The following is a 56,134-nucleotide window of genomic DNA, read 5'->3' as shown; positions in this document are numbered from 1 at the left end:
CCGGATGACGGCCGGAATGCGGAAGGTGTGATATCCGTGCGTCCCGGACCGGAAAGGAACGGAGGAACTGCAGCCGCCGTCCGGCACCGGTGACCCGGCCGCGGCCGGTTGTTCCCAGCCGGTGGCACTCCCGGCGAGGAGCAAAGCCAACCCGGCGATGGCCGTACGTCTGGTGGTGATGGCACCTCGTCTCATGACCCCTTTGTCTCACCCGATTCTGGAAGGGGCGCGGTGACACTCCGTCAAAGCGGTCAGGTTGTCAGGCAATATGATGAATGGAATCGAAGTGGTGGCGTCGTCCTTGACAAATTCGCCGGGTGTCCATTCGCTGAGTGTCATTGGTCTCCACCAATGAACACGTCCGGGCCACCCCGGAACTCTGGTCGAAAGGCCTGCACTGCGGCGATAGTTGTGCACCTGCCGACACCGCCCACGACAGGGGGAACCGCCCATGACAAGATCCACACCCCGCCGTACCGTCCTGGCCGCCGCGATCGCCGCCGCGGCCGCCACCGCGACGCCCGCCTTCGCGACACCGCGCGCGGACGTGAGCACCGCGGCCGACGACAGCTCCGCCGCCACGGAGGAGGCGCCTGTGGACTACCACGCCTGGACCGGCGATTCCGACTTGCGCTGCGGCGACGCCCACGGCACCCGAGCCGCGGAACACCCGCGCCCGGGCCTCGTCATCGTCCATGCCACCGGCACCACCGACTACACCGACCCGCACACCAAGACCACCGCCACCTGGGAGACGGCCACCTGGACCTCACCGGTGCACACCCCGCCGCACCCCGCGAGCGAGTTGGTCGCTTCCTGGAACGCCGACACCCCCGCCGGCACCTGGATCCAGACCGAGGTCAGCGGCACCTACACCGACGGCACCGCCACCCCCTGGTACGTACTCGGCCGGTGGGCGGCCGGTGACGACGACATCCGCCGCACCTCGGTGGACGACCAGAGCGACGGCAAGAGCAGCATCTGGACCGACACCTTCTCCATCGATGACACCGCGAGCGGTCTGCGCCTCGCCTCGTACCGGCTGCGCCTGACCCTCTACCGCAAGCCCGGCACCCGCCTCACCCCCACCGTCTGGCGGATCGGTGCGATGGCCTCCGACATCCCCGACCGCTTCACCGTGCCCGCCTCCGTCCCCGGCGAGGGCCGCGGCGTCGAGCTGCCGGTGCCGCGCTTCTCCCAGGAGATCCACAAGGGCCAGTACCCGCAGTACGACAACGGCGGCGAGGCCTGGTGCAGCCCCACCTCCTCCGCGATGGTCCTCCAGTACTGGGGACGGGGCCCCACCGCCGAGCAGCTCGCCTGGGTCGACGCCGCCTACACCGACCCCCAGGTCGACCACGCCGCCCGCTACATCTACGACTACCAGTACCAGGGCTGCGGCAACTGGCCCTTCAACGCCGCCTACGCGGCCACGTACCGCGACATGAACGCGATCATCACCCGGCTGCACACCCTCAACGACGTCGAGAAGCTCATCGGCGCCGGCATCCCGGTGATAACGTCCCAGTCCTTCCTCGCCACCGAACTCGACGGCGCCGGCTACGGCACCTCCGGCCACCTGATGAGCATCGTCGGCTTCACTGAGGACGGCGACGTCATCGCCAACGACCCGGCGAGCGCCGACGACACGGCCGTGCGGCATGTGTACAAGAGGTCGCAGTTCGAGACGATCTGGCTGAGGACCAAGCGCTACAACGCCAGCGGCCAGGTCCGCAGCGGCAGCGGTGGGGTCTGCTACCTCTACTGGCCGCTCAGGCCGTCCACGGCGCAGCGGCGCGCACTCGCGGAACTCGGCATCCGCTGAGCCGTCCCTCACCGCATACCAGCCATGCCAAGCCCCGATGGCCCTTCGCCCCGGAATGTCTTGTCCGCCAAAAGACAGCGAATTTACGCTGGGGCCGCAGTCCGGCGGCGAAGGGACGAAGGGCACGGCATGGGACGGCTGACCGGAAAAATCGCCTTCATCAGCGGTACCAGGGCAGGAATCGGCAGAGGTGCCGCACAGGTTTTCGCCGCCGAAGGGGCAAAGGTATTCGGCTGCGATATCAACCTGGAGGCGGACGCCGATACGGTGGCGCTGGTGGAGAAGGCCGGCGGCGTGATGACGTCACTGGCCCTCCGCCTTCGGGTCATCCGGCTCCCAGGTCGCCTGGGTCACTTCGGCGTTCATCCTGACGTGGTGGCCGGCATCCGGCGGGCGTGATCGCCCCGGCCTGACCGGGCGGCCGCCTTTTGTGAGCGGTGCACGACAACGATGAAGGGCCGGACTCAGTCCCACTGAGTCCGGCCCTTCTGGCGTGGCCACCGCCGGGCGGCCGGGTCCTCCGGCCTGCGGCAGGCCCGGGCGGAGATGAGAACTCATGCAGATGCTTGCAGGACTCCTTGACGCCTACCTACTAGGAAGCTAGCTTCCTTTTCTGTGACGTAGACCGCTCGGGCAAGGCGGCGACGGCATTAAAGCGACTGGTCGAACGACAATGTGCCGCCGCATGCCGGGACGGCGGCACGTCGCAAAGCCCGCGGAGATGCGGCGCCAAGGCCGGCTGACAGCTGACGCCGGCTGCCGACCGTGCGAGTCGAGCCAGGGGAATAACCGAAAGGAAAGCCGATGGCAACGATGGCATCAGCGCAAACCACTACAAATCAACCCGACCCCACACGATGGCGGGTGCTGTCCATCGGTCTCGTTGGCGCGTTCATGGTCATGTACGACACGAGCATGATGAACGCGATCCTCCCGACGATGCAGGCGGCCCTGCACATGTCGCCGACCCAGGTGACGTGGGCCACCGCCGGGTTCTCACTGGCCGGCGCGGTGACCCTGGTTCCCGCCGGACGGCTGGGCGACGACTTCGGCCGGCGGCGCATGTTCGTCATCGGCATGGTGCTCTTCCTGCTGGCCTCCCTGTCCTGCGCGCTGGCGCCGAACGGCAGCTGGTTGGTCGGCTCCCGCTTCGTCATGGGCATCGCCGGCAGTCTCGTCATCCCGCAGGTCGTCGGGCTCATGCAGCAGCTCTTCACCGGCAAGGGGCGGAGCAAGGCGTTCGGTGTGTATGCCGCGATCGTGGCCATGTCCACCGCGTGGGGTCCCCTGATCGCGGGGCAGACCGTCGACGGCTTCGGCCAACAGAACGGTTTTCGCTATGTCTTCTTCCTGGGCATGCCGATCAGCTTGATCTCCCTCGTCCTCGGCTACCGGCGGCTGCCGCAGACACCGCACAGGGGCGGGGGCAGGAGCAAGGTCGACTTCGGGGGCATGGCGCTGCTGGCTCTGGCGCTCATCGCGATCGTGCTGCCGCTCGCCGAGAACGGCGACAAAGGTATGACCCCCCCGTGGTGGCTGCTGGGCGTCGGGGCCGTCCTGCTGGCCGCCTTCGTGCTGTGGGAGCGGTCGCTGGACCGGCGCGGTGAGCACCCGATGATCAAGCCCCGGCTGCTCGTCCTGCCCAGTTTCTCCTTCTCCTTCATCACCTGCCTGTTCTTCTACGCGGCGTTCCCGCCGATCTTCATCCTCCTCCAGCTCTACTTCCAGGCCGGGCTGCACTACTCCGCCCTGCAGTCCTCGCTGGGTACCCTGCTCTTCCCGATCGGTTCGATGGCCGGAGCACTGATCAGCGGGCGTCTGGTACCCCGCTACGGCCGACGGATGGTCGTGGCCGGCTGTCTGATGATGACGGCCGGGCTCGCCGCCACCTCCCTGCTGTCCTTGAACTCGAACGGCGGCAACATCGCCGTCGTCCTGGCCCCCGGGCTGCTCGTCTGCGGTCTCGGCGCCGGCTTCGTCATCTCCTCCAACCAGAGCCTGGGCCTGTATGACATCCCCAGGACCGACGCGAGTACGGCCGGCGGGACCTATCAGGTCGGCGTCAAGATCGGCTCCGCCATCGGCATTCCGATCGCCACCTCGGTCTTCTTCTCCGCGCTCGCCGGCAACCGCGGGAACTTCGCTGACGCCGTCGCCGCAGGCCTGGCGATTCCCGCCTGCATGGCGTTCCTGGCCTCGCTGGTTGCCGTGGTGGGGCTCGTGCGGACCAAGCAGTGGGGCACCCGCGAGGCCTCGGAAGACACCGACCGCGAGCCCCGGGAAGAGGCACCGTCTGCCGCGCCGGCAGCCGGTAGGTAGGTCTGCCGCGCCGCTTGCCGCGCCGGCCGCGGTCCCCCGTCGAATCAAGAAATGAGAGCACGCCATGAGCATGCGGGCATACCAGCTGGAGGGTTTCGACTCCCGCCCCCGGATCGTGGACGTCCCCAGACCCACCCCCGGTGAGGGAGAGGTCCTGGTCCAGGTGCGCGCCTCCTCGGTCAACCCCCTGGACGCCAACATCGCCGGCGGACGTGCCAGACGCTACAAGCAGTACGTCTTCCCGGCGATTCTCGGCACCGACTTCGCCGGTGTCGTGGCGGAGACCGGGCCGGGTGTCACGGGGCTGTCCCCCGGAGACCGGGTGTTCGGCCTGGTGCACGGAAACATCGTGCGGACCGGCTCGTTCGCCGAGTTCCTGGCCGTCCCGCAGGACCAGCTGGCCGCCGTACCGGCCACGGTCGACGACCCGACGGCCGGGGTGCTCGGCCTCGCCGGAGTGACCGCCGCCTGCTGCCTGGACGCGGTCCGGGTCGGGGAGGGGGACACGCTGCTCGTCGTCGGGGGGAGCGGTGGGGTGGGCAGCTTCGCGACGCAGTTCGCCGCGGCTCAGGGTGTCCAGGTCATCGCGACGGCCCGGCCCGGCCCCGAGGAGGACCACGTCCGCAAGATGGGGGCCGCCGAGACCGTCGACTGGGCCGCCGAGGATGTCGCCCTGACGGTGCGGGGGAGGCACCCGGACGGGGTGACGGCCGTGATTGATCTGATCGACCGGGACCCTGCCGCGTTCACCCCGCTCGTCGTTGGGACGCTGGCCCCCGGCGGCCGGGCCGCATCGACACTGCGCGCCGCCGACCCCCAGGCAATGCAGGGCATCCCCGCGGTGAACGTACGCCCGGAGGTCAACGCGAGGGTCCTGCACCGGCTCGCCGAGCTGGCAGAACACAGCCTGCAGGACTCCCCGGCGACCGCCGCGTACGACTTCGACCGGATCGACGCGGCCTTCGAGGCGCTCGCCGCCGGCGCCGTAGGGAAGCTCGCTCTGCGCATTTCGAGCGCAAGTTCATGGGCTCGTTCTCCGAGCGCGGCGTCTGGATCGAGATGATCAAGATCGACGCCAACGCCGATTGGGTCTCGACGGACCCGAACGCCCGGCGTCTGCTGGTGGTCCCTCTCCGGCACCGCCACCGTGGAGGCGCAGGAGATCGGCAAGCTGGCCGCGCTGCAGGTCGACGCCACCGAAGAACTGCGGATCACCGCGACCGAGGAGACGGAGCTCTACCTGCTCGGTCTCCCGCCGGTCGAGGTGCCGGAGACCGACCCGGACAACTTCGACTACTGCCGATGTCCTGGGCAACGCGATCCAGTTCGAGGATCCGAAGGACGAGCGGGACGTCAGCTGACGCGCCGACCCGAAACGACATTGCCGGCTCCTTACGATGAGAAAGCGCTGCTGTGATGCGTACTGTTCGTGATGCCTCGTTCGATGTGCTGCGTCTGCATGGGCTGACCACCATGTTCGCCAACCCCGGCTCGACCGAGGTGTCGTTCCTGTCCGACCTCCCCGACGACCTGGACTTCGTCCTTGCCCTCCACGAAGGGTCGGTCGTCGGGGCGGCCACGGGCTGGGCGATCGCGCGCGGCGAGCCGGCACTCGTCCTGCTGCACACCACGGCTGGTCTGGGCAACGCCGTGGGCGCGCTCGCCACGGCGCGGGTCAACCGGGTCCCGCTGGTGGTCCTCGTCGGTCAGCAGGACCGTCGCCACCTCGCCCAGGAGCCGTTCCTCGCCGGGCGCCTCGAAGGACTGGCCGGTGACTACCCGGTGAGTGTGGAGACCCCGGCGCGGGCCCAGGACGTGCCGGGCGCGATCGGCCGGGCTGTGCATGCCGCCCGCACCGGGCGCGGCCCGGCACTGGTGATCGTCCCGATGAACGACTGGGCGGAACCGGCCGAGGAACTGCCCGTCCCCGCGCCCGCCGTCCTGCGCCACGCGACCACCGCCGACCCGGCGGCGGTCGCCGAGGTCGCCGGGCTGCTCGCCCGGGCCGAGGCCCCCGCCCTCGTCGTGGGCGCGGGCACCGACAGCGCCGAGGCGTGGGCGGCGCTGACCGCGCTCGCCGAACGCCTCGACTGCCCGGTGTGGCAGGAGCCGTTCGGCTCGCGGGCTGGATTCCCGCAGGACCACCACCTGTTCGCGGGTCACCTCCCCGCCGACCGCACCCGGTTGCGCGAGGCCCTGGCGCCGAACGACCTGGTGCTCGTCGTCGGCGCGCCCTTCCTGCGCCAGTACCCGTACGGGCAAGGGCGGTTGACCGGGCCCGGTACGCGGGTCGCCGTGGTCACCGACGACCCCGCCGAGGCCCACCGGGCGCCGGCCGACCTGGCGGTCGTCACCCCGCTGCCCGACTTCTGTGACCGGCTCGCGCGGCGCGTCCCGCCCCGTGAGTCCGGCGAGCCGCGGTCCGTGCGGCCGCCCACCCCGGCGCAGGTCCCGGCCTCGCCGCCGGATCCCGGACAACCGCTGCGGGCCGCACACGTCCTGGCCGCGCTGGCGAGCAGCCTGCCCGCCGACACCGTGATCGTGGAGGAGACCCCGTCCTCCCGCCCCGACCTGCACGCGCTGCTGCCCGCCCGGCGGCCGCTCGGATTTCTCAGCGCCGCCATGGGCGGCCTCGGCTTCGCCATGCCAGCGGCCGTCGGCGTACGGATGGGGCAGCCCCGGCGCCCGGTCGTGGCGGTCGTCGGCGACGGCTCTTCCCTCTACCAGATGCAGTCGCTGTGGACCGCCGTGCACTACGGCGTCGGTGTTGTCTTCGTTGTCCTTGCCAACGGACGCTACGCGATCATGGACCGGCTCGCCGAGCAGCACGGTGGCAAAGCACCGTGGCCCGCTTTCGAACAGGTGAGCGTGAGCGGTCTGGCGGTGGCGCTGGGGTGCCCCGCCCGGAAAATCACGCAGTACTCGGAACTGCTCGCTGCCCTCGACGACATCGTGCCCACCCTGGGCTCCCGCACCGAGCCCGTCGTCCTCGAGGTGGCTGTCGCACCGGACCCCGAGTTCCACCCCTGACCGTCATTCACCCTCTGCAGAAAGAGCTTTTGCGATGCCTCTTCTCGACCCCACGATCTGGTCCGGCAAAGTCAACATCGGCGGCTGGTCACCTGCTACGGGCGGATCCCACGCCGTCACGGAACCCGCCACGGGCGACACCCTGGAACACATCGGCCGCGCGGACGCGGACGACGTGGCACGCGCCGCGTGCCGGGCTGCGGAGGCCCAGCCGGCCTGGGCGCGGGCCCCCTACACCGAGCGGGCCGCGGTGCTCCGCCGGGCCGGGGACCTGTTCCTCGAGAGGGCCGATGAGATCCAGGACTGGTTGATCCGCGAGGCGGGGAGTATCCAGGGAAAGGCCGCCTTCGAGACGGCGACCGCCGCCCAGGAGTGCTACGAGGCGGCGGCGCTGGTCTCCCGGCCGGTCGGCGACCTGCTGCAGTCCGCCGAGCCGCGCCTGAGCATGGTGCGCCGGGTACCCGCCGGGGTGGTCGGCGTGATCGCCCCCTTCAACGTGCCCCTGATCCTGGCCATCCGCTCCGTCGCCCCGGCCCTGGCGCTGGGCAACTCGGTGGTGCTCAAGCCGGACGCGCGCACCGCGGTCGGCGGCGGCGTGTCGATCATGCGGGTGTTCGAGGAGGCCGGACTTCCCGAGGGCGTGCTGTGCCTGGTACCCGGTGGCGCGGAGGCCGGTGCGGCGCTCGTCGCCGATCCGCGGGTGCGGGTCATCTCCTTCACCGGCTCCACCGCGGCCGGCCGGAAGGTCGGCGCGGCCGCCGCCCACCACCTCAAGCGCGCCCACCTGGAACTGGGCGGCAACTCCGCACTGATCGTGCTGCCCGACGCCGACTTGGAGCGCGCCGCGTCCATCGCCGCCTGGGGCTCCTTCTTCCACCAGGGCCAGGTGTGCATGACCACCGGGCGCCACCTCGTCCATGAGTCGATAGCCGACGAGTACACCGAACGGCTCGTCGAGAAGGCTGAACACCTGCCGGTCGGCGATCCTGCCAAGGAGCCGGTCGCGCTCGGCCCCATCATCGACGCGGGCCAGCGCGACAAGATCCACCACCTGGTGCAGGCAAGCGTCGAGGGCGGCGCCAGGCTGGCCGCCGGCGGCACGTACGAGGACCTCTTCTACCGCCCGACGGTCCTGACCGGCGTCACCGACTCCTCCCCGGCATATACGGAGGAGGTCTTCGGCCCGGTCGCGCCCATCCGTACGTTCGGACACGTGGACGAGGCGGTGTCCCTGGCGACGGCCAGTGAGTACGGACTGTCGCTGGGCATCCTCACCCGCGATGTGATGAGGGGCCTCGAACTCGCCGAGCGCATCCCCACCGGCCTGGTCCACATCAACGACCAGACCGTCAACGACGAGGCGGTCGCGCCCTTCGGAGGCGTCGCGGCCTCCGGCACCGGCTCCCGGTTCGGGGGTGTGGCCAACATCGAGGCGTTCACCGAGACGCGGTGGATCACGGCGCGGGCGGAAGCGGCGGTCTACCCTTTCTGAGCCGACCGTCAGCGTTCCTGCTCGCTGGGGCGCATGAGCACTTCGCTCATGGCGACATGGCGGGGACGGGTCACGTATCCGATGGTGTCGGCGACATCCTCGGGCCCGAGCCGCTTCGAACCGCCCGGCCTCGGGGGCGTGTTCGCTTTGGACCTCGGGCGTGCGATGGCGGAAGAGCTCAGTGGCCACCGCGCCCGGCTCCAGCACGCACACCCGTACGTGCCGGCCGGCGACCTCCTGTCGCAGCGACTCGCTGAAGGCGTTCACCGCGTGCTTGGTGGCGCTGTAGACACCGGCTCCCTTGCGGGCCGTACGGCCGGACACCGAGCTGACGTTGACCAGCCGGCTCTGCCTCCCCGGCGTCGTCCCGGACCGGCTGCTCGATGTCCAGGCGACCTATGCGCGGCAACTCGTGCAAGGCGGCGCCCGCCGGGAGGATGCCCTCGCGCGGACGCAGGCCGAGATCTCGGGAAGACTCCCCACCCTGCTCCAGGTCGATCCGCGCCTCACGGTCCTCCGGCGGGTGCTCGACCGGGCGCTTACGAGTGCCGACAGCGGCGAGTTGGACGGAGACGAGGGCTGCACCTGGTCCTGCGAGGAGGCGTTGCTGGGCCCGCCGGTCGGGCGTCCGCACACCATCTGGGGGATGATGGCGAACTACCCGCAGCGGCGGCACGATGCCGCGTCGTCAGTGTCGCCCGCACCCGCATCGCCGCCGGAAGGTTATCCGCGGCGGAACGCGCAGGGCTGCCTGAAGGCGCCGAGTTCGCTGGCAGGGCCGCACGACAACCTGATTTACCCGAACCTGAGTCGGCAAGTCGATCCGGAGATGGAACTCGGCGTGGTGATCAGGAGCCGCGCGCGGAACCCCGGCCTCGATTCCGCCATGAAGGCGGTGGCCGGCTACGTCGGATTCTGCGACGCGGGCGCCAGGGATGTCAGCGCGCTGGACAACAACCGGATAGACCGCGCGAAGGGATTCGACACCTTTAGAGGCCGCGCGAATAGGTGGGGTGGGTGAAGGAGCGGGGCGAGGGGCAAGTCTGGCAAGGCGGTGGGGGTCCCCCCGGCCTTCGGCCGGGGGGACCCCCACCAGCCGCCAGGGCTGGGGGAGAGGGACGCGACGCGGTGGTAGCACTCTCCCCCAGACTCCGTCCGGGGGGACCCCCACCAGCCTTCGGCCGGTGGGGGTGCCCCCGGCGAAGCCAGGGGGAGGACCCCCACCCAGCCGCCAGGCTGGGGGACGTCATCGACCGACGACAACGCCGCCAGGCGCCGCCCATCGACACGCGACGCCGCCCCACCCATTCGCGCGGCCTCTTAGTATCGTCGGGCCCTGGTTCGTGACCGCGAACGAGATTCCCGGCCCGCATGACCTGCGTATACGTTACCGGGTCAATGGCGAGCTTCGGCAGGACGGGAGTTCTGCGCAGATGTTCCGCAGGAGCAACTGAGCTGGCTGACCGCCGCGCTCACCCTGGCTCCGGGCGACGTGCTCTCGACGGGTACCCCGCCCGGCGACAAGCTGCGCGGCGAAGTCGAGGGCCTCGGCCATCGAGAACACGGTGGTGCGGGAAACGGCTCAAGAGAAGCTGAAGACAGACCATTAGTTTTCCCATAAAGGCAAGCACACTGTTAGCCTTGACATCAAGCTATCAGGAGGATTTAGCGCCCGGAAAGGCCGAACGATGACCATGAACCAGCAGCCCGGAAAGATCTACCGGAAAAGGGTCGCCGACCAGATTCTGGAAGACCTCCGGGGGCAGATCCTCAGCGGCACGCTTCCGCACGGCGCGAAGCTGCCGTCCGAGCGTGAACTGGCCGCGCAGTACGGCGTCAGCGGCCCGACCATTCGTGAGGCGATCCGGGTGCTCACGGCGATGGGGCTGGTCTCCTCCAGGAACGGCAGCGGCAGCACCGTGACGGCACAGAGCGACACGCTCATTGCCGTATCCATCGCGGCGGTCGTGCAGTTCGGCAACATGAACGCCCGCGATGTCTTCGGACTGCTCGCCGTGCTCAATACCTACGCGGTCCGACTCGCTGCGGAACGGGCCACCGACGAGGAGATCGCGCTGCTGCGGCAGGCCGCCGAGCGCACGGCGGCCCTCGACACGGACAGCGTCGACCAGGCGGCGGCCAAGCTCAAGAACTACTTCCACATGCTGGCCGGGCTCTCCCACCACCCGCTGCTGATCTCGCTGTGCCGGTTCATCACCGAGGTCCAGATCGGGCTCGCCGTCGAGATGTCGGGCGGGAAACTCGAACGGATCGCGGGGACCCTCTACGGGGCCCGGATGGAGATCGTGGAAGCGCTGGAGAAACGCGACGCGGACCGCGCCGTGGAGTTGGTCCAGAAGTATCACCAGCGCGTGGTCGAACGTATCCAGAAAACGCCGCGCGGCAAGGAGATGACCTCCTCCGACCCGAGGTTCTCCCAGTTGATGGCGTCGTTGCTGGCAAGCGATGTGGCCCTCAACGAGCCGGGGGAGAACTGACGGGTGACGGGCCGATCGCCCTACGGCAGGTGCCGGTCCGCGAGGTCGTCGGGGGCGGCCTGGTGCCAGGAGTCGACCAGGATGTCGTAGAGCTCCTTCTCGTCCTCGAGCGCGGCCAGCCGGGCCCGTACCCAGGAGGAGTGCGCCTCGTGCGGCGGTACCCAGAACTTGTCCGGCTCGGAGGCGATCAGCTCCTCCCGGTCCACCTTGGGGCAGCGCACCGCGAAGGACGTCCTGTCGTCGGGGACGGTGGCGAACATCCGTCCGGCCACGTCGAAGGTGGGGTGGTTCCAGCGTTCCTTCTCCACCGTCTGCGGCAGGGACAGGGCGATTCGGCGTACGTCGTCGGCGTCGAGCATGAGTACATCATCCGCCCGCCGCGCGGCGCTCCAGTGCGGCGGCCAGCAAATTGAGCGCGGCAATGACCCGGTCCCGGTCCGGGCCGAGGCCGGCCAGCAGGTCTGCCTCGACCGCGAGTTGACGGGGGAACATCGCGTCGATCGCCTCCGCCCCGGCCTCGGTGATCGTGACGAGGGCGGCCCGGCGGTCCGCGGGATTGGGCTCGCGTGCGATGAAGCCGCGCTTCTCCAGCTTGGCCAGCGTCTTGCTGATCGCGGCCCGCGAGCACCGCATCCGGTCGGCGATCCGCCGGGCGATGAGCGGCTCGTCGCTGTGCCGCAACTGCACCAGGACGTCCAGTTCGGGCGCGGTGACCGGCGCGGCCTCGTACAGCGGCTCCAGCGCGGCCTCGTACAGCCAGTGGATGCGCTTGATGGGGCCGATGACATCCATCGGGGAGGTGTCGAGCTCCGGCCGCGCGGCGGCCCATTGCTCGCGCGGCGTGTGCACGGTGAAGGGAGGGGGAGGGGAGGTGCGGCTCATCGCTCCGACTTTGTTAACCAGTAGACTATTAGATACGCTTCTTCGATGGTAGCCGCTCAGACCACCACCGAAGGCTCAACGACATCGTCCCCCGCAGCCCCGCCCAAGCGGGTCGCCGCGCTGATCGCTGTACTCGGTGCCCTGACGGCGGTCGCTCCGCTGTCCACCGACATGTACGTACCCGGCTTCCCGGAGATGGGCAGCTCCCTGCACGCGAGCGCTTCCGCCGTACAGCTGTCGATGACGGCCTTCCTGGCCGGCGCGGTCCTCGGGCAGATCCTCATCGGCCCGCTCAGCGACGGCCTCGGCCGCCGCAGGCTGCTCATATCCGGCACCGCCGCCTTCGCCGCGCTCTCCTTCCTCTGCGCCGTCGCGCCCAACGTCCAGGTCCTGATCGGGGCCCGCTTCCTCGAAGGCGTCGCGGGCGCGGCGGGCATGGTGCTGGCCCGCGCGGTGATCACCGACTGGTTCCATGGCGCGGACATTCCCCGGTATTTCTCCATGCTCTCCATGGTTCTGGGCATCGCACCGGTCGCGGCGCCCGTCGTCGGCGGCGCGATTTTGTCCGTCTCCACCTGGCGGGCCACCTTCTTCGTGCTCACAGCGGCTGGTGTCCTGCTGCTCCTGGCCGTTCTGGCCAAGGTGCCCGAGTCGCTGCCGCCGGCGCGGCGGCGGGCGGTTGGTCTCGGCAGCACCTTCCGGGCCATGGGCCGACTGCTCGGCCGCCGTACGTTCGTGGGCCATGTGCTGACGCTGGGCTTCGGCACCGCCGCCCTCTTCACGTACATCTCGGGCTCCAGCTTCGTCTTCGAGAACATCTACGGCGTCTCGGCGACCCAGTACAGCCTGATCTTCGCGGTCAACGCGCTCGGCATGCTGCTGGCCGGCGGGACGTTCGGCGTGCTGGCCCGCCGGATGCGGATGAACACGCTGCTGACCCTCGGCGTGTCGGTAGCGGCGGCCGGTGTCATCGGACAGGTGCTGTTGATCGCCACCGTCGGCAGCAGCCTCGCGGGCACCTGGTGCTGCCTGTTCGTCGCTCTGGCGGGCATCGGGATGGTCTTCCCGGCCAGCATGAGCCTGGGTCAGACACTGGGCCGGCACGCACCCGGTACGGCGTCGGCATTGCTCGGCGGTACCCAGTTCCTGCTCGGGGCGCTCGCCTCGCCGCTGGTGGGGCTGTTCGGCACCAGCAGTGCGACGCCGATGGCGGCCATCATGCTCGGCGCGCTGGCCTGCGCCGCACTGTCGCTGACCCTACTGGCCCGGCCCTGGCAGGGGCACGGCGAATTCCAGGAATCCCCCCGCACTGTTGCAGCCGCGTGAAATCCCGGCGGTAGGCGTGGCCGACGGGAATAGCCGGACGCCATGCTGCCGCTGATCGCAGCGAGTCCCCACCCGAACACGCAACCGCCCGAACAACCTTGAACACCCCGAACACCGATCATCCCCCCAGGAGTCATCCGAATGTCCCGTAGCGCCGTCACCTCCGCCCCCGTGCACCCGCTGCTCGCCGAGCGCTGGAGCCCGCGCTCCTTCGACCCCTCCTACGAGATCACCGACGGGCAGCTCGCATCCCTGCTCGAGGCGGCCCGCTGGGCCGCGTCGGCGCGCAACATCCAGCCGTGGCGCTTCATCGTCGGACGGCGCGGCGACGAGACGTACAAGGCAGTGCACAACGCCCTGATCGGCTTCAACCAGGTCTGGGCCGGCAACGCTTCCGTCCTCATCGCCGCGGTCACCGCCGAACGGCTGGAGGACGGCTCGCCCAACGCGACGGCCGCGTACGACACCGGCCTCGCCGTCGCCCAACTCACGGTCCAGGCGCACGCGGAGGGCCTGCATGCCCACCAGATGGGCGGCTTCGTGCCCGAGCGGCTCGCCGCGTCCTTCGACATCCCCGAGGGCTTCCGGCCGCTCGCCGTCATCGCCCTCGGCGCGCTGGCCGAGGCCGACCGGCTGCCCGACGAGACGCTGCGGGCCCGCGAGACCGAGACCCGGGCGCGCCGTCCGCTGGACGAGACCTTCTTCGCCGGCTCCTGGCAGACCCCGCTCGGCATCGGCTGACGGAGCCGCCATCCCCCCGGCCCTGCGGCCCGCGTGCCGCAGGGCCCCGGGTCAGGCCGGGGTGATCCGCCCGTAGCGCCCCGCGATCTGCATGTCGGCCTCGATGCGCGCCGCCGTCGCCCGCAGCGGCGGCAGCAGGTCCTCGCGGGCGTGCTCGGCGGTGCTGCGGCTGGCGTGCGTCGAGACGTTCACTGCTGCCACGACCCTCCCGGTGCGGTCGTGCACCGGGACGGCGATCGACCGCAGCCCCTCCTCCAGCTCCTCGTCGACGAGTACGTATCCCTCCCGCTCGGCCCGTTCCAGGATGGCCGCGAGCCTGTCCGCCGAGGTGACGGTGTGCCGGGTGAGCGGCTTCAGCTCCGTACGGGCCAGCCGCTCGGCCCGCTCGTGCGCGGGCAGGCCGGACAGGAGTACGCGGCCCATGGCGGTGGCGTACGCGGGAAAGCGGGTGCCGACCGTGATGTTGACGCTCATGATGCGCACCGTGGGGACGCGCGCCACGTACTGGATGTCGTCGCCGGACAGGACGGCCATCGACGCGGACTCGTGTACCTGCCCGACCAGCTCGACCAGGTGCGGCTGGGTGATCTGGGGGAGGGTGAGCGCGGAGAGGTGGGCGAAGCCCAGCTCCAGGATGCGCGGGGTCGGCCGGAAGAGCCGTCCGTCGTGGGCGACGTAGTCCAGGTGCTCCAGGGTGATCAGTGAGCGCCGGGCGGTGGCCCGGGCGAGCCCGGTGGCCTCGGCGACGGCGGTCAGCGGCAGCTCGGCGTGGCCCTGGTCGAAGGCGGTCAGGACGGTGAGGCCGCGCGCGAGGGACTCCACGAACTCCGGGCCCAGTTCCTGCTTGGAGGCGCGGGTCCAGGCGGCGGGAGCCGAGCCGGCCGCCGGGGGAGCGGCGGGTTCGGCGCCGGCGGACAGCGCGGCCTCCATGGCGCCGACCGTCTCGCGCAACCGTGGGAGGACCGCCTCGCGCAGCGATTCCGCGCTGTGCCGGCTGGTGTGGCTGACCACGCTCACCGCGCACACCGGGCGCCCTCGGCTGTCCCGTACCGGCATCGCGACCGCGACCAGGCCGGGCTCGATCAACTGGTCGTCCGCCGACCAGCCCTGCTCCCGCGCGTCGGCCGTACGCCGCTCGAAGGAGCCGGCCGCGTCGGCGCGCCCGTGCGGCGGCACCGCGGGGAAGCCGCTGTCCGTCGGGTCCGCCGCGCGCCGGAGGTGCCACCGCTCCCAGTCCTCGCCGGTCCAGTCGGCGGCGAACAGCGCACCCGGTGCGCCGCGCTCGGCGGGCAGCAGGTCACCGATGCGGAAGGTGAGCGACATGGCCCGGCGCCGGGTGGCCTGGTGGGCGAAGCGCACTCCGTCCTGGTCGGGGACGGCGATCGACACCGACTCGTCGAGGCTGTCGGCGAGGGAGTCGGCGAGCGGGCCGAGCAGATCGGGCAGCCGGCAGGCCGAGAGATAGGCGTTGCCCAGCTCCATCAGCCGGGGAGCGAGCACCGCGTCCCGGCCCTCGACCCGCAGGTATCCGGTCCTGGCCAGGGTGCTGACCACCCGGTCGACGGTGGACCGGGCCAGGCCCGTGGCCCGTACGAGATCGCCCACCGAACGCCGTCCGTCGGCGGCGGCGAGTTCGCGGAGTACCGCGAGGCCCCGGATCAGCGGGCCCACGGCCTCCTGCGGCGGCGCCACCTCGGCGGTGACGGGAGGCGTCATCTGCTCTCTCCACAAGAGATCAAGGAGTGATGGGGGACCCCCGGACGGAGTCTGGGGGAGAAACAGTACTGGCGCAAAGCGTTGACAGGGCAGATGCCTTCGGATCAGACTCTGACGTAAGCTATTGTGAACTAAAGTTCACTGTACGAACAAGAGCTAACAGGAGAGGGCGACGAATGGACAAGGTGGTCGCTTCGGCCGAAGAGGCCGTGGCTGATGTCCATGACGGAGCGTCGATCGCAGTCGGCGGCTTCGGTCTCAGCGGCGTCCCGAACACGCTGATCGACGCCGTGCGCGACAAGGGCGTCAGCGGCCTGAGCGTGGTGTCCAACAACTGCGGCGCCATGGACTCAGGCCTTGCCGTGCTGCTCTCCGCGGGCCGCATAGTCCGCGTCACCGGCAGCTACATCGGCGGGAACAAGGAGTTCGCCCGCCAGTACCTGGGCGGTGAGCTGGAGCTCGAACTGATCCCGCAGGGCACTCTCGCCGAGCGGCTGCGCGCCGGCGGCTGCGGCATCCCCGCCTTCTTCACCCCGGCCGGCGTCGGCACCCAGGTCGCCGACGGCGGCCTGCCGTGGCGCTACGACGGCAACGGCGGCGTCGCCCTAGCCTCCCCGCCCAAGGAAGTCCGCGAGTTCGACGGCACCGAATACGTCCTCGAGCGCGGCATCACCACCGACTTCGCCCTCGTACGGGCCGCCAGGGGCGACCGGCACGGCAACCTGGTCTTCAACAAGTCCAGCCGCAACTTCAACCCGCTCGCCGCCATGGCGGGCCGGATCACCATCGCCGAGGTCGAGGAGCTGGTCGAGCCCGGCGAGCTCGACCCGGACCAGGTCCATCTGCCGGGAATCTTCGTCCAGCGCGTGGTGGCGCTCACCCCCGCGCAGGCCGCCGACAAGAAGATCGAGAAGATCACCGTCACGCCCAGGGAGGTGCAGGTCTGATGGCCTGGACGCGAGACGACATGGCCGCCCGCGCGGCCCGGGAACTGCGCGACGGCGAGTACGTCAACCTCGGCATCGGCCTCCCCACCCTGATCCCCAACCACCTCCCCGAGGGCGTCCACGTCATCCTCGAGTCGGAGAACGGCATCCTCGGCACCGGACCCTTCCCGCACGAGGACGACCTCGACCCGGACCTGATCAACGCCGGCAAGGAGACCGTCACGGTCCTGCCCGGCGCCTCGTTCTTCGACTCGGCCCTGTCCTTCGGCATGATCCGCGGCGGCCATATCGACGCCGCCGTGCTCGGCGCCATGCAGGTCTCCGCCGACGGCGACCTCGCCAACTGGGCCATCCCTGGGAAGATGGTCACCGGCATCGGCGGCGCCATGGACCTGGTGCACGGCGCCCGCCGGGTCATCGTCACCATGACCCACACCGCCAAGGACGGCAGCCCCAAGATCCTGGAGAAGTGCGAGCTCCCGCTCACCGGCAAGGCCTGCGTCGACCGGATCATCACCGACCTGGGTGTCCTGGACGTCACCGATGACGGCCTGGTGCTGGTCGAGACCGCCCCCGGCGTCGCCCTCGAGGAGATCGAGCAGAAGACGGCCGCCAAGGTCCGCATCGCCGAAGGGATCGTCCGATGAGTTTCCGCCCGCGTGACGTCTACATCGTCGACGCCGTCCGCACCCCGGTCGGCAAGTACAACGGCTCCCTGTCCTCGGTCCGCCCGGACGACCTGGCCGCTCACGCCATCCGCGAACTGCTGGCCCGTACCCCCGGCCTGGACCCGGCCCGCATCGGCGACGTCTACTTCGGCAACGCCAACGGCGCCGGCGAGGAGAACCGCAACGTCGGCCGCATGGCCGGGCTGCTCGCCGGGCTCCCGGTCACCGTCCCCGGCGTCACCGTCAACCGGCTGTGCGCCTCAGGTCTCGAAGCCGTCATCCAGGCCGCCCGCGCCATCGCGCTCGGCGACCTGTCCATCGCCGTGGCCGGCGGCGTCGAGTCGATGACCCGGGCCCCGTACGTCCTGCCGAAGAACGACCGGCCCTTCCCGGCCGGGCACACCGAGCTGTACTCCACCACCCTCGGCTGGCGCATGGTCAACCCGAAGATGGACCCGCAGTGGACGGTGCCGCTCGGCGAGAGCGCCGAACTGATCGCCGAGAAGCACAAGATCACCCGCGAGCAGCAGGACGAGTTCGCCCTCGCCTCGCATCGCAAGGCCGCCCAGGCCTGGGACCAGGGCCTGTTCGACGACGAGGCGGTCCCGGTCCCCATCCCGCAGCGCAAGGGTGACCCGGTCGTCTTCGCCCGCGACGAGTCCGTCCGCGCGGACGCCTCCCTGGCCGCCATGGCCAAGCTCAAGCCGTCCTTCCGGAAGGCGAGCGAAGCGAGGTCGGGGTCCTCCCCCAGCCTGGCGGCTGGGGGAGGACCCCACCGGCCGGAGGCTGGGGGAGGCACGGTCACCCCCGGCAACGCCTCCCCGCTCAACGACGGCGCCGCCGCCCTGCTGCTCGTCGACGAGGAAGGCCTCAAGGCCACCGGCCGCGAGCCGCTCGCCCGCGTCTCCGCCACCGGTGTGTCCGCCATCGAGCCGCACTACTTCGGCCTCGCCCCCGTCGAGGCCGTGAACCGTGCCCTGGCCCGCGCCGGCAAGACCTTCGACGACCTCACCACGCTGGAGCTCAACGAGGCCTTCGCCGCCCAGGTGCTGGGCTGCGTCGCCGAATGGCCCGAGTTCGACCCGGCGATCCTCAACCCGCGCGGCGGCGCCATCGCCATCGGCCACCCGCTCGGCGCCTCCGGAGCCCGCCTGGCCGGCTCCGTCGCCCACCAGCTCAAGGCAGCGGGCTCCGGCACCGGTGTGGCCACCCTCTGCATCGGCGTCGGCCAAGGCCTCGCCCTCGTCCTGGAAAGGTAGGAAAGACCCGCATGACCACCCCCCTCACCCAGGGCGACATCAGCGCCGAGATCGCCGATGAGCGCGAGGCGTACGCCAAGCGCGTCGCGGACGGCGCGCCCGTGGAGAACCACCCCAGCCGCGGCTACGCCCCGTACCGCAGCAGCGTCCTGCGCCACCCCAAGCAGCCGCTGGTCGCCGTCAACGGCGACCCCGAGGCCGTCGAACTGACCGGCCCGGCCTTCGGCGTCACCGACATCACCGCCTTCGACCACGACCTCACCAGGCAGCACCACGGCGAGCCCCTCGGCGAGCGCATCAAGGTCACCGGCCGCATCCTCGACCGCGAGGGGCGAGCGGTTCGTGGGCAGCTCATCGAGATCTGGCAGGCCAACGCCTCCGGTCGTTACGCCCACCAGCGCGACGACCACCCGGCCCCGCTCGACCCCAACTTCACCGGCGTCGGCCGCACCCTGACCGGCACAGACGGCGAGTACGAGTTCGTCACCATCAAGCCCGGCGCCTACCCGTGGCGCAACCACGTCAACGCCTGGCGCCCGGCGCACATCCACTTCTCGCTCTTCGGCACGGCGTTCACCCAGCGCCTGGTCACCCAGATGTACTTCCCCGGAGACCCGCTCTTCGCGTACGACCCCATCCTGCAGTCCGTCACCGACGAGTCCGCGCGGGCTCGCCTGGTCGCCGCCTACGACCACGACCTGTCCACCCCCGAATGGTCGCTCGGCTACCGCTGGGACATCGTCCTCGACGGTCCCGCCGCCACCTGGATCGAGGAGGGCCGCTGATGTCTCTCGCCCCCACCCCCTCGCAGACCGTAGGCCCCTTCTACGGCTACGCCCTCCCCTTCGCCAAGGGCGGCGACATCGCGCCCACCGGCCACCCGGACACCGTCACCGTCCACGGCTACGTCTACGATGGCGCCGGCCTGCCCATCCCCGACGCCATCGTCGAGGTCTGGCAGCCCGCCCCCGACGGCTCCCGCACCGGCGCCCCCGGCTCGCTGCGCCGCGACCCCGTCAAGGGCGAGATCATCGGCCGCGACGGCGTCGCCTTCACCGGCTTCGGCCGCATCGCCACCGACGCCGACGGCCACTACGTCATCCGTACGCTGCCGCCGGGCGGAGCCCCGTACCTGTCGCTCATCGTCTTCGCGCGCGGCCTGCTACACCACCTGTACACCCGGGCCTACCTGCCCGAGCTGACCGACCCGACGGCCGACCCGCTGCTCGCCTCGCTGAGCCCCGAGCGCCGGGACACGCTGCTCGCCACGCCGGACACCGGCAGCGCCCCGGGGGTCCTTCGTTTCGACATCCGTCTGCAGTACGACGGTGTGCATGAGGAGACGGTCTTCCTTGCCTTCGACTGACCCCGCCGAGGACTTCGGCCTGCTCTCACCGGTGCGGGCCGGGTCCGAGGCCGAAGCTGCCACGGGCGACGCCGCGTACGTACGCGCCATGCTCGACGCCGAGGCCGCGCTCACCCGCGCCCAGGCAGCGCTGGGCCTCGCCCCGGCCTCGGCGGCGGCTGCCGTCACGGAGGCGGCCGCCGACACCGGCCGCTACGACGTACGGGACCTGGCGCTGCGCGCCCGCGCCGGCGGCAACCCGGTCATCCCGCTGATCGCCGACCTCACGGCGGCCGCCGCCGAGCGCGACGCGGAAGCGGGCGCCTACGTCCACCGCGGCGCGACCAGCCAGGACATCCTGGACACGGCAGTCATGTTGGTCGCCTCCCGCGCCCTGGCGCCGGTGCTGATCGACCTCGACCGCGCGGCCGACGCGCTGGGCCGGCTCGCCGCCGAGCACCGCGACACGCCGCTGCCCGGCCGCACCCTGACGCAACACGCCGTCCCCACCACGTTCGGGCTGAAGGCGGCCGGCTGGCGGGCCCTGGTGCTCGACGCCCGCGACCGCCTCGCCGCCGTCCGCGCCTCCCTCCCGGCCCAACTCGGCGGAGCGGCAGGCACATTGGCCGCCTTCCAGGCCTTCGCCGAGGCCTACGGGGTGGCCCCCGAGGGCGACGTCGGCGTCCTGCTGCTCGCCGCCTACGCCGCCGAGACCGGCCTCGCCGAGCCCGCGCTGCCCTGGCACACACTGCGTACCCCCATCGCGGACCTCGGCGGTGCACTGGCCTTCGCGGCGGGCGCCCTCGGCAAGATCGCGGCCGACGTGCTACTGCTGTCCCGCACCGAGATCGGCGAACTCTCCGAAGGCACCGGCGGCGGCTCCTCCGCCATGCCCCACAAGGCCAACCCCGTCCGCGCCACCCTCATCTCCGCCGCCGCCCGCCAGGTCCCCGCCCTCGCCTCCGTCCTCTTCGGCTCCCTCGCCGCCGAGGACGAACGCCCCGCCGGTGCCTGGCACGCCGAATGGCAGCCCCTCCGCGAAGCCCTTCGCCTCGTCGGCGGCGCCTCCCGCGACGCCGCCGAACTCGTCGAAGGCCTCCGCGTGCACCCCCACCGCATGCGCGACAACCTCGACGCCACGGAAGGCCTCATCGTCTCCGAGCACCTCGCCGCGGCCTTCACCGCCCTGATCGGCCGCGGCGAGGCCAAATCCGCCCTCGCCCGGGCTGCCCGCCGCGCGGTCGAGGAGGGCCTCGAACTCGACGAAGCGCTTCTCGAAGAGCCCGCGCTCGCCGGCGTCCTCCCCAAGGAGCGCCTCCGCGAACTCACCGACCCCCTCACCTACTTGGGCTCCGCAGCAGCCCTCGTCGACCGCGCCCTGCGGCGCGCCGAGCCATGACCGGGTTGTGGGAAGGCGTTCCGCAAGGCGAGCGGAGCGAGATAGGGGCACCTCCCGGCCGAAGGCTGGGGGTGGGGGCACTCTCCCCCAACCTTCGGCCGGGAGGTGCCCCCACCAGCCTTCGGCCGGTGGGGGTGCCCCCGGCGAAGCCAGGGGGAGGACCCCCACCCAAAGGAAGCTTTTGGGGAGGCTGGCACAACCCGGCCACGGGCCTCAGGCCGCCGACGCACCCTCGGACACCCACCGTCGTGGTGCGAGCCCGTCGCCGGGTGCGGGCGGGTTGGGCCAGCCCGTCCCGCCCGAGGCAAACGCCCAACCCGGGGGGATCCAGGGGGCGGAGCCCCCGGTTTCGGGAAGGTGCGGGTGCGGGGAGAGAAAACCCCTGGTCACGGGGGTGCAGCCGCCCGCGAGACCGCAACGACCCACCGACCGGCGGCGCAGACGGCGCCCCCGACTCACCCGCCCGAAGGGCGCGAAGCGCCCGTGAGGGCAGTGCCAGAGATCGGCCCGAGGAGAGCGTATGACCACCCTGCTGCACCACCGCGTGGACGGCGGCGAGGCCGCCCCGCCGCTCATCCTGGGCCCCTCGCTCGGCACGTCGCTCGCCGTTTGGGACGCCCAGGTCCCCGCGCTGGCGCGCACGCATCGCGTGGTCCGCTATGACCTGCCGGGCCACGGCGACTCGCCGGCGCAGCTCGTCCAGGCGGGAGCTACCGTCGCTGACCTCGGGCGGTTGGTCCTGGAGCTCGCCGACAGCCTCGGGATCGGGACGTTCGCGTACGCCGGCGTGTCGCTCGGGGGAGCCGTCGGGACGTGGCTCGCCGTCAACCACCCGGACCGGGTCCGCAGCCTCGCGCTGCTGTGCACGTCAGCCTGGTTCGGGGAGCCGGCGGGCTGGCAGGAGCGCGCCGCCTTGGTCCGGGCGAAGGGGACCGACCCGGTCGCGGACTCCGCCGCAGGCCGCTGGTTCACGCCGGACTTCGTGGGCGAACCGGCCGCCGAGGCACTGGTGGCCGACATGCGGGCCGCCGACGCGGAGGCGTACGCGGCGTGTTGCGACGCGCTGGCCGCGTTCGACCTGCGCGCGGAGCTGCCGGAGATCAGCGCGCCGACCATCGTGATCGCGGGCCGCGAGGATCCGGCGACGCCGCCGGCCCACGCGCGTGAGCTGGCCGACGGGATCCTGGGGGCGAGCCTCACCGAGGTCGCGCACGCGTCCCACCTGGCCAACGTCGAGCGCCCCGCGCCCGTACTGGCCGCGCTGCTCGGCGACTTCGCCGCCAACCCGGGCCGCCCCAACGACGACGGCGCGAGGTACGGCGCCGGAATGGCGGTCCGCCGGGCGGTCCTGGGCGACGCGCATGTCGACCGGGCCGTGGCCCGCACCACCGCCTTCACATCGGTGTTCCAGGACTTCATCACCCGCTACGCGTGGGGCGAGATCTGGACCCGGCCCGGCCTGAGCCGTAAGACCCGAAGCTGCATCACCCTCACCGCGCTGGTTGCGCACGGCCACCACGAAGAGCTGGCCATGCATGTCCGCGCCGCGCTGCGCAACGGCCTCACCCCCGACGAGATCCAGGAAGTCCTGCTCCAGTCGGCCATCTACTGCGGGGTGCCCGCGGCCAACGCCGCTTTCGCCATCGCCAACCGGATCCTCGAAGAAGAGGGGCACTGATCCTCATGCACACCACCGTCGGCATCATCGGCGGCGGCCCGGCGGGCCTGCTTCTCGCCCGTCTGCTGCACAACTCCGGCATCGACTGCGTCGTCCTGGAGAGCCGCGACCGCGCCTACGTCGAGCACCGCCAGCGCGCCGGCATCCTGGAGCAGTCCACGGTGGACGTGCTGCGCTCCTCCGGCGCCGGCGAGCGTCTCGACCGCGAGGGCCTGGTCCACGACGGCATCGAGCTGCGCTGGGACCGCAAGGCGCACCGCATCGACTTCCCGTCCCTCACCGGCGGCCGCCGCGTCTGGGTCTACGCCCAGACCGAGGTGTGCAAGGACCTGATAGCTCTGCAGCTCAAGGACGGCGCCCCGCTGCTCTTCGAGGCCCAGGTACTGGCCGTCGAGGGCGCCACTGCGAATATCAAGACTGGCGACCGGCCCGTGATCCGCTACACCCACGAGGGCCAGGACAAGACCCTCATCTGCGACTACGTCGTGGGCTGCGACGGCTTCCACGGCGTCGCCCGCGACGCGGTGCCGGAGAGCATCAAGAAGACGTACGAGCGGGTCTACCCGTACTCCTGGTTCGGGATCCTCGCTGATGTCCCGCCGTCCAGCGACGAGCTGGTCTACGCCCACTCGCCGCGCGGCTTCGCCCTGCTGAGCATGCGATCGCCGTCCGTCAGCCGGCTCTACCTCCAGGTCCCCAACGGCACCGACCCGGCCGACTGGTCCGACGAGCGGATCTGGGACGAGCTCGACGCCCGCTTCGCCATCGACGGTGACTGGACGCTGGAGCGAGGTCCCATCACCTCCAAGGGCGTGCTGCCGATGCGCAGCTTCGTCTCCGAGCCGATGAGCTACGGCCGGGTCTTCCTGGCCGGCGACGCCGCGCACATCGTGCCGCCCACCGGCGCCAAGGGCCTCAACCTCGCCGCCGCCGACGTCATCGTCCTGGCCAGGGCCTTCGCCAACTTGAAGGACACCGGCTCCGCCGAACTGCTCGACGCGTACTCCGACACCTGCCTCAAGCGTGTCTGGCGCGCCGAGCACTTCTCGTACTTCATGACCAGCACCCTGCACACCGACCCGGACCAGAGCGCGTTCGAGACCCGGCTGCAGATCTCCCAGCTCGACCGGATCGCCTCGTCCCCGTACGCGGCCGCCGAACTCGCGGAGAACTACGCGGGCTTGCACATCGGCTGAGCCGGCGGGTCCTTACCGTCCCATTACAGCCCTCGGGCGATCGTGGGAAGCCCTGGAACAAGGTCTAGTGTGGGCGGTATGGAAGAAATCGGCGCGCCGGTCGGCCGGCGCGTGATGCTCGGCATGATCGGGCTCGGCGCGGCGGGTGTCGCGTTCGGGGCCAAACTGCAGGGCGGCCTGGACTCCGCGCTGTCGGCGGTCAGCAGCAAGGACCCCACCGGGGTCACCGGTCTGCTGCCCGGCGGGGGTGGCTTCCGCTTCTACTCGGTGGCGTCCTCCATTCCGCACCGCTCGGAGACGGACTACCGGCTGAAGGTGAGCGGCCTGGTGGACAAAGCGGCCACCTACCGGCTCTCCGACCTGCGTGCCATGCCGCAGACCCGCATGGTCCGCGACGTTCAGTGCGTCACCGGATGGCGGGTGGACAACACCCCGTTCGAAGGCGTGAAGCTCTCGCACCTGCTGGACCTGGCGGGCGTACGGGACGAGGCCACCGCCGTCCGCTTCACCTGCTTCGACGGCGCCTACAGCGAGAGCCTGACCCTCAAGCAGGCCCGCCGCGACGACGTCATCGTCGCCCTCAAGATACAGGGCCAGCCGGTCACGAATGCACACGGCGGTCCCGTTCGCCTCTATGTCGCACCGATGTACTTCTACAAGTCGGCCAAGTGGCTGTCCGGGATCGAGGTCACCAAGGGAGTCGAGCCCGGCTACTGGGAGCACTACGGTTACGACGTCGACGCCTGGGTCGGCCGCTCCAACGGACGCAGCGATGACTCCACCTGACAAGGCGGCCACCGGCCGCCGTATCCGCCGCTTCACCCCGGCCGAGCACTGGGTGCACCGCACCACGTCCGCCCTGATGCTGATCTGCCTGGTCACCGCCGCGATGCTCTACCTGCCCGCGCTCGCCGAGATCGTCGGCCGGCGCCGCCTGGTGGTCACCGTCCACGAATGGGCGGGCATCATGCTCCCCGTCCCGGTCCTGGCCGGGCTCGCCTCCCGCGCCTTCCGCCACAACCTGAAGCTGCTCAACCGCTTCGCCTCGTACGACTGGAGCTGGCTGCGCGACGCCATACGCCGCAGGCCCGAATCACTGCGCCTGGCGGGCAAGTTCAACGCGGGCCAGAAGGTGTACGCGTCCTTCGCGGCCGGTGCCGCGCTGGTCATGATCGGCACCGGTCTGATGATGTGGTTCCCGAACATGGTGGTGGTCACCCTGCGCACCGGCGCCACCTTCGTCCACGACTGGCTGGCGCTGGCCATCGGCGCGGTCGTCATCGGCCACATCTGGATGGCCGCACGCGATCCCGAGGCCCGCCTCGGGATGCGTACGGGCTTCGTCACCCCGCAGTGGGTCCGCGACCATCACCCCAAGTGGCAGCACGACGGGGCGGCGGAGGACTCACAGGTCAAGGACAAGCCGCGCACCCCGGCAGCGTGACACGCAGATCATCATGGTCTCGCCCGTGGCCTGCTCCTCGGCGGTGAGCACCGCGTCCCGATGGTCCGCCTCGCCCTCGACGATGTCGGTCTCGCAGGTGCCGCAGGTGCCCTCCGTGCGGGAGTACAGCACCTGGACACCCGCGCCCTGAACGGTGGTCCAGGATGCTGCGCCCCGGCGGCACCGTCAGCGTCAGCCCGGAAGCTGAAGCACCAGCTCGAACGCGTCCGAGGCGGCCTCCGGGTCCGCCGCCTTCGCCTGGAAACGCTCCGTGTGCGCGGTGCAGCGCTCCTCCACCGCGTCCAGCAGCGGCCCCGAGCCACAGCAGTGGACAAGGCGCCCCCAGCGGGCGTCACCGCTTTCCGCTACCCGCTGCGGGCGCCGGTTCTGGCGACGCGCCCGGCGGGGGAGGCATGGGCCGGTAGCGCTCCTGGATGGCCACGGGCACATTACTGCCTGCCGGTGTGATGATCAGGAAGCGCTGACGGGCAGCGGACTTCGCCGGCTTCGGAGGGGTCAGCACCTGGCGCAACAGCCCGATTGCCTGGCCGACCTGGGCGCCTGAAGCGTTTGCGGTAAACATGGTGAGCGCTGCCTTGTGGCCAAATGGTGCTGTCCGGTTCTCCGTGAGCCAGAGCGTGTAATTCTTTCCGGGATCCAGGCCTGTGGCCGCGACTTGGAGGAGGTCCAGGGCGCCGAGCGCATTCACGGAGACGGTCGCGTGCGCCCGCCTGCGGCTGCCTTCCGGCGCGCTCAACGTGAGGTGACCGGCGTGACCCGCGACCCCGAGGGGCTGCAGGTTGGCCGTACCCGTGCCGGATGGGACGGCTTGGGGAACGTAGATCAACTGCTGCGGCTGCTGTCCGATGGGGATCGTGGCGATCACTTTGTTCTTGAGTGTGTCGATGGCGATCGCGGCGTCCTGGTTCTCGAGGCCGACGTAGACCCGCGTACCGTCGCCCGAGACCCAGATGCCGTGCGGCAGATTGCCGGTGGGGATGGTGGCCACCAAGGCGGGTACCTTGCCGCGCCGGTAGACCTTTACGACGTTTTCCCCGCCTACCGTCACGTAAGCGAACTTACCTACTTGGTTGTCGACAAGCGTGACGTGATTGCTGATCGGCCCGGTGTTGATCGTCGCAAGGATGCGGAAGGGGGGACGGGCGCTCATCACCTGTGTCTTGCCGCTGTCTTTGAGCGTGAACCAGACCTCGGTCCCGTCCCGGCTCACGGCCAGATTGGGTGAGAAGGGGCTGGCCTGGGGGACTCGAGCCACGACCCGGTACGTCCGGGTGTCCACCACGCTCACTTCGGGGGTGAAGCTCGAGGGCACGAAGGCGTATCGGCCATCCGGCCGGAACATCACCATTCCCGGTCCGTTCGCCGTCTTGACGCGGCGCTTTTCTTTCATCCTCACGGGATCGATCACTGACACGTAATCCTCCCCGCGGACGGTTGCCCATAGTTCCTTGCCGTCGGGCGTGAAGAACGCCTCGTGCGGTGAGCGGCCGATGTAGACAACGCCCTTCACTTTGTTGGTCGCTGTGTCAATCAGTGTGACCGAGTTGGAGCCGATGGAGACGATGGCCAGGGTCTTGTGGTCCGGAGAGAAGCCCCCGCCATGCACCAGCAATTGGTTCTTGTACAGCGGGCTGAGCGAACCGGGCACGGGGTCACCGAGACGGATCACGCCCAGGAGCCGGTTGGCGGCGGGGTCGATCACCGAGACGGTGTTCGAGGTCTGGTCGGCGGTGTACACGCGGTCGTGGCTGGAGATGGGGATCACTGGGTCTGATCCCGCATCGGCCCCCTGAGCTGCATCTTCCTTGCCCTTGCGTATCGGCTCCGGCGACGGGCCGGATGGGGGCCTCGACGACATCCGGCTCTTCATCACCCCGATCTCCTGCTGCTGCGTGACGATGATCTCCTGGGCCAGTCTCCGCAGTACAGGGTCCTTACCGTGCTCCAGGACCGCCTTGGCCATGTCGATGGCCCCCTGGTGATGCGGCACCATCATGGCCGCGAAGTCGTGATCGGCATCGCCGGTCATGGGGGAATCTGCCATGGCTTCCATCATGACTTCCATGCTCTTGTTCATCTCTTGCGTGAACGGTCCGTGCGCGCTCACCGGCGACGGGTGAGTATGCGGTGACGCGGCCCTCCCCGGCCCATCGGACTGACACGCGACCAGGCCCAAAGCGAGGAATCCCGCTGTTCCGGCCACACCCAGTCGGCGAAGTGCGCTGCCCTTCACGCGTTTCTCCCTGCTATCCGCCTGGCATGCGTATGGACACGTCTGACCGTTGCCCGGCTGTGGTTCCGCACTGGTGGCCGCCTGGTAGCACATGCATCTTGGCGCCGTATTCGTGCGTGGTCCACGGGGGACCACGCACGACGTCTCCGTTGGTCGGTGAACGTCAGTCTTTTCAGCCCATGCGTGGGCTGTCATCCCCAGTCGTGCAATCGGGTGATGTGGCAAGTTCGGCTGGATGGGCTGATGAGCTCGGCGTAGCGGCCGCCGTTTTCGTTTGACCGCCCCCCGCTGACGTAAGCGGAAACCCGCGCCGAATCCGCGCGGCTCTTGCCCGGCTCAACCCTGCGCCGGCTGCTGTTCTGGCGGTATCTGCTGGCGTACCAGGCCCGCTACTGGGTCAGTCGATCACGTAGCCGTTCTCCCATGGCCTGGACAAGGCCCGCTACCCGGAACTCGTCGCGGCGAGCCAGGCCCTCTCCGACACCCTCATGCCCATCGCGGGCCGTATCGCCCCCGACCCGGATGCTGCTTTCGACCTGCTCGTACGCATCGCCTCGGCCGCTCACGGCCTGGCGCTCTTCCTCCAAGAGGGCATCTTCGAATTCGAGCGCGACCGCCAAGCCAGCAAGACCGCCATTGGCATCCACGTGAATCCATGCGTCGGCCAGCCTCTCGTGGGCCGGGGTCAGACGAGTTGGTCGCCGAGGACGGACAGGAACTCAAGTCTGTTGTGGCTTTCGCTGCCGGGTTTGGCGGTGAAGACGGTGAGGATCCCAGGGCGGCGACCGTCGCGCCTGCTTCGTAGCGGGCGCGCAGTTCCGCGGCGAGATGGCGCCGGGCTGCCTCCTGGCCCTTGTCGAGGCGAAGCTGGCGGGTTTCGCTCGGGGTGCGCACGGCGGTTCCCGCCGAGTGCAGCCGGTTCATGACGGTGCCGTGCGACAGTCCGGTGGCGGGGTCGCGGGCCTGGCCGCCGGGTGCATGCCACTGGGCTGGGATCTCGTCGGCGCGCGGCGCGGGCACCAGGACCTGCCGACCGTCACGGACGACGACGGCTTTGCTGCGGTGCTCGGCCCGCTGTTCCAGTGCCTCCCGGTACGCGGCGCGTTCGGCGCCATGGACAGCCTATCGGCGTGCTGCGATGCCTGCGGTGCCGTAGCGCTGGGCGGCCATTCCAGCCCTGAGCGGGTAGCACCTCAGGCCGGGTAGCAGCCTTGAGGTGGCTGTTACCGGTGCCTTCCAGCCTGCGTGCGGAGCAGCGCGGCGGAGCCGTCGGTCAGGAGGGCGGCGTCCCAGCGGCCGAGGCGGACGCCGTGCGGCGTGAGGTCCGCCGGCCCGCGAGGGCGACGGCGAGTACGGCTCCGCCGGGCGGCGCTTCCAACGCGACCCGGTCGCGGCCGGCGTGGATGGTTCGGACCGTGGCGGAGGCCCGCCCCCGCCGGGTCATCACGTTGAGGTTGACGACGGGGCCGTCCGGCAGCCGGCAGCCGGTCTCGGCATCGCCCGGGAAGGCGAAGGGCTCAAAGGGCTTGGCCACGACGGCCGGTGCCCCGGCGACGGACAGTTCCATGCCCTGGCCCTGGGCCGTGGTGATGATCCGGTCGACGTCGCGGAAGCCGGAGAAGGGGCCGCTTTCCGTGACGTCGGCGAGGCTGATCCGCCAGTCGAAGTCCGCCATGCCCGCCCCGGCCGGGCCCGCGGCGATCTCGCGGGTCAAGCCGCCGCCGTTCCTCCAGGCCGTCGCCGTGCGCTCCGAGGCCCGCAGGATCCGTATCGCCATCAGTGCGATGCGGGCGGCGCGGTCAGATAGGCGATGACCATGTCGCCGAGCATGCGACGGTAGTGCTCCCGAGTCCCGCCGGCGACCAGGTCGCGGCCGAACAGGGAGCCGAAGGTGTGCCGGTTGGCGACCCGGAAGAAGCAGAACGAGCTGATCATCATGTGCAGGTCGACCGCGTCGATCTCGGCGGTGAAGACGCCCTCGGCGCGGCCCGCTTCGAGGATCCGGCCGATGACGTCGATCGCGGGCGTGTTGAGCTTGCTGAGCGTGGGGGAGGCCGCCATGTGCGAGGCATCGTGGATGTTCTCGATGCTGACCAGGCGGATGAAGTCCGGATGCGCCTCGTGGTGGTCGAAGGTCAGCTCGGCCAGCCTGCGGATCGCGGCGAGGGGCTCGAGGTGCTCGACGTCGGCTTCCTGTTCCTGGCGGCGGATCTCGGCGTAGGCGCGTTCCAGGACGGCGGTGAAGAGCTGCTCCTTGCCGCCGAAGTAGTAGTAGATCATCCGCTTGGTCGTGCGGGTGCGAGCCGCGATCTCGTCCACCCGGGCTCCGTCGTACCCCTGGCGGGCGAACTCCTGCGTCGCGACATCGAGGATCTCGGCCTGCGTCCGTGCCGCGTCGCGCATGCGTCCGGCGGGGCGCGTCGGCGGGGGGACGGCTGACATGCGGCTCCTCGGGTACGGCTGGTGCGGTGCCGCCCAGTTTAGGGTGAGCGATGAGGCCTGCGGCGATCCGGGGCCGGGTAGAGCGGCACGGGGGCTTCACAGATGGCACCCCGGTGGCGTATTACTAACGTACCAGTTCGTACATTACGTGGATGTGAATGATGCCGAACACCCGTGACGAGTCCGCCACCCCCGCCGTGCTCGTCCTGAACGGCCCCAACCTCAACCTCCTCGGTCAGCGCCAGCCCGAGATCTACGGCTCCGACACCCTCGCCGACGTCGAGAAACTCGTCGTCGACGCCGCCGCCCGCCACGGCTTCACCGCCGACTGCCGGCAGAGCAACCACGAGGGCCAGCTGATCGACTGGATCCACGAGGCCCGGCTCAACCACGCGGCCGTCGTCATCAACCCCGGCGGCTACAGCCACACCTCCGTCGCCCTGCGCGACGCCCTCGCCGCTTGCGACGGACTGGTGATCATCGAGGTCCACATCTCCAACATCCACAAGCGCGAGGAGTTCCGGCACCACTCCTACGTCTCCGGTGTCGCCGACGGCGTCATCGCCGGCTGCGGTATCCAGGGCTACGCCTTCGCCGTCGACCGCGCCTGCACCCTCGTGAACCTCCCTGGCCTGAGGGCCGGGGCTTCTGTCTTGCGCTGACTGGTCAGGTGGCGTGGACGGGTGTCCGGCCAGCACCCGTGGGGGTGGTGGTGCCGTCTGTCTGGTCGGTGCTGTCTCCTCGTGGTGAGGGGACGACAGCTACGCCCGCGGTGGTGCTGCGGGTGGCCCGGTTCGGGGCGCTACGCCGTGCTCGTGGCGATGACCATGGTGACTGTCGGCACTGCCGATGTCCCCGGACTCGCTGCCCGCTGGGGGCGGGGCCTTTTCCTGAGAGGCGTGCGCAACGGTTGCCGGACCGACCCCGCCCGCCGAGTCCCCGAGGCAGTCAACGCCAAGCTGGCCGACCCGAATTTGACGCCGAGGGAGGTTACGCGGCTGCGCGGTCACATTGCTGCGTTCGCCGATTCCTGAAACCGATGGTCTGACAGTGGCCCAGGCTGGTGGACCCAGCCGTAGCCCACCTCGTCGCGACGTCGGTCGGCGCGTCGTCGCCGGCCCGGGACCTGCTCACCGTGTTCGCCAAGGAGTGCAGGGCGGGCGGGTGAAGGACGTGGCGTCTCCCGTACTGCGTGACCGTCCGCCATTGAAGGTAGTCCAAGGCCCTCGTCGGTCTGAGCAAGGCCATCCCGCGCGGGCTGTCCAACCGCATCTCGGCGCGTTCAGGCCGGCGTTACGAGTAGGCGGCGACCGAAAGAGGATGGGTGCGGGGGCGACAGCCGCCCCCGCACCCGACAGGCTCTATGCCGCGCCTCCGGGGATCCCCACCCCGCCGGCCGCCGAGATCCGGTCGATCTCCGCGATCTCCTCGTCCGTCAGCGGATCCGCGTCCAGCGCCGCCAGATTCTGGTCGAGCTGCGCCACGCTGCTCGCCCCGATGAGGACCGACACCACGCGCGGATCCCGCAGTACCCACGTCAGGGCGAGCTGCGCGAGTGACTGTCCGCGTCCCTCGGCGATCTTGTTGAGCGCGTGCAGAAGGGCCAGCCGCTCCTCCGTCAGCGCGTCGCGCTTGAGGAAGTGGCCGACGGCCATCCGGGAGTCCTCCGGGACGCCGTGCAGGTAGCGGTCCGTCAGCAGGCCCTGTGCCAGCGGTGAGAAGGCGATCAGGCTGGTGCCGGTCTCACCGATCGCGTCCAGGACGTCTTCCTCGAGGCCGCGCGACAGCATGTTGTACGCGGACTGGTGGATCAGCAGCGGAGTGCCGAGCTCGCGCAGGATCTCCGCGGCCCGGCGGTGCTGCTCGGCGGGGTAGTTGGAGATACCCGCGTACAGGGCCTTGCCCTGCTGTACTGCCGTGGCCAGGGCGCCCATGGTCTCTTCGAGGGGCGTGTCCGGGTCGAAGCGGTGCGAGTAGAAGACGTCGACGTAGTCCAGGCCCATCCGGCCCAGCGACTGGTCGAGGCTGGCCAGCAGGTACTTGCGCGAACCCCACTCGCCGTACGGCCCGGGCCACATGTCGTAGCCGGCCTTGGTGGCGATGAACAGCTCGTCGCGGTACGGCCGGAAGTCGGCGCGGAAGTGGGTGCCGAAGTTGGCCTCGGCGGAGCCCGCCGGCGGGCCGTAGTTGTTGGCGAGGTCGAGGTGGACGACGCCCCGGTCGACGGCGCGACGCAGGATGGCGCGCTGGGTCTCCAGCGGCGCGGTGTCCCCGAAGTTGTGCCACAGGCCGAGCGAGACGGCGGGCAGCCGGACGCCGCTGCGGCCGCAGCGGCGGTATTCCATGGAGTCGTATCGGTCGTCGGCCGCGAGGTAGCTCACGCGAAAACTCCTGGGTCAGGTGCTGATGTAAGAAAATGTGCGGGATTGTGAGGCTACAGGCCCGGCTCCGGCGAATCCATCACGTAGCGCAGGCCGCCGAGCAAATGCTGTCGGAACATCGGGTCCGCGTACGCCTCGGGAGAGTGGCCGAGAGCGGTATAGAAGGTGCGGCCCCCGCCCGTGCTGCCGGAGTCGCGGCACCACACCAGCGGGTGGTCGGCGCCCATGCCGCCACCGTCGTACGAGGACTCGTCCGCCGACGCCAGCACCCGCACCGAGCCGCGCGGGCTGGCCCCGAAGTCGTACCACTCGTCGGTGAACGGCCAGACCGGGCCAAGATGTCCGGTGGCTGGATGGCCGTGGTCCTCGACGGTGACCAGTCCGGGCTGCAGTTCCGGGTGCCGGGTGAAGCGGGCACCGAGCAGCTCGCCGTAGTACGGCCAGTCGTACTCGGTGCACGCGGCTGCGTGCACGCCCATGAAGCCCCCGCCCGACTCGGCGTACGCCCGCAGGGCCTCGCGGCCTCGCGGGGTCAGGACCTCACCGCTGGTTGACAGGAAGACCACCGCCCGGCAGCAGCCGAGGCCGTCCGCGAGAACCTCCGGGTCCTCGGTGGCCTCGACGCCGAAACCGTGCTCGGCGCCCAGCGCATGGAAGGCCGCGATGCCGTCGGGGATGGAGTCATGGCGGTAGGCGGTGGTCCGGGTGAAGACCAGGACCGGGGCAGGAGGCATGGCCCACACCCTAGACATGGCGGTGGGAGGCGTGCGATGCAGGGTCACAATTGGCCCGATAGTCATGCACAAGTCACACTCCGACATGGCGTTTCCATGCACTTCCGGGCAAATTACCCGCGGGTGACGGGCGTCACTCATGAAATACCGTACGGAATGCCGTGAGCACTGTGCGTCCATATTGGCGCCACCTTGTGACTCCACCGATTGATTGAATTACTCACCGTCAGGGATCTGTGCACGCAGAGCGGACACTTCTCACCCAAAGTCATCGAATTCTAAGATCGATTTGCGGCTTTCTTGATCCCATGTTTATGCGCCTTGCTCAGTCGCGATGCCGTCGTCTAGCTTCACAGTCCCGCAGGTCAGATGCCTGCGGGATTCTCCCGGGCGGAACGCCGAATCCTGCCGCCGCCCGGTGAGCAACCCCTGAGCACTTAAGGGCAGGAGCGGGGGACCCAGGTAATCGCCGTTCCGTCGGTCACGGAACGGCTTGGGGTGAAGTCGCCGTGCAGCACCGTTAATTCGGGCTGCCCGCGGCCGGGCATCTCCAGCCCGAACCCGACAGCTTACCTCGCAGGCGTCGGAGAGGAATTCCGCATGCCCGCAAAGGGAAAGCACCGTCGCGTCCGCACGAGCCGATTCAGCCGATTCGGCGTCACCGCCGGCACGGCGGGTGCCGCCATCGCGCTGCCTGTGGTGGGTGCTACCGGCGCCCACGCCGCCTCCGTGACCACCTGGGACAAGGTCGCGTCCTGCGAGAGCACCAATAACTGGAGCATCAACACAGGCAACGGCTTCTACGGCGGCCTGCAGTTCACGCAGAGCACTTGGGCGGGCTTCGGCGGCACCCAGTATGCACCGCGCGCCGACCTCGCCACCAAGGACCAGCAGATCGCGATCGCCGAGAAGGTGCTCGCGGTCCAGGGCCCGCAGGCCTGGCCGGTGTGCGGCCCCAAGGCCGGTCTGACCCGGTCCAGCGCTGACACCTCCTCGGCCCCCGCCGCGTCCTCGGCGACCACTACCAAGAAGACGACCGAGACCAAGTCCTCGACCGCTTTGTCACCTTCGTCGTCTTCGTCCGCTTCGACCTCGTCGAAGTCGAGCGGCGGGAGCTACAAAGTCGTCAGCGGCGACACCCTCTCCGAGATCGCGGCCGCCAAGGGCGTGGCTGGTGGCTGGCAGAAGCTGTACGCCGCCAACAAGAGCGTCATCGGCGGCAACCCGGACCTGATCTACCCCGCCCAGGTCCTGACGCTCGGCCAGAAGGCCGCCGCCTCGACCGCCCACACCTCTTCGTCCTCCACCACGGAGCACAAGAGCACCTCCTCGGCCGCGAAGTCCTCCTCGTCCGGCACGAGCACCTCATCCGGTTACACCGCTCCGGTGGACAACGTGGTCCTGGGTACCCCCTACCACGCCGCCGGCTCCATGTGGGCCAGCGGCTACCACACCGGCCAGGACTTCATCGTCTCCACCGGCACCAAGCTCAAGGCCGTCGCCAGCGGCACCGTGGTCACCGCCGGTTGGGGCGGCGCCTACGGCAACCAGGTCGTCATCAAGCTCGCCGACGGCAAGTACGCCCAGTACGCCCACCTGTCGGCGCTCTCCGTCTCGGTCGGCCAGTCCGTGTCCGAGGGTCAGCAGATCGGCCTTTCCGGCGCGACCGGCAATGTCACCGGCCCGCACCTGCACTTCGAGATCCGTACCACCCCGAACTACGGCTCGGACATCGACCCGCTGGCCTACCTCCGCGCGCACGGCGTGAACATCTGAGCAAGGCTCACCCAGATCCATGTGCCTGTCCCCGCGGCGGCGGGGGCAGGCACATGCCTTTGTCCATTGACTGAAACGGATCTCATATTTCCGGTTTTTATTCCCTCTCGAACTGGCGATCAGTAGCCTGACTGGGCACTCCTGGCCACTTCCGAACGCCTGACGAGCTGGAGACACCGATGGTGGAACGTCCCGCCTGGGCACCGCAAGGTATCGACCTGTCGGTACCGAGCGTGTCCCGCATCTACGACTACTACCTGGGCGGCTCGCACAACTTCGAAGCCGACCGGGACGCGGGTCGGCGGGCGATGGAGGCCTTTCCGGGACTGCCGAAGATCATGCAGGCCAACCGGGCGTTCATGCGGCGCGCCGTCAGATACGCGGTGGACCAGGGCGTGACGCAGTTCCTCGACATAGGCTCCGGCATACCCACGTTCGGCAATGTCCACGAGGTGGCCCAGGCGGCGAGACCCGGCGCCACCGTCGTCTACGTGGACCACGACCCGGTCGCCGTCGCGCACAGCCGGGCGGTCCTGGAGGGCAACGAACGAGCCGACATCGTCTCGGCCGACCTCCGCTCGCCGCGCGACATCCTCGACAGCGAGCCGGCCCGCCGCCTCCTCGACCTCAGCCGTCCGGTGGCCCTCCTGCTCATCGCCGTACTGCACTTCCTCGAGGACGCGGACGAACCGAGCAAATCCGTCGCCGAGCTGCGCGACGCCCTCGCCCCCGGCAGTCTGCTGATCCTCACTCACGCCTCCACCGACGGCGGCCCCCGCAAGCCCGAGGAGGGCGACAAGGTGGAGGGCGTCTACCGCAACATCGGCTCGCCGCTGATCATGCGGTCGCGTACCGAGGTGGAGCGCTTCTTCGACGGCTTCGAACCGGTCGAGCCCGGAGTTGTGGCGATGCCGCTGTGGCGTCCCGACGGCACCGACGACGAAGACGATCCCGTCATCTACACCGGCTTCGCGGGCGTCGGGCGCAAGGCGTGACGACCTCGGTGGCCGAGGACAGGGCCGACGGACTGCGGCGCTTCGCGGCCATCTGGAGCCGGGCCATCTACCCGGCCACCGCCACTTCGATGACCCGCGCGGAGTTCGAGGAGTACCTCCTCCGGCTGGCCGGCGGCCTCAGCGAGGCGCTGCGGGCCCAGCCGTTCGACCCCCGGTTCGGCGGCGACACCGGGGCCGCGCTGGTCGCCGCGCACTGCACCGACCCCGAGGCGCTGCCCCGCATCCTCGGCGTCATCGACTCCTACCTGCTGCTGTACTGCCCGCCCGGTGAGGCCGTGCCGGCCGACGAGGCCGCCGCCCGCTGCGGCCGGCTCCAGCACTGGCTGGCCGCCGGGTACGCCCGCAGCCTGCGCGACCGCACCCTCGCCGAACAGGAGGCCCTCTCCCGCGCCGCCCTCGCCGCCCGCACCGAGGCCGAACAGGCCCTGCACGAAAGCGAGGCCCGCTTCCGGGCCGTCTTCCAGGGCGCCTCCATCGGCATCGGCATCGCCGGCATGGACGGCTCCATTCTGGAGGTCAACGACACCCTCACCCGCATGTTCGGCGGCTTGGAGCACCACGTACGCAGCCGCAATGTCAACGACTGGGGCCATCCCGACGACGGCCCCGGAACCTGGGACATGCAGCGCCAGGTGGCCCGGGGCGAACGCGACCACTACAGCATCGAGAAGCCCTACTACCGCACCGACGGCACCGTGCTGTGGACCAATCTCGCCGTCTCGCTGCTGCGTGACCCGGCCGGCACCCCGCAGTACATGCTCGCCCTCCTGGAGGACATCACCGAGGAGCGGCTGTTGCGCGAGCGGCTGCGCTTCGAGGCCACCCACGACGCGCTCACCGGCCTCGCCAACCGCACCCTGTTCTTCGAACGCCTCGAAGAGGCCCTGGCTCCCGGCACCGGCGCCGCCCGTATCGGCCTGTGCTACCTCGACCTCGACGGCTTCAAGGACGTCAACGACAGCCTGGGCCACGCCGTCGGCGACCTGCTGCTGGTCGCGGTCGGCGAACGGCTCCAGGCCTGCGTCACCTCGCCGGGGCAGCTGGTCGCAAGGCTCGGCGGCGACGAGTTCGTCGTCATCGTGGTCGACCCGAAGGCCCGCTCCGAGGTCACCGCCCTGGCCGACCTGATCCTGGGCGCCCTGGCCGCCCCGATCCGTATCGAGGGCCGGGAGTTGTCCGTCCGCTGCAGCATCGGCATCGTCGAGGGCCCGGCCGGCGCGCTCGGCCCGGCCGAGGCACTGCGCAGCGCCGACATCACCATGTACCGGGCCAAGGCCGCCGGCGGAAACCGCTTCGCGCTGGCCGACCCGGACGCCGACGCCCGCGCCATCACCCGGCACGGGCTGGTCAACCGGCTGCCGACCGCCCTGGAGCGCGGGGAGTTCTTCGTCGAGTACCAGCCCCTGGTCCGGCTCTCCGACGGCAGCGTACGCGGCGCCGAAGCGCTGGTCAGATGGTGCCACCCGGTCCACGGCACCCTCGGGCCCGACCACTTCATCCCGCTGGCCGAGGCCACCGGGCTGATCGTGCCGCTAGGCCGCTGGGTGCTGGAGCAGGCCGCCCGACAGGCCCGCGACTGGCAGTTCCCGGGCCTCGACGGCCCCCCACTGCGGGTCAACGTCAACCTCTCGCCCTCCCAGCTCCACCACCCCGGGCTGGTCCCCGAGACGGTCGCCGCGCTCGCCGAGGCCGGCATCGAACCCTCCGCGCTGTGCCTGGAGGTCACCGAGAGCGCCCTGATCGGCGCCGACGAGGACCTGCTGCGCCCCTTGCGGCAGTTCGCCGAACTGGGCGTTGACATCGCCCTCGACGACTTCGGCACCGGCTACTCCAACCTCGCGTCGCTGCGCCAACTGCCCATCACCACCCTGAAGCTGGACCGCTCCTTCACCCGGGGCATGCAGCACCAGCCCGTCGACCCCGTCGACGTCAAGATCGTGGACGGCATCGTCCAGCTCGCCCACACCCTCGGCCTCTCGGTGACCGTCGAAGGCGTCGAGACCGGACTGCAGGCCGAGCACCTGCGCGTCCTGGGCTGCGACACCGCCCAGGGCTGGTACTACGCCCGCCCCGGGCCGCCCGAGCGGCTGCACGCCCTCTCGCTCGTCGACGCCAGCAGCACCTGAGCCCGGTTTCCCGCCGATACCCCCATTACTCCGGTTCCGGATGAGTCGAAGGGGAAGGATGGGGGAGAGGGCGAGATGAACCGTAATGACTCGATACGAGGATACGGACGGCGGCAATCCGCCGGATGACCTGGTCGACGCGGCCCGTACGGCTCGCGTCACCGTGGACGGCCACGGCCGGATCACGGAATGGAGCGAAGGGGCCCGCCGGCTGTTGGGCCACGAGGCCGGGGAGATGATGGGGCGGCCCGCAGCCCGGCTCCTCGCCCAGGAGCCCTCCGAAGAGCAGCGCCGCTCGCTCGCGGAACTCCCGAGGTGGAACGGCCGCGTGGCGCTCCGCCACCGCGACGGCCACCGCGTCGACACCGGACTGCTGGCCCACCGCCGCACCACCGGCAGCGGTGACACCGAGTGGCTGCTCGTGTCGCCGCTGACCGGCACCCAGGCCCGCCCGGAGGACGACCGCCTGGGCCGGCAGGCCTTCACCCAGTCCCCCTGCTGCACCATGGCGCTGTACGACACGCGGCTGCGCCTGCGGCGGGCCAACGAGGACATGCAACGCGCCATGGCGCTCAGCGAGGACGACATGCGCGGCCTCCGGGTGTCGGAGATCATCCTGGATCCGCAGAGCGACAAGACCGAGCGGGTCATGGCCCAGGTGCTCCAGGACGGCGAGCCGCGCTACGTCGAGATCTACCTTCGTACGGTCGGCGAGAGCCGCGAGCACGCCTGGAACGTCTTCCTCAGCCCCCTGAAGGAGCCCGACGGGACTATCCGCGGCGTATGCCTCGCCGCCCACGACATCACCGAGCAGCACGGGGCACGGCAGCGGCTGCAGTTGCTCAACGACGCCGGGCTGCGCATCGGCACCACCCTGGACGTCGAGCGCACAGCGCGCGAGCTGGCCGAGGCCGCCGTGCCCGCGCTGTCCGACTTCGCCAGCGTCGACCTGCTGGAGAGCATCTACCGCGGTGCCGAACCCGACACCGGGCCCACCCCGTCGTCGGTGATGCTGCGCCGCGTCGCCCTTGCCTCCGTACTCGAGGGCACGCCCGAGGCCGTCGTCGCCCTGGGAGCCGCAGACTCCTACCCGGCCTTCTCCCCACCTGCCGAGTGCCTGGCGACCGGCCGCCCCGTCGTGCAGCGCCTCGCCGACCCCGCCCTGGCGCAGTGGGTGTCCGAGAACCCGGTCCGGGCGGAGCGGATCAGCCGGTTCGGGGTCCACTCGATCATGGCCGTGCCGCTGCGCGCCCGGGGCACCACGCTCGGCGTGGTCATCTTCTTCCGTCACCAGCGCGAGGACCCCTTCGAGGACGACGACATCCTGCTCGCCTCGGAGATCACCGCCAGAGCCGCCGTCTGCATCGACAACGCCCGCCGCTACACCCGCGAGCGCACCACCGCGCTGACCCTCCAGCGCAGTCTCCTGCCCCAGAGGATCCCCCGGCAGGCGGCCGTCGAGGTCGCCTCCCGCTACCTCCCGGCCGGCGGGGCGGCCGGCGTGGGCGGCGACTGGTTCGACGTCATCCCGCTGTCCGGGGCCCGCGTCGCCCTGGTCGCCGGGGACGTCGTCGGCCACGGCATCCAGGCCTCCGCGACCATGGGCCGGCTCCGTACCGCCGTACGCACCCTCGCCGACGTCGATCTCCCCCCGGACGAGCTGCTCACCCACCTCGACGACCTGGTCACCAGGGTCGCCGCCGAGACCGACCCGGACGACGACAGCGCGGCGTCCCCCGGCTACCTCGGCGCCACCTGCCTGTACGCGGTCTACGACCCGGTGACCGGCCTCTGCGCCATCGCCCGGGCCGGCCACCCCGTACCCGCCCTGGTCACTCCGGGCGCCACCGGCAGGCAGAGCGTGGAGTTCCTCGACCTCCCGGCCGGGCCGCCACTCGGCCTGGGCGGACTGCCCTTCGAGTCGACGGAGGTGGAGGTACCCGAGGGCAGCCTCATGGTGCTCTACACCAACGGTCTGATCGAGTCCCGCGACCGTGATCCCGACCTGGGGCTCGCTGTGCTGCGCGAGGTGCTCGCCACGCCGGCGCCGACCCTGGAGGCGGTGTGCGATCAGGTCCTGGAGGCGCTGCTGCCGGAGCGCCCCACCGACGACATCGCGCTGCTCGTGGCCCGTACGCGGGTACTCGACCGGGAGCAGGTGGCCACCTGGGACCTGCCCGCCGAGGCCTCGTTCGTCGCGGAGGCCCGCAAGGCCGCCGTCGGGCAGCTTGTCGCCTGGGGGCTGGAGGAGGCGGGGTTCACCACGGAGCTGGTGGTCAGCGAACTGGTCACCAACGCCGTCCGCTACGGAGATGCCCCGATCCAACTGCGGCTGATCCACGACCGCACCCTGATCTGCGAGGTCTCCGACGGCAGCAACACCGCGCCCCACCTGCGCCGCGCCAGGCTCTCCGACGAGGGCGGCCGCGGCCTGCTCCTGGTCGCCCAGCTCTGCCAGGCATGGGGCACCCGCCAGTCGTACGGGGGCAAGACCATCTGGGCCGAACAGGCGCTCCCCGTCGCCCTGTGAGCGCCCCACTGCTCCAACAACGCCGCATCGCACTGCTGACCCGGATCCGCGACGCGCTGGAGGCCCGCCTGTGAGTGCACTTCCCGCCCGCGCGGACCTCCCGGACCGGCCATGGAGGCGCGCTCTGAGACAGCTCGCCGGAAGGAGGCAGCCGATGACCGTACAACCCGAGGTCGTTGTGGCAGGTCCCGACACCAACGTCGGCCGGCTCCACCTGGAGGCCCGCCGATTCAGCGGGCGCATCGGCGACCTCGTCGACGGCGCGCCCGACCACCAGGAGCGGACATGACTCCACAACCACCCGGCACCGGCCGCGGCCGCCCCGCGGCCGGTGCCCGCCAACCGGTAAGGCAACGAAAAGGAAGCGAGACCCTGATAGCCAACACCGAAACCGCGTTGAAGGACGCCATGACCTCCATCGAGGGCGTCATCGGCGTCGCCCTCGTCGACTACGGCAGCGGCATGGCCCTGGGCACCCTCGGCGGCACCAAGGACCTCGACCTCACGGTCGCGGCAGCCGGCAACACCGACGTGGTCGGGGCCAAGATGCGCACCATGGAGATGCTCAACATCAAGGAGGGGATCGAGGACATCCTCATCACGATCGGCTCCCAGTACCACCTGATCCGGCTGGTCAGCGGCAGGGCCGGCAAGGGCCTGTTCCTGCATCTCGCCCTGGACCGGGAACGCGCCAACCTGGCGATGGCACGCCACCAGCTCAAGCGCATCGAAGCCGACCTGGACGTCTGAGGCCGGGGCCCGGGGCGGCAGGGCCTCAGTGGCCGCTGTGGTCCGCCCCGGCCTCCACCGACCCGCCCAGCTGCTTCTGCACCGGCTTCAGCGCCGCGGTCTCCGCCTGGACCACCCAGCGGGTGCCCACCAGGTACGAGCCGCCGTACGGCTCCGCGTCGTCCAGCCAGGCGCGCTGGCCCTTATCCGAGGCGAAGGTGAGCAGTACGTACGTCTGGTTCGCCGTACTGCAACTGCCCTGGCGCAGCTCCGCACTGTCGGTCTGCACCGAGGCCGTGCAGCCGATGGCACTGGCGATCCGCTCCAGCTTCACCGACCCGCCGTCGGCCTGCTGCCCGCCGGCCGACGACCCGCAGCCCGCCGCCAGCAGCCCCGCAGCCGCCACCGCTGCCCACCGTACGCGCGTCACACGACCTCCCTGCGTTAACCGGGGGCCGATGCTAGCCAGCCGACGCCCTCCGGCGACCGGTCGGAGGGAATCCGGCGCCCCGGGAGCGCCCGTATGCCAAAATGCGTCCCCGCGCGTGCGGGACGCGTCCGATCGGGCATACTCATCGCGCCGCAGCTGCTGGTCAGGCCGCGCCGTGACCCGGCGGGAGACCATCGGTACACGGTCACGACCCACGGCGCGCCCGCCACACCCTGAGCGGATGTCGCCGCAGCCCCCGACAGGGAGGAGAGCGCCGCCATGTCTCACGACGGCCAACCGCCGGTGGACCGACAGCTGCCCACCGAGGAGGCCCGCGACCTGCTCGCGCTCGTACGCGAGCTGGCACAGCGGGAGATCCGACCCTCGGCGGCCGAGGAGGAGGACGCGGGCGTCTTCCCGCGCGACACCTTCACCCTCATCGGCCAGGCCGGTCTGCTGGGCCTGCCCTACGCCGAGGAGTACGGCGGCGGAGGACAGCCCTACGAGGTCTACCTCCAGGTCCTCGAGGAGCTTGCCGCCGCCCGGCTCACCATCGGGCTCGGCGTCAGCGTCCACACCCTGGCCTGCCACGCCCTGGCGTACTTCGGCAGCAAGGAACAGCGCACGGAGCACCTGCCCGCCATGCTCGGCGGCTCCCTCCTGGGCGCCTACTGCCTCTCCGAGCCCGCCTCCGGCTCCGACGCGGCGTCCCTGCGCACCCGAGCCGTCCGGGACAGCGCCGCGGACACCTGGTCCATCGACGGAACCAAGGCCTGGATCACCCACGGCGGCATCGCCGACTTCTACACCGTGCTCGCCCGCACCGGGGCCGAAGGACCGCGCGGCATCACCGCCTTCCTCGTTCCCGGTGACGCGGCGGGCCTGTCGGCGGCCCGGCCCGAGAAGAAGATGGGCATGAAGGGCTCGCCCACCTCCCAGGTCCACTTCGACGGCGTTACCGTCCCCGACGCCCGCCGCCTCGGCGACGAGGGCCAGGGCTTCACCATCGCCCTGTCCGCCCTCGACTCCGGCCGCCTCGGCATCGCCGCCTGCGCCATCGGCCTCGCCCAGGGCGCCCTGGACGAGGCCCTCGAATACACCATGGGCCGACGCCAGTTCGGCCGCCCGCTGGTGGACTTCCAGGGCCTGCGCTTCATGCTCGCCGACATGGCCACCAAGATCGAGGCCGGCCGCGCCCTCTATCTCGCCGCCGCCCGACTGCGCGACTCCGGCCGGGAGTTCTCCCGCCAGGCCGCCATGGCCAAGCTCTTCTGCACCGACGCCGCGATGCAGGTCACCACTGACGCCGTCCAACTCCTCGGCGGTTACGGCTACACCGCGGACTTCCCCGTGGAGCGCTACATGCGCGAGGCCAAGGTCCTGCAGATCGTCGAGGGCACCAACCAGATCCAGCGGATGGTCATCGCCCGCCACCTCGCCGGGCCCGAGAGCGCCCCGTAGAACGCCACGGTGCCGCGCCACCAGGGGCGCGGCACCGCCGAACAGTCCGCGGTCGTGCTTAGAGGCAGCGCGAATAGGTGGGGCGGCGTCGCGTGCCGATGGCTCTTGCCTGGCGGCGTTGTGGTCGGTCGACGACGTCCCCCAGCCTGGCGGCTGGGTGGGGGTCCTCCCGGACGGAGTCCGGGGGAGAGTGCCCCCACCGCCTTGCCAGACTCGGCCCTCGCTCCGCTCCTTCACCCACCCCACCTATTCGCGCGGCCTCCTAGCTAAGCCGCCCGCTGCAACGGCATCCGGAACGGCCGCGATCCGGCGCCGCCCACATGCGAGAACGGCTGGGTACGCCAGTCGAGCCCGGCCGGCAGCGTCAGCAGCACCCCGAAATCCGACTCGTCGGCCTCGTCCGCCTCCCCAGCGGTGGGCTCGGCGTCCCGCGCGGCACGCCCCGAACCGGGGCAGACCGTCAGGCCGAAGGGATTCCACGGCGTCGGGCACAACGCGTGCTCCGGCAGTACGTCCTCGTCCGCGAGGAGCGCGATCGGGCGGGCGCAGTCGGGGCAGGCCACCCGGTAGATCTCATAACCCTCGTCGTCGAAACCGTCCTCGGCGTCCTCCGCCTCCGCCGTGACCAGCTCGAACGCCGGGATGCGTTCGTGCTCCTCCTCGAGCGCGGCGTCCATCCGTTCGCCGCCGCGACTGTGCCGTGCATGGGTGCGCATAGATGCATTCCCCCTCAGGAAGGGCGCCCTCAGTGTGGCCGGCCGGGCGCCTCGGCCTCGACCATAGCGAGCACTTCCCTTCCGCCGCCCCGGGTAATCGCGGCTATCCCCGCGAGCGAAGACGCAGGGTGTGGCCTTCGTCACATCCTGCGTCCCGCGGGTCCCTCCGGTCAGCCGACGTCGACCCAGTCGAAGGTGCGCTGGACGGCCTTCTTCCAGCCTGCATAACCGGCGGAGCGCTGTTCGTCGGTCCACTGGGGGTCCCAGCGGCGGGACTCGTGCCAGTGCTCGCGCAGTTCGTCGGTGTCGCGCCAGAAGCCGGTGGCCAGACCGGCCGCGTAGGCGGCGCCCAGGGCGGTGGTCTCGGCGACGACGGGGCGGCTGACGGGGACGTTGAGGATGTCGGCCTGGGTCTGCATGCACAGTTCGTTGGCGGTGACACCGCCGTCGACCTTGAGGACGTCCAGGTGCACTCCGGAGTCCTGTTCCATCGCCTCGACCACGTCGCGGCTCTGGTAGCAGATCGACTCGAGCGTGGCGCGGGCCAGGTGCGCGTTGGTGTGGAAGCGCGCCAGGCCGACGATCGCACCACGGGCGTCGGAGCGCCAGTACGGTGCGAACAGGCCGGAGAAGGCCGGAACGAAGTAGATTCCCTCGCTGCCGGGCACGGTCCGGGCCAGTCGTTCGCTCTCCGCCGCGTCGCTGATGGCGTGCATCTGGTCGCGCAGCCACTGCACGGCCGACCCCGTCACGGCGATGGAGCCCTCCAGGGCGTAGACGGCGGCCTCGTCACCGAACTTGTAAGCGACGGTGGTGATGAGCCCGTGGCTGGAGTGCACGGCCTCGGTCCCGGTGTTCAGGAGCAGGAAGTTGCCGGTGCCGTACGTGTTCTTGGCTTCGCCGACCGCGAAGCAGACCTGCCCGACGGTGGCGGCCTGCTGGTCGCCGAGAACCCCGGTGATGGGCACTGGTGTGCGCAGCGGACGGCTGGTGCGGGTGGTGCCGTACGCGTCCGCATCGGAACTGGGGGTGATCCGCGGGAGCATCCGGCGGGGAATGCCGAAGATGCCGAGGAGTTCGTCGTCCCAGTCGAGGGTCTCCAGGTCCATCAGCATCGTACGGCTGGCGTTGGTGACATCCGTGGCGTGGATGCCGCCGTTGGGGCCGCCCGTGAGGTTCCACAGCACCCACGAGTCGGTGGTGCCGAACAGGACGTTGCCCTGTTCCGCGGCCTCGCGTACCCCGTCGACGTTCTCCAGGATCCACTTGATCTTGCCGCCGGAGAAGTACGTGGCCGGCGGCAGGCCCGCCCGCCGGCGGATCAGGTCGCCGTGTCCGTCCCGTTCCAGGGCGGAGGCGATGGTGTCGGTCCGGGTGTCCTGCCAGACGATGGCGTTGAAGTAGGGCTGGCCGGAGCGGGGGTCCCATACGACGGTGGTCTCGCGCTGGTTGGTGATGCCGATGGCGGCGAGGTCGGACGCCGAGATTCCGGCGGAGCGCACGGCGTTCTGGATGGCGACGTTGGTGCGTTCCCAGATCTCGACCGGGTCGTGTTCGACCCAACCGGGTCGTGGCAGGTACTGGGTGTGCTCCAGCTGGTGCTTGGTCACTTCGTTGCCGTCGTGGTCGAAGATCATGAAGCGACTGCTGGTGGTCCCCTGGTCCACCGCGCCTACGAAGTCCGCCATGGCTGCTGCCTCTTGTGGGTGATGGTGAGCGAGGGGTGATGGTGAGCGAGGGGTGATGGGTGGTCCGGGTCCGGCGGTTCCCGTGCCCGTCAGGCCTCGGGGCGAGTCGGGGCCCGTCCCGGGGGTTCGGGCGCCATGGTGGGCAGGAACCGCCCGACGAAGAAGTTGTAGGCGACGCCGCCGACTATGCCGCCGACCAGCGGGCCGGCGATCGGCACCCAGAAGTAGAAGTTGCCCCATTGATCACGCCAGGCCGTTCCGTATCCGGTGAGGTAGCTGGCCAGCCGGGGCCCGAAGTCACGGGCCGGGTTGATCGCGTATCCGGCGTTCGTGCCCCACGCCATGCCGATCGCCACCACGATCAGGCCGGTGATGAACGGCCCCATGTTGGCGCCGGGCGGGGCGTTCAGCAGGTCGGTGATGGCCAGGATCACCATCAGCAGGATCGCCGTGCCGATCACCTGGTCGCGGAACGCGCCCCACTCGTGCACCCCGGCAGCGATTGACCCGTTGCCGGGCAGCGTGGAGAAGACGAACTGCGTCTTGAAGGTGTGACCCGGGTCGGCCTTGGCCAGGACTTCGGTGTAGTTCCAGCGCACCAGCAGGGCGGCGGCGAACGCGCCGGCCGTCTGGGCCAAGGCGTAGGGGACGACCTTCTTCCACGGGAAGCCCCTGAAGACCGCCAGCGTGACGGTCACCGCCGGGTTGAGATGGGCGCCGCTGATCCTCGCCGCCACATAGACGCCGAGAGTGACACCCAGGCCCCAGGCCCAGGCGATGCTGTCGTGGTTGCCCAGTCCTCCCGGCGGGTTGGTGAGGGCCCCGCCGGCGACCACCTGGGCCACGACCCCGGCGCCGAACAGGATCAGAACCATCGTTCCGGCGAACTCCGCCGACAGCTCGCGGATCAGACCTGAATGGCGGGTACGTGTCGCCATGGCTTCCCACTTCCTGCCAGTCGCGCGAGGACCGGCTCCGGCCTGCCGCCCCCCCCGCCGGGGGCGCGACAGGCCGTGACGAAGGGTCGCCCGCTCCGTGGACCCCGAGGTCACGCGGCGAGCGTGGGGTGCAGCACCACCTTGGTGAAACCCTCGATCCGCTTGTCGAACTTGTCGTACGCCATCGGCGCCTGATCCAGCGGCAGTTCGTGCGAGACGACGAAGCTCGGCTTGGCCCGACCGGCGATGATCAGGTCGCGCAGCTGGCGGTTGTACAGCTTCACGTTGCACTGGCCGGTACCCATGCGCTGACCCTTTTCGAACATCTTGCCGATCGAGACCAGCAGCTGTCCCTGCTTGGCGTGCTCGTCCGGTGCGCCCGGGTCGGAGGGCACGTACAGACCCGGCACACCGAGCATGCCGGTCGGCCGGACCGTCATAATGAGCGTGTTGAGGACGACCGCCGGCTCCTCGTGGCTGGCGTCGCGGGAGTGGGCCTGGTAGCCGACCGCGTCCACGCCCTTGTCCGTGCCCTCGCCGTCGGTCTGCTCGCGGATCTGCTCCGCCGGGTCGGCCTGGGTGAAGTCGATCGGGATGGCCCCGATCTCCTCCGCCTTGGCCAGCCGCTCCGGCACCCGGTCCACGACGAACACCTTCGACGCCCCGCGCAGCAGCGCCGAGTAGGCAGCCATCAGGCCCACCGGGCCGGCGCCGTAGACGGCAACGCTCTCGCCCGGGGACACCTTGGCCAGCTCGCAGCCGTGGTAGCCGGTCGGGAAGATGTCGGCGAGCAGCACGAAGTCCGTCTCCCACTCGTCGCCCGGTGGCAGCTTCAGACAGTTGAAGTCGGCGTACGGCACGCGCAGATGCTCGGCCTGGCCGCCCGTGTAGGGACCCATCGCCACATACCCGTAGGCGCCGCCGGCGAAGCCGGGGTTCACCGTCAGGCAGAAGCCGGTGAACCCGGCGAGGCAGTTCTTGCAGAAGCCGCAGGCCACGTTGAACGGCATGACGACCCGGTCACCCGGCTTGAGCGAGGTCACGCCCGAGCCGATCTCCTCGATCACGCCGAGGTTCTCGTGCCCGAACACGATCCCCGGCTGGGCCGCGGTGCGGCCCTCGTACATGTGCAGATCGGATCCGCAGATCGCCGTCGACGTCACGCGTACCAACACATCGTTCGGGTGCTGGATCCGAGGGTCCTCCACCTCCTTCACGGCAACGTCGAAGGGGTGTTCGTAGACGACCGCCTTCATCTCCACTCACCTCCGGTGAGGAGTACTTCCGGTCGGCGGCGGCACGCGGGACCGTGAATCCTGCGGGTCGGCTCTCCTCATGACCGCCGGATATATCCAGATAAACCCCGCTCGGTCGGGACGGCAAGGCGGCGGACCGACGTGATCGCCGCGGCCGGCGCCTGCTGCCGGCCTGCCAGGACCCGCCGATCACCCGATGATCCCGGATATCCCACGGGACCATGGACCCTGTAGGTTCTTGCGCTGTGGAGGAGCTGGACCGGCACATCGTGGAACTTCTCGTCGCTGACGGGCGCATGAGCTACACCGACCTGGGCAAGGCCACGGGCCTGTCCACCTCGGCTGTGCATCAGCGCGTACGCCGCCTGGAACAGCGCGGGGTGATCCGCGGCTACGCCGCCATCGTCGACCCCGAAGCGGTGGGCCTGTCGCTGACGGCGTTCATCTCCGTCGCGCCCTTCGACCCCAGCGCGCCCGACGACATCGCCGAGCGCCTCGCCGAGGTCCCCGAGATCGAGGCCTGCCACAGCGTCGCCGGCGAGGAGAACTACATCCTCAAGGTCCGCGTCGCCACCCCCGGCGAACTCGAACACCTCCTCGCCCGAATCCGCACCCTCGCCGGCGTCTCCACCCGCACCACGGTCGTCCTCTCCACCCCATACGAAGCGCGCCCGCCGCGCATCTGAGTCAGGCCCTAGGCTTCGTAGGTCGGCACAATCCCGAAGCAATTCTGCGAGGCAGCACCACATGACCCAGGCCACCCCCGAGCGGAGCGGAACCGTGCTGCTGCGCGGCGGCTTCGTCTACAGTCCGGCCGACCCGTTCGCGACCGCGATGGTCACCGACGGCGACACCGTCGCCTGGATCGGCTCCGAGGGCGCCGCGGACTCCTTCGCCACCGGGGTGGACGAGGTCGTGGACCTGGCCGGCGCGCTGGTCACGCCGGCGTTCGCCGACGCGCATGTGCACACCACCTCTACGGGTCTCGCGCTCACCGGCCTCGACCTGGGTGCCGCCGCGACGCTCGCCGACGCCCTCGCCCGGACCACCGCGTACGCGGCCGCCAACCCCGGCCACCGGGTCCTGCTCGGCCATGGCTGGGACGAGACCCGGTGGCCCGAGGGCCGTCCGCCGACGCGGGCCGAGCTGGACGCCGCGACGGGGGGTCGGCCGGCGTACCTGACGCGTACCGACGTGCACTCGGCGGTCGTGACCACCGCGCTGCTCGACCTGGTGCCCGGAGTCCGGGGCCTGGCCGGCTTCCACGAGGAGGGCGGACCACTCACTCGTGACGCCCACCACGCCGCACGCCGCGCCGCCCACGAGGCCGTCACGCCCGCCCAGCGCGAGGCGGCCCAGCGCGCCGCCCTGCGGCATGCCGCCTCGCTCGGCATCGGCTCCCTCCATGAGTGCGCGGGCCCCGACATCTCCTCCGAGGACGACCTGACGGGCCTGCTGGCGCTCGCCGCCGGGGAACCCGGTCCGCGCGTCTTCGGCTACTGGGCCGAGGCCGCCGCCAACCACACCGACCTCGACCGGATCCGCGCCCTCGGCGCCATCGGGGCCGGGGGAGACCTCTTCGTCGACGGTTCGCTCGGCTCGCACACCGCCTGCCTGCACGCCCCCTACGCCGACGCTGCCCACACCGGCACCGGCTACCTCGACGCCGCCGCCATCGCTGACCACGTCGCCCTGTGCACCGAGGCCGGGATCCAGGCCGGCTTCCACGCCATCGGTGACGCGGCCGTCGCCGCCGTCACCGAAGGCGTACGCAAGGCCGCCGAGCGCGCCGGCCTGGACCGCGTGCGATCCCTGCGCCACCGCGTCGAGCACGCCGAGATGATGACCCCGGACACCATCGCCGACTTCGCGGAGCTCGGTCTCGTCGCCTCCGTACAACCCGCCTTCGACGCCACCTGGGGCGGCGAGGACGGCATGTACGCCCAGCGCCTGGGCGCCGACCGGGCCCGCACCCTCAACCCGTACGCGGCGATGGTGCGGGCAGGCGTGCCGCTCGCCCTCGGGTCCGACAGCCCGGTCACCCCGCTCGACCCCTGGGGCACCGTCCGGGCCGCCGCCTTCCACCGCACCCCCGCCCACCGCATCTCTGTGCGCGCCGCCTTCACCGCCCACACCCGGGGCGGCTGGCGCGCCGCCGGACGCGACGACGCGGGCGTCCTGGCACCCGGCGCCCCCGCCGACTACGCGGTCTGGCGTACCGGCGACCTCGTCGTCCAAGTCCCCGACGAACGGGTCGCCAACTGGTCCACCGACCCGCGCTCCGGCACCCCCGGTCTGCCCGATCTGACCCCCGGGACCACGCTGCCCACCGCGCTGCGCACCGTTGTCGCTGGACAGACGGTCTTCGCACGGCCGGAGGAGTGACGCCGGGCTCCGGCATGCGGCCGAACGGTGTCCCAAGTGCCGTCCAAAGCGGCCTCAACAGGCCCGCACTGACCTGCTGATTTGAGTAAAAGGACCAGGTCAAACCGCTGTTGACAGTGAACGGTGCGGGGCGAGTAGTTTCGGCCGGGTCCACCGCAGGACGTCCGACCGGGGATCCTCCGCTAACCGCCGACCGCCGCTGGGCCGTGGGGCCGCGCCACACGGGCGTGCCTCCACTGGCAGCCAGGTCCAGTGTTCGCGGCGCGGGGCGCGGCTCGCCTCACGGCGAGGTGCCGCCGGCCGGCAGGTGTGACCCGGGGAGGGACCCGGCGCCCAGTAGACAACGGCCTTGTCGCCGACCCGCAGCCAGCGGGTCCCAGGTCGGCCCGAAGGGCGTTCCGGGCCCCTCTCCGCAGATCCCCCCAGTGAGGGGAGCCGGAAGAACCCACCCCCGGCCCGCGCGTAACCCCATCCGAGGTACGGTCACCTACACAGTCACCACCTGCAAGGAAGGCCGCGACCGTGCGCGTGCGCCCCGAAACCGCGCCGGCCCCCGCCGGCCCGGCGACCGATACGCCTCCCGTCGGAGAGCCGGATCCGCGGCCGGCACCCGGCCGCCCGGGCCGGCTCCGCCGAGCCCGCGAGGCCGCTCGCCGGGGAGCCCCCCGCTCCTCCGTCGCCGCCGTACTGGGCCTCGCGCTGGCCGCCGCCTTCCCTCCGTACGACATATGGCCGCTGTCGCTGATCGCCGTCGCCGGGCTCGCCCTCCTCGTGCGGGGCCGCACCGCCCGCCAGGGCGCCTGGACCGGCTTCGCGTTCGGCTTCCCGTTCTTCGTATGGCTGCTGCAGTGGCTGCATGTCGTCGGCTGGGACGCCGTCGTAGGCCTGTCGGCCATCGAGGCGGTGTTCATCGCCGCCCTGGGCGCCGGCCTCGCGGTCACCTCGCGGCTGCCGGCCTGGCCGCTGTGGGGCGCCTGCCTGTGGGTTGCCGAGGAACTGGTCCGTGACCGGCAGCCGTTCGGTGGCTTCCCGTGGGGCCGGCTGGCCTTCGCCAACACCGGTTCGCCCTTCACCCCGCTCGCCGCGCTCGGGGGCGCACCGCTGGTGACCTTCGGCGTCGCCCTCTCCGGCGGCCTGCTGGCGGCGGCCGCCCTGGCCGCGTACCGGCTCCGCGGCAACCCCCGCACCGTCCGCGCCGCGCTCCCGGCCGTCGGGGCCACGGCCCTCGCCGGAGCCGTCCTGGCCTCCGGCTACGGCGTCCCGGTGCCCACGAACGCCACCGACAGCGTCCAGGTGGCCATCGTCCAGGGCAACGTCCAGCAGCCCGGCATGCACTTCCTGGGCCGCCCGCGGAAGATCCTCCAGAACCACGTCCAGGCGACCCTCAAACTGGCCGCCGACGTCAAGGCGGGCAAGGTCGCCAAGCCCGACCTGGTGATCTGGCCGGAGAACTCCTCCGATCTCGACCCCTTCAACGACCCCCAGACGTACGCCGACATCACCGAGGCCGTCCAGGCCATGGGCGTACCCATCCTCGTCGGCGCGCTCGTCGACGGCCCGGACGCGACCCACGTCCAGAACGAGGGCATCGTCTGGGACCCGGTGACCGGCCCCGGCGCCTCCTACACCAAGCAACACCCCGTGCCCTTCGGCGAGTACGTGCCGTACCGCACGGAGCTGACGAAGGTCATCAAGCGGCTCGACCAGATCCAGCGCGACTTCTACCCCGGCAAGAGCACCGGCGTCCTCAACATCGGCGGGGCGAAGCTCGGCGACGTGATCTGCTTCGAGGTCGCCTATGACGGGATCGTGCACGACACCGTCAAGGCCGGCGCTCGCGCCCTGGTCGTGCAGACCAACAACGCCACCTACGGTCTTACCGGCCAGCCCGAGCAGCAGCTCGCGATGTACAGGTTGCGGGCCGTCGAGCACGGCCGTGCCGTCGTCGCCGCCGCCACCAGTGGCATCAGTGCCGTGGTCTCGCCCGACGGCACGATCGAACAGCGCACCAAAGAGTTCACCCAGGACGTTCTCAGCGCGAAAGTGCCGCTGCGTGACGAGATGACGATCGCCGACCGAGTCGGCGAGCTTCCCGAATGGACCCTCGCTATGGTGGGTCTCCTGTCCTGCGCCGGAGCCTTCGCGCTCGGCAGGCGGGGACGTACGGAAGCGAAGGGACAGCAGCAGTGAGCGATGAGGGGCAGCGGAGCTTCAGCCCGCTCGGCAAAGTGTTGGTGATCATCCCGACCTACAACGAGGCCGACAACATCCAGCCGATCGTCGCCCGGGTCCGCTCGGCCGTGCCCGACGCGGACATCCTGGTCGCCGACGACAACAGCCCCGACGGCACCGGCAAGCTCGCCGACGAGCTCGCGGCCGCCGACGAGGCGGTGCACGTCCTGCACCGTAAGGGCAAGGAAGGCCTCGGCGCCGCCTACCTCGCGGGCTTCCGCTGGGGCATCGACCACGGCTACGGCGTGCTGGTCGAGATGGACGCCGACGGCTCCCACCAGCCCGAGGAACTGCCCCGGCTGCTCACCGCCCTCAAGGGCGCCGACGTCGTCCTCGGCTCCCGCTGGATCCCCGGCGGCCGGGTGGTCAACTGGCCCAGGTCCCGCGAAATCCTCTCGCGCGGCGGCAGCACCTACTCCCGCCTCCTCCTCGACGTGCCGATCCGCGACGTCACCGGCGGCTACCGCGCCTTCCGCAAGGAGACCCTGGAGGGCCTCGGCATCGAAGCGGTTGCCTCGGCGGGCTACTGCTTCCAGGTCGACCTGGCCTGGCGCGCGGTCAAGGCCGGCTTCCATGTGGTGGAGGTGCCGATCACCTTCGTGGAACGCGAGCGCGGCGACAGCAAGATGAGTCGTGCCATCGTCCTCGAGGCGTTCTGGCGGGTCGGGGCCTGGGGGATCACCTCCCGGGTCGGCAAGGTGGGCAGGGCCGTCAACCGCCGCTACTGAGCGGCCAGGCACAATTGATCGTATGACGACTTCCGCCCCGCCCCCGCAGGCTCCCCAGCAGCGGCGGTCCCGCGCCCGTACGATCCTGCCGCTGGCAGTGGCCGCCTGGGCCGTGCTGGAGATCTGGCTGCTGACCGTCGTGGCCCGCGCCGCCGGAGGCTTCACGGTCCTGCTGCTGCTCGTCGCGGGGTTCGTCTTCGGCGCGATGGCGGTCAAGCGCGCCGGACGCAGCGCGTGGCGGAGCCTGGCCGAGTCCATGCAGCCGGCCGCCGGTACCGGGCCCGCGGAGGACGGGGCACGAGAGAAGGGCGGTCAGGGCGCCGGCCTGGCGATGCTCGGCGGTCTGCTGCTGATGGTGCCGGGCTTCCTCTCCGACGCCGTCGGCCTGCTGTGCCTCTTCCCGCCGACCCAGGCGCTGCTGCGCAAGGCCGGCGGACGCGCCCTGGACCGCCGCCGGGCGGCGTACGATCCCGGGACGCTCGGTGATCTCTTCCAGCAGGCCCGTACGGCGGACGAGCAGCTACGGATCCACCGCCCCGACGGCAAGGTCATCCAGGGCGAGGTCGTCGAGCGGGACGGAGACGTTTCCGGGAACGACGAAAACCCCGGGTCGCGGCGCTGATCCAGTGCCCCGTCCCGGGGTGCAGAGCGATACCGGGCCCGCCCCTCACGGGCCCGTACCTCACGTCAAGCGGTCTTGCGGTTGTCGCGCGGATGCACCGCGATGTTCATGGCCCCGGAGCGCAGGACAGCGAGGCGCTCGGCCAGCACTTCCTCCAGCTCCTCGAGCGTACGGCGCTCCATGAGCATGTCCCAGTGTGTGCGCGCGGGCTTGGTCTCTTTCTTCTCCGGGCCCTCTCCGTCCACCAGTAGAGCGGTCTGGCCACAGGCGCGGCACTCCCACTCCGGCGGAATCTCGGCCTCAACCGAGAACGGCATCTCAAATCGATGTCCGTTCCGGCATGCGTACTCAACGGTCTGGCGCGGTGCCAGATCGATGCCGCGGTCGGTCTCGTAGCTCGTCGCCCCGAGTCGCGTGCCGCGGAGAGCTCGCTCACTCATGAATCGTGCCTCCCGGGCTTTGTCGCCCACAGGACAGGTGTCGCTGTCGTCGTCATCCGGTCAACGTCCGGTCGGCGGTGAAGATTCCCGTTTCGGGACATGCGCCCGCCCGTCGCCCACCACCACCTTTGTCAGGAGGCGCTGGCGCGCCGCGCTTTTCCTTCCGTCGTGCCGCCCCTTTTCGTACCCATCGGCGCCCGTTTTGTCACATCTGACGAGAGATGTCACCCTGCGCCTTCCTGTCCTTGACGCGCAGTAACGGTCCATCCGGCGGGCCAACGGCGTACACTACCGGCCCGCAGCCCGCGCGGCTAAATCGTCTCGGGGACCGGATTCCCCGCGGCCGCCACCGCCCGCCTCACCGGCACCCTCGCCAGCAGGACGAAACCGATCGCGAAGAACGCCACCAACGAGATGATCGCGTCCCGGTAGCTACCGGTCAGCTGGTACGTCAACCCGAAGAGCAGCGGCCCCAGCCAACTCGTGCCCCGATCGCTCACCTCGTACACCGAGTAGTACTCGGCTTCCTTGCCGCGCGGCACCATGTGCGAGAACAGCGACCGCGAGAGCGCCTGGCTGCCGCCCAGCACCATCCCGATTGCCGCCGCCAGAACGAAGAACCACACCGGCTCACCCGCCGGCAGGAAGTACCCCGCGCCGATCGTCACCGTCCACGCCACCAGCGACCCGAGGACGGTCTGCCGCGCCCCGTACCGCGCGGCCAGCCTGCCCAGCAGCAGGGCGCCCGCCACCGCCAGCACCTGCACCAGCAAAATGGCCGCGATCAGCGTCGACTGGCCCAGGCCCAGCTCCTCCGAGCCGTACACCGAGGCCTGCGAGATCACCGTCTGCACGCCGTCGTTGTAGACCAGGTACGCCAGCAGGAAGCTCAGCGTCAGCGGATACCGGCGCATGTCCCGTACGGTCACCGCGAGCTGCCGGAAGCCCTGTCCCAGCGAGCCCCCCTCGCCGGTACCGGCGGAGGGCGAGGGCACCCCGCGCTCGCGCAGCCGCAGCAGCGGAATGACCGTGAAGGCGCCCCACCACAGCCCGGCCGAGGCCAGGCAGATCCGCACCGCCACCCCCTCCGACATCCCGAAGGCGTCGTGCTGGAGGAACAGCACCAGATTCGCCACCAGCACCACCGACCCGCCCGCGTAGCCGAAGGCCCAGCCACGCGAGGAGACCGCGTCCCGCTCGTCCGGCTCGGCGATCTGCGGCAGGAAGGAGTTGTAGATCACCACCGACGCCGCGTAGGCGACATTCGCCGTGACCAGCAGCGCCCCGCCCAGCAGATACCGGTCCCCGGACAGGAAGAACATCCCCATCGTCGCCCCGGCCCCGATGTACGCGAAGACACCCATCAGCGGCTTCTTGCGACCCGTACGGTCCGCCATCGCCCCGGCCAGCGGCATCACGAAGACGGACAGCAGCACGGAGGCGGAGATCGCGTACGCGAAGTACGACCCGGCGCGGACTGGTATC

52 protein-coding genes, 3 pseudogenes and 1 riboswitch (1 of these 56 cut by a window edge) are annotated in these 56,134 nt (G+C 70.6%); of the genes and pseudogenes, 36 read left to right on the top strand and 19 right to left on the bottom strand.

The features are described 5' to 3' along the window. Positions 1-195: the start of a sialidase family protein gene (locus tag EFK10_RS34320; RefSeq protein ID WP_206305705.1), read on the bottom strand. 951 nt of this gene lie to the left of the window's left edge; 195 of the gene's 1,146 nt are visible here — the first part of the coding sequence; it begins with the start codon at positions 193-195; the stop codon falls past the left edge of the window. 256 nt (positions 196-451) lie between these two features. On the opposite strand from EFK10_RS34320, the gene EFK10_RS34315 reads away from it, so the two are divergent. The 7 genes from EFK10_RS34315 to EFK10_RS34285 all read left to right on the top strand — a co-directional run bounded on the left by EFK10_RS34315 (position 452) and on the right by EFK10_RS34285 (position 8,666). Then, positions 452-1,825 carry a peptidase C39 family protein gene (locus tag EFK10_RS34315; RefSeq protein ID WP_127359547.1) on the top strand — a complete coding sequence of 458 codons (1,374 nt, stop codon included), beginning with the start codon at positions 452-454 and terminating at the stop codon, positions 1,823-1,825. 129 nt (positions 1,826-1,954) lie between these two features. Then, on the top strand, positions 1,955-2,224 hold the full coding sequence (locus EFK10_RS34310; RefSeq protein ID WP_206305704.1) for a hypothetical protein: 270 nt from the start codon (positions 1,955-1,957) through the stop codon (positions 2,222-2,224). A gap of 414 nt (positions 2,225-2,638) precedes the next feature. Further along, the gene (locus EFK10_RS34305; protein ID WP_164836262.1) at positions 2,639-4,144 is read left to right on the top strand and encodes an MFS transporter; all 1,506 of its coding nucleotides are present in this window, start codon (positions 2,639-2,641) and stop codon (positions 4,142-4,144) included. A gap of 64 nt (positions 4,145-4,208) precedes the next feature. Then, positions 4,209-5,207: an NADP-dependent oxidoreductase gene (locus tag EFK10_RS34300; protein WP_127359545.1), complete on the top strand. Its 999-nt coding sequence runs from the start codon at positions 4,209-4,211 to the stop codon at positions 5,205-5,207. 84 nt (positions 5,208-5,291) lie between these two features. Then, entirely contained in the window at positions 5,292-5,561 is a 270-nt protein-coding gene (locus EFK10_RS34295; protein WP_127359544.1) for a hypothetical protein, read from the top strand. Next, on the top strand, positions 5,561-7,174 hold the full coding sequence (locus tag EFK10_RS34290) for a thiamine pyrophosphate-dependent enzyme (RefSeq protein ID WP_127359543.1): 1,614 nt from the start codon (positions 5,561-5,563) through the stop codon (positions 7,172-7,174). The genes EFK10_RS34295 and EFK10_RS34290 overlap by 1 nt, the downstream gene beginning before the upstream one ends. A gap of 34 nt (positions 7,175-7,208) precedes the next feature. Beyond that, complete coding sequence (locus EFK10_RS34285; RefSeq protein ID WP_127359542.1) at positions 7,209-8,666, top strand: benzaldehyde dehydrogenase; 1,458 nt, start codon at positions 7,209-7,211, stop codon at positions 8,664-8,666. Between the two features lie 219 nt (positions 8,667-8,885). Here EFK10_RS34285 and EFK10_RS53555 read toward each other — a convergent pair. Then, a pseudogene (locus tag EFK10_RS53555) lies at positions 8,886-8,990 on the bottom strand (oxidoreductase); the annotation flags it as partial. A 10-nt stretch (positions 8,991-9,000) separates the two neighbouring features. Here EFK10_RS53555 and EFK10_RS34275 point away from each other — a divergent pair. The 3 genes and pseudogenes from EFK10_RS34275 (at position 9,001) to EFK10_RS34265 (ending at position 11,164) form a co-directional block, all read left to right on the top strand. After that, complete coding sequence (locus EFK10_RS34275) at positions 9,001-9,687, top strand: fumarylacetoacetate hydrolase family protein (RefSeq protein WP_127359541.1); 687 nt, start codon at positions 9,001-9,003, stop codon at positions 9,685-9,687. Beyond that, positions 9,680-10,287, top strand: a pseudogene (locus tag EFK10_RS53550) (fumarylacetoacetate hydrolase family protein). Before EFK10_RS34275 ends, EFK10_RS53550 begins: the two are co-directional and overlap by 8 nt. A 67-nt stretch (positions 10,288-10,354) precedes the next feature. Further along, positions 10,355-11,164: a FadR/GntR family transcriptional regulator gene (locus EFK10_RS34265; RefSeq protein WP_127359540.1), complete on the top strand. Its 810-nt coding sequence runs from the start codon at positions 10,355-10,357 to the stop codon at positions 11,162-11,164. 20 nt (positions 11,165-11,184) lie between these two features. Here the strand turns inward: EFK10_RS34265 and EFK10_RS34260 are convergent, their stop codons facing one another. Further along, complete coding sequence (locus EFK10_RS34260) at positions 11,185-11,523, bottom strand: MmcQ/YjbR family DNA-binding protein (protein ID WP_127359539.1); 339 nt, start codon at positions 11,521-11,523, stop codon at positions 11,185-11,187. Between the two features lie 7 nt (positions 11,524-11,530). Continuing rightward, positions 11,531-12,046 carry a MarR family winged helix-turn-helix transcriptional regulator gene (locus EFK10_RS34255; RefSeq protein ID WP_127359538.1) on the bottom strand — a complete coding sequence of 172 codons (516 nt, stop codon included), beginning with the start codon at positions 12,044-12,046 and terminating at the stop codon, positions 11,531-11,533. A 45-nt stretch (positions 12,047-12,091) separates the two neighbouring features. On the opposite strand from EFK10_RS34255, the gene EFK10_RS34250 reads away from it, so the two are divergent. Together EFK10_RS34250 and EFK10_RS34245 are read left to right on the top strand one after the other, a co-directional pair. Continuing rightward, positions 12,092-13,372, top strand: coding sequence for a multidrug effflux MFS transporter (locus EFK10_RS34250; RefSeq protein ID WP_127359537.1), 1,281 nt, complete (start codon positions 12,092-12,094; stop codon positions 13,370-13,372). A gap of 141 nt (positions 13,373-13,513) precedes the next feature. Beyond that, positions 13,514-14,113, top strand: a complete 600-nt coding sequence (locus tag EFK10_RS34245) for a nitroreductase family protein (protein ID WP_127359536.1) — start codon at positions 13,514-13,516, stop codon at positions 14,111-14,113. Between the two features lie 51 nt (positions 14,114-14,164). On the opposite strand, the gene EFK10_RS34240 is transcribed toward EFK10_RS34245, so the two are convergent. Further along, positions 14,165-15,829 carry an IclR family transcriptional regulator domain-containing protein gene (locus tag EFK10_RS34240; RefSeq protein ID WP_127359535.1) on the bottom strand — a complete coding sequence of 555 codons (1,665 nt, stop codon included), beginning with the start codon at positions 15,827-15,829 and terminating at the stop codon, positions 14,165-14,167. A gap of 176 nt (positions 15,830-16,005) precedes the next feature. Here EFK10_RS34240 and EFK10_RS34235 point away from each other — a divergent pair, with 176 nt between their 5' ends. From EFK10_RS34235 to EFK10_RS34190, 10 genes are all read left to right on the top strand, one after another. Beyond that, entirely contained in the window at positions 16,006-16,776 is a 771-nt protein-coding gene (locus EFK10_RS34235) for a CoA transferase subunit A (protein WP_127359534.1), read from the top strand. Next, positions 16,776-17,423, top strand: a complete 648-nt coding sequence (locus tag EFK10_RS34230; RefSeq protein WP_127359533.1) for a CoA transferase subunit B — start codon at positions 16,776-16,778, stop codon at positions 17,421-17,423. The genes EFK10_RS34235 and EFK10_RS34230 overlap by 1 nt, the downstream gene beginning before the upstream one ends. Further along, a complete protein-coding gene (locus tag EFK10_RS34225; protein WP_127359532.1) occupies positions 17,420-18,703 on the top strand; it encodes a thiolase family protein in 1,284 nt (427 codons plus the stop codon). Before EFK10_RS34230 ends, EFK10_RS34225 begins: the two co-directional genes overlap by 4 nt. 11 nt (positions 18,704-18,714) lie before the next feature. Continuing rightward, entirely contained in the window at positions 18,715-19,488 is a 774-nt protein-coding gene (pcaH, locus tag EFK10_RS34220) for a protocatechuate 3,4-dioxygenase subunit beta (RefSeq protein ID WP_127359531.1), read from the top strand. Beyond that, positions 19,488-20,069 (top strand): protocatechuate 3,4-dioxygenase subunit alpha, encoded by a 582-nt coding sequence (pcaG, locus tag EFK10_RS34215; protein ID WP_127359530.1) that lies wholly within the window; start codon positions 19,488-19,490, stop codon positions 20,067-20,069. The genes pcaH and pcaG overlap by 1 nt, the downstream gene beginning before the upstream one ends. Next, positions 20,038-21,447: a 3-carboxy-cis,cis-muconate cycloisomerase gene (gene pcaB / locus EFK10_RS34210; protein ID WP_127359529.1), complete on the top strand. Its 1,410-nt coding sequence runs from the start codon at positions 20,038-20,040 to the stop codon at positions 21,445-21,447. Before pcaG ends, pcaB begins: the two co-directional genes overlap by 32 nt. A gap of 520 nt (positions 21,448-21,967) precedes the next feature. Continuing rightward, positions 21,968-23,125 carry a bifunctional 3-oxoadipate enol-lactonase/4-carboxymuconolactone decarboxylase PcaDC gene (pcaDC, locus tag EFK10_RS34205; RefSeq protein ID WP_127359528.1) on the top strand — a complete coding sequence of 386 codons (1,158 nt, stop codon included), beginning with the start codon at positions 21,968-21,970 and terminating at the stop codon, positions 23,123-23,125. 5 nt (positions 23,126-23,130) lie between these two features. Continuing rightward, complete coding sequence (locus EFK10_RS34200) at positions 23,131-24,321, top strand: 4-hydroxybenzoate 3-monooxygenase (protein ID WP_127359527.1); 1,191 nt, start codon at positions 23,131-23,133, stop codon at positions 24,319-24,321. A 78-nt stretch (positions 24,322-24,399) separates the two neighbouring features. Beyond that, positions 24,400-25,107: a molybdopterin-dependent oxidoreductase gene (locus EFK10_RS34195; RefSeq protein WP_127359526.1), complete on the top strand. Its 708-nt coding sequence runs from the start codon at positions 24,400-24,402 to the stop codon at positions 25,105-25,107. Then, positions 25,094-25,765 carry a cytochrome b/b6 domain-containing protein gene (locus EFK10_RS34190; RefSeq protein ID WP_127359525.1) on the top strand — a complete coding sequence of 224 codons (672 nt, stop codon included), beginning with the start codon at positions 25,094-25,096 and terminating at the stop codon, positions 25,763-25,765. The genes EFK10_RS34195 and EFK10_RS34190 overlap by 14 nt, the downstream gene beginning before the upstream one ends. On the opposite strand, the pseudogene EFK10_RS52880 reads toward EFK10_RS34190, so the two are convergent. The 3 genes and pseudogenes from EFK10_RS52880 to EFK10_RS48000 all read right to left on the bottom strand — a co-directional run. Continuing rightward, positions 25,727-26,107, bottom strand: a pseudogene (locus tag EFK10_RS52880) (2Fe-2S iron-sulfur cluster-binding protein); the annotation flags it as partial. The gene EFK10_RS34190 and the pseudogene EFK10_RS52880 overlap by 39 nt on opposite strands. Positions 26,108-26,117: 10 nt before the next feature. Further along, positions 26,118-27,893, bottom strand: a complete 1,776-nt coding sequence (locus EFK10_RS34180) for a DUF305 domain-containing protein (protein ID WP_164836260.1) — start codon at positions 27,891-27,893, stop codon at positions 26,118-26,120. Positions 27,894-28,408: 515 nt separating this feature from the next. Then, complete coding sequence (locus EFK10_RS48000) at positions 28,409-28,666, bottom strand: hypothetical protein (protein ID WP_164836259.1); 258 nt, start codon at positions 28,664-28,666, stop codon at positions 28,409-28,411. Positions 28,667-28,952: 286 nt separating this feature from the next. On the opposite strand from EFK10_RS48000, the gene EFK10_RS47995 reads away from it, so the two are divergent. Further along, a complete protein-coding gene (locus tag EFK10_RS47995; RefSeq protein WP_164836258.1) occupies positions 28,953-29,225 on the top strand; it encodes a hypothetical protein in 273 nt (90 codons plus the stop codon). Between the two features lie 67 nt (positions 29,226-29,292). Here the strand turns inward: EFK10_RS47995 and EFK10_RS34165 are convergent, their stop codons facing one another. Beyond that, positions 29,293-29,796, bottom strand: a complete 504-nt coding sequence (locus tag EFK10_RS34165) for a HutD/Ves family protein (protein WP_240677650.1) — start codon at positions 29,794-29,796, stop codon at positions 29,293-29,295. After that, the gene (locus EFK10_RS34160) at positions 29,796-30,461 is read right to left on the bottom strand and encodes a TetR/AcrR family transcriptional regulator (RefSeq protein WP_127359523.1); all 666 of its coding nucleotides are present in this window, start codon (positions 30,459-30,461) and stop codon (positions 29,796-29,798) included. The genes EFK10_RS34165 and EFK10_RS34160 overlap by 1 nt, the downstream gene beginning before the upstream one ends. A gap of 161 nt (positions 30,462-30,622) precedes the next feature. On the opposite strand from EFK10_RS34160, the gene aroQ reads away from it, so the two are divergent. Further along, a complete protein-coding gene (aroQ, locus tag EFK10_RS34155) occupies positions 30,623-31,123 on the top strand; it encodes a type II 3-dehydroquinate dehydratase (protein ID WP_127359563.1) in 501 nt (166 codons plus the stop codon). A gap of 699 nt (positions 31,124-31,822) precedes the next feature. On the opposite strand, the gene mgrA is transcribed toward aroQ, so the two are convergent. Together mgrA and EFK10_RS34140 are read right to left on the bottom strand one after the other, a co-directional pair. After that, entirely contained in the window at positions 31,823-32,842 is a 1,020-nt protein-coding gene (gene mgrA / locus EFK10_RS34145) for an L-glyceraldehyde 3-phosphate reductase (protein ID WP_127359522.1), read from the bottom strand. 53 nt (positions 32,843-32,895) lie between these two features. After that, a complete protein-coding gene (locus tag EFK10_RS34140) occupies positions 32,896-33,576 on the bottom strand; it encodes a ThuA domain-containing protein (protein WP_127359521.1) in 681 nt (226 codons plus the stop codon). Positions 33,577-33,992: 416 nt separating this feature from the next. Then, a riboswitch (cyclic di-AMP (ydaO/yuaA leader) is annotated at positions 33,993-34,174 on the top strand. A gap of 2 nt (positions 34,175-34,176) precedes the next feature. On the opposite strand from EFK10_RS34140, the gene EFK10_RS34135 reads away from it, so the two are divergent. The 6 genes from EFK10_RS34135 to EFK10_RS34110 all read left to right on the top strand — a co-directional run bounded on the left by EFK10_RS34135 (position 34,177) and on the right by EFK10_RS34110 (position 41,774). After that, positions 34,177-35,352, top strand: a complete 1,176-nt coding sequence (locus EFK10_RS34135; RefSeq protein ID WP_127359520.1) for a transglycosylase family protein — start codon at positions 34,177-34,179, stop codon at positions 35,350-35,352. A 182-nt stretch (positions 35,353-35,534) separates the two neighbouring features. After that, positions 35,535-36,347, top strand: coding sequence for an SAM-dependent methyltransferase (locus EFK10_RS34130; protein WP_127359562.1), 813 nt, complete (start codon positions 35,535-35,537; stop codon positions 36,345-36,347). Next, complete coding sequence (locus tag EFK10_RS34125; RefSeq protein WP_240677649.1) at positions 36,344-38,494, top strand: putative bifunctional diguanylate cyclase/phosphodiesterase; 2,151 nt, start codon at positions 36,344-36,346, stop codon at positions 38,492-38,494. The genes EFK10_RS34130 and EFK10_RS34125 overlap by 4 nt, the downstream gene beginning before the upstream one ends. An 85-nt stretch (positions 38,495-38,579) precedes the next feature. Continuing rightward, a complete protein-coding gene (locus EFK10_RS34120) occupies positions 38,580-41,024 on the top strand; it encodes a SpoIIE family protein phosphatase (protein WP_127359519.1) in 2,445 nt (814 codons plus the stop codon). Between the two features lie 154 nt (positions 41,025-41,178). Beyond that, positions 41,179-41,313, top strand: a complete 135-nt coding sequence (locus EFK10_RS34115) for a roadblock/LC7 domain-containing protein (protein ID WP_407647211.1) — start codon at positions 41,179-41,181, stop codon at positions 41,311-41,313. 86 nt (positions 41,314-41,399) lie between these two features. Next, a complete protein-coding gene (locus tag EFK10_RS34110) occupies positions 41,400-41,774 on the top strand; it encodes a hypothetical protein (RefSeq protein ID WP_127359560.1) in 375 nt (124 codons plus the stop codon). 25 nt (positions 41,775-41,799) lie between these two features. On the opposite strand, the gene EFK10_RS52345 is transcribed toward EFK10_RS34110, so the two are convergent. Further along, entirely contained in the window at positions 41,800-42,183 is a 384-nt protein-coding gene (locus tag EFK10_RS52345; RefSeq protein WP_127359518.1) for a hypothetical protein, read from the bottom strand. 279 nt (positions 42,184-42,462) lie between these two features. Between EFK10_RS52345 and EFK10_RS34100 the strand changes: the two genes are divergently transcribed. Further along, positions 42,463-43,644: an acyl-CoA dehydrogenase family protein gene (locus EFK10_RS34100; RefSeq protein ID WP_127359517.1), complete on the top strand. Its 1,182-nt coding sequence runs from the start codon at positions 42,463-42,465 to the stop codon at positions 43,642-43,644. A 266-nt stretch (positions 43,645-43,910) separates the two neighbouring features. Here EFK10_RS34100 and EFK10_RS34095 read toward each other — a convergent pair whose 3' ends face one another. From EFK10_RS34095 to EFK10_RS34080, 4 genes are all read right to left on the bottom strand, one after another. After that, positions 43,911-44,360, bottom strand: coding sequence for a hypothetical protein (locus EFK10_RS34095; protein ID WP_127359516.1), 450 nt, complete (start codon positions 44,358-44,360; stop codon positions 43,911-43,913). Between the two features lie 170 nt (positions 44,361-44,530). Beyond that, positions 44,531-46,048, bottom strand: coding sequence for a glycerol kinase GlpK (glpK, locus tag EFK10_RS34090; RefSeq protein WP_127359515.1), 1,518 nt, complete (start codon positions 46,046-46,048; stop codon positions 44,531-44,533). Positions 46,049-46,137: 89 nt separating this feature from the next. Beyond that, positions 46,138-46,986 carry an MIP/aquaporin family protein gene (locus EFK10_RS34085; RefSeq protein ID WP_127359514.1) on the bottom strand — a complete coding sequence of 283 codons (849 nt, stop codon included), beginning with the start codon at positions 46,984-46,986 and terminating at the stop codon, positions 46,138-46,140. 110 nt (positions 46,987-47,096) lie between these two features. After that, positions 47,097-48,242 (bottom strand): glutathione-independent formaldehyde dehydrogenase, encoded by a 1,146-nt coding sequence (locus EFK10_RS34080; protein ID WP_127359513.1) that lies wholly within the window; start codon positions 48,240-48,242, stop codon positions 47,097-47,099. Between the two features lie 245 nt (positions 48,243-48,487). On the opposite strand from EFK10_RS34080, the gene EFK10_RS34075 reads away from it, so the two are divergent. The 5 genes from EFK10_RS34075 (at position 48,488) to fxsA (ending at position 54,209) form a co-directional block, all read left to right on the top strand. Then, positions 48,488-48,928 carry an Lrp/AsnC family transcriptional regulator gene (locus EFK10_RS34075; protein ID WP_206305702.1) on the top strand — a complete coding sequence of 147 codons (441 nt, stop codon included), beginning with the start codon at positions 48,488-48,490 and terminating at the stop codon, positions 48,926-48,928. A gap of 61 nt (positions 48,929-48,989) precedes the next feature. Then, positions 48,990-50,627 (top strand): amidohydrolase, encoded by a 1,638-nt coding sequence (locus tag EFK10_RS34070; protein ID WP_127359511.1) that lies wholly within the window; start codon positions 48,990-48,992, stop codon positions 50,625-50,627. A gap of 522 nt (positions 50,628-51,149) precedes the next feature. Next, a complete protein-coding gene (lnt, locus tag EFK10_RS34065; RefSeq protein WP_127359510.1) occupies positions 51,150-52,817 on the top strand; it encodes an apolipoprotein N-acyltransferase in 1,668 nt (555 codons plus the stop codon). Next, the gene (locus EFK10_RS34060) at positions 52,814-53,587 is read left to right on the top strand and encodes a polyprenol monophosphomannose synthase (RefSeq protein WP_206305701.1); all 774 of its coding nucleotides are present in this window, start codon (positions 52,814-52,816) and stop codon (positions 53,585-53,587) included. The genes lnt and EFK10_RS34060 overlap by 4 nt, the downstream gene beginning before the upstream one ends. Positions 53,588-53,609: 22 nt before the next feature. After that, positions 53,610-54,209: an FxsA family membrane protein gene (fxsA, locus tag EFK10_RS34055; RefSeq protein WP_127359508.1), complete on the top strand. Its 600-nt coding sequence runs from the start codon at positions 53,610-53,612 to the stop codon at positions 54,207-54,209. A 65-nt stretch (positions 54,210-54,274) separates the two neighbouring features. On the opposite strand, the gene EFK10_RS34050 is transcribed toward fxsA, so the two are convergent. Together EFK10_RS34050 and EFK10_RS34045 are read right to left on the bottom strand one after the other, a co-directional pair. After that, on the bottom strand, positions 54,275-54,649 hold the full coding sequence (locus tag EFK10_RS34050; protein ID WP_127359507.1) for an RNA polymerase-binding protein RbpA: 375 nt from the start codon (positions 54,647-54,649) through the stop codon (positions 54,275-54,277). Positions 54,650-54,960: 311 nt separating this feature from the next. Further along, positions 54,961-56,134 (bottom strand): MFS transporter (locus EFK10_RS34045; protein ID WP_127359506.1); only part of this gene is annotated, 1,174 nt, incomplete at its 5' end.

This window comes from Streptomyces soli (assembly GCF_003999195.1).
Taxonomy (GTDB): Bacteria; Actinomycetota; Actinomycetes; order Streptomycetales; family Streptomycetaceae; genus Actinacidiphila; species Actinacidiphila soli.
This window is presented reverse-complemented; position numbering and strand designations above follow the sequence as displayed.

What these genes read in the sequence shown, in the direction of transcription:
- EFK10_RS34315 (WP_127359547.1), top strand. Translation starts at nt 452, where the DNA reads ATGACAAGATCCACACCCCGCCGTACCGTCCTGGCCGCCGCGATCGCC.
- EFK10_RS34310 (WP_206305704.1), top strand. Translation starts at nt 1,955, where the DNA reads ATGGGACGGCTGACCGGAAAAATCGCCTTCATCAGCGGTACCAGGGCA.
- EFK10_RS34305 (WP_164836262.1), top strand. Translation starts at nt 2,639, where the DNA reads ATGGCATCAGCGCAAACCACTACAAATCAACCCGACCCCACACGATGG.
- EFK10_RS34300 (WP_127359545.1), top strand. Translation starts at nt 4,209, where the DNA reads ATGAGCATGCGGGCATACCAGCTGGAGGGTTTCGACTCCCGCCCCCGG.
- EFK10_RS34290 (WP_127359543.1), top strand. Translation starts at nt 5,561, where the DNA reads ATGCGTACTGTTCGTGATGCCTCGTTCGATGTGCTGCGTCTGCATGGG.
- EFK10_RS34285 (WP_127359542.1), top strand. Translation starts at nt 7,209, where the DNA reads ATGCCTCTTCTCGACCCCACGATCTGGTCCGGCAAAGTCAACATCGGC.
- EFK10_RS34265 (WP_127359540.1), top strand. Translation starts at nt 10,355, where the DNA reads ATGACCATGAACCAGCAGCCCGGAAAGATCTACCGGAAAAGGGTCGCC.
- EFK10_RS34260 (WP_127359539.1), bottom strand. Translation starts at nt 11,523, where the DNA reads ATGCTCGACGCCGACGACGTACGCCGAATCGCCCTGTCCCTGCCGCAG.
- EFK10_RS34255 (WP_127359538.1), bottom strand. Translation starts at nt 12,046, where the DNA reads ATGAGCCGCACCTCCCCTCCCCCTCCCTTCACCGTGCACACGCCGCGC.
- EFK10_RS34250 (WP_127359537.1), top strand. Translation starts at nt 12,092, where the DNA reads ATGGTAGCCGCTCAGACCACCACCGAAGGCTCAACGACATCGTCCCCC.
- EFK10_RS34245 (WP_127359536.1), top strand. Translation starts at nt 13,514, where the DNA reads ATGTCCCGTAGCGCCGTCACCTCCGCCCCCGTGCACCCGCTGCTCGCC.
- EFK10_RS34240 (WP_127359535.1), bottom strand. Translation starts at nt 15,829, where the DNA reads ATGACGCCTCCCGTCACCGCCGAGGTGGCGCCGCCGCAGGAGGCCGTG.
- EFK10_RS34235 (WP_127359534.1), top strand. Translation starts at nt 16,006, where the DNA reads ATGGACAAGGTGGTCGCTTCGGCCGAAGAGGCCGTGGCTGATGTCCAT.
- EFK10_RS34230 (WP_127359533.1), top strand. Translation starts at nt 16,776, where the DNA reads ATGGCCTGGACGCGAGACGACATGGCCGCCCGCGCGGCCCGGGAACTG.
- EFK10_RS34225 (WP_127359532.1), top strand. Translation starts at nt 17,420, where the DNA reads ATGAGTTTCCGCCCGCGTGACGTCTACATCGTCGACGCCGTCCGCACC.
- pcaH (WP_127359531.1), top strand. Translation starts at nt 18,715, where the DNA reads ATGACCACCCCCCTCACCCAGGGCGACATCAGCGCCGAGATCGCCGAT.
- pcaG (WP_127359530.1), top strand. Translation starts at nt 19,488, where the DNA reads ATGTCTCTCGCCCCCACCCCCTCGCAGACCGTAGGCCCCTTCTACGGC.
- pcaB (WP_127359529.1), top strand. Translation starts at nt 20,038, where the DNA reads ATGAGGAGACGGTCTTCCTTGCCTTCGACTGACCCCGCCGAGGACTTC.
- pcaDC (WP_127359528.1), top strand. Translation starts at nt 21,968, where the DNA reads ATGACCACCCTGCTGCACCACCGCGTGGACGGCGGCGAGGCCGCCCCG.
- EFK10_RS34200 (WP_127359527.1), top strand. Translation starts at nt 23,131, where the DNA reads ATGCACACCACCGTCGGCATCATCGGCGGCGGCCCGGCGGGCCTGCTT.
- EFK10_RS34195 (WP_127359526.1), top strand. Translation starts at nt 24,400, where the DNA reads ATGGAAGAAATCGGCGCGCCGGTCGGCCGGCGCGTGATGCTCGGCATG.
- EFK10_RS34190 (WP_127359525.1), top strand. Translation starts at nt 25,094, where the DNA reads ATGACTCCACCTGACAAGGCGGCCACCGGCCGCCGTATCCGCCGCTTC.
- EFK10_RS34165 (WP_240677650.1), bottom strand. Translation starts at nt 29,796, where the DNA reads ATGGCGATACGGATCCTGCGGGCCTCGGAGCGCACGGCGACGGCCTGG.
- EFK10_RS34160 (WP_127359523.1), bottom strand. Translation starts at nt 30,461, where the DNA reads ATGTCAGCCGTCCCCCCGCCGACGCGCCCCGCCGGACGCATGCGCGAC.
- aroQ (WP_127359563.1), top strand. Translation starts at nt 30,623, where the DNA reads ATGCCGAACACCCGTGACGAGTCCGCCACCCCCGCCGTGCTCGTCCTG.
- EFK10_RS34140 (WP_127359521.1), bottom strand. Translation starts at nt 33,576, where the DNA reads ATGCCTCCTGCCCCGGTCCTGGTCTTCACCCGGACCACCGCCTACCGC.
- EFK10_RS34135 (WP_127359520.1), top strand. Translation starts at nt 34,177, where the DNA reads ATGCCCGCAAAGGGAAAGCACCGTCGCGTCCGCACGAGCCGATTCAGC.
- EFK10_RS34120 (WP_127359519.1), top strand. Translation starts at nt 38,580, where the DNA reads ATGACTCGATACGAGGATACGGACGGCGGCAATCCGCCGGATGACCTG.
- EFK10_RS34115 (WP_407647211.1), top strand. Translation starts at nt 41,179, where the DNA reads ATGACCGTACAACCCGAGGTCGTTGTGGCAGGTCCCGACACCAACGTC.
- EFK10_RS34100 (WP_127359517.1), top strand. Translation starts at nt 42,463, where the DNA reads ATGTCTCACGACGGCCAACCGCCGGTGGACCGACAGCTGCCCACCGAG.
- EFK10_RS34095 (WP_127359516.1), bottom strand. Translation starts at nt 44,360, where the DNA reads ATGCGCACCCATGCACGGCACAGTCGCGGCGGCGAACGGATGGACGCC.
- glpK (WP_127359515.1), bottom strand. Translation starts at nt 46,048, where the DNA reads ATGGCGGACTTCGTAGGCGCGGTGGACCAGGGGACCACCAGCAGTCGC.
- EFK10_RS34085 (WP_127359514.1), bottom strand. Translation starts at nt 46,986, where the DNA reads ATGGCGACACGTACCCGCCATTCAGGTCTGATCCGCGAGCTGTCGGCG.
- EFK10_RS34080 (WP_127359513.1), bottom strand. Translation starts at nt 48,242, where the DNA reads ATGAAGGCGGTCGTCTACGAACACCCCTTCGACGTTGCCGTGAAGGAG.
- EFK10_RS34070 (WP_127359511.1), top strand. Translation starts at nt 48,990, where the DNA reads ATGACCCAGGCCACCCCCGAGCGGAGCGGAACCGTGCTGCTGCGCGGC.
- fxsA (WP_127359508.1), top strand. Translation starts at nt 53,610, where the DNA reads ATGACGACTTCCGCCCCGCCCCCGCAGGCTCCCCAGCAGCGGCGGTCC.
- EFK10_RS34050 (WP_127359507.1), bottom strand. Translation starts at nt 54,649, where the DNA reads ATGAGTGAGCGAGCTCTCCGCGGCACGCGACTCGGGGCGACGAGCTAC.